Source organism: Streptomyces sp. NPDC052023, from assembly GCF_044548465.1.
Classification (GTDB): domain Bacteria; phylum Actinomycetota; class Actinomycetes; order Streptomycetales; family Streptomycetaceae; genus Streptomyces.
In genome coordinates, this window is sequence record NZ_JBIUBW010000004.1 from 154,256 (window position 1) to 210,602 (window position 56,347).

Sequence of the window (56,347 nt, forward strand, 5' to 3'; positions counted from 1 at the left end):
GGCCCCCCGGGGTGTGTGCCTTTCTATGGGGCGGGCGGGTTGCTGGGGCCGCGCTCCCTGTATACGGGGGGGGGGGGCGCCCCCGCGCCCCCCCCCCCCCGGGGGGGGGGGCCGCGCCCCGGAGGGTCGCAAACCAGTCAGGTCCATGGGGTTCCCGGTCACGACCGAGGGGGACGCGGGCGGGTATCGGCGGCTCGATCCCGTTCACGTCAGGGAATGCCGGGGTGATCCGGCGAAAGGGTGGCCCGGGGGAGGGACGGCGGGAGCGGCGAAGCGGGGGAAGTGGGGGAGTGGGGGGAAGCGGGGGAAGCGGGGAAGGGCGGCTCCGGATGGGGCGGTGGTCAGTGGATGATGCCGGTGCGCAGGGCCACGGCCACCATTCCGGCGCGGTCACCCGTGCCGAGCTTGCGGGCGATACGGGCGAGGTGGCTCTTGACGGTCAGCGCGGACAGGCCCATCGAGACGCCGATCGCCTTGTTCGACTGGCCTTCGGCGACCAGGCGCAGCACCTCGACCTCGCGGCCGGAGAGCTCGCGGTAGCCACCCGGGTGACTCGGGGCACCCGGGGGGCGGCGGTGCAGACGGGCGGCGGCCGCGCCGATGGGGGCGGCACCCGGCCGGGTGGGGAGCCCGACGTTGGTACGGGTGCCGGTGACGACGTAGCCCTTCACGCCGCCCGCGAGGGCGTTGCGCACGGCGCCGATGTCGTCGGCGGCCGACAGGGCGAGCCCGTTGGGCCAGCCCGCGGCGCGGGTTTCCGACAGCAGCGTCAGACCGGAGCCGTCCGGCAGGTGGACGTCGGCGACGCAGATGTCGCGGGGGTTGCCGATGCGGGGACGAGCCTCGGCGATGGAGGAGGCCTCGATGACATCGCGCACACCGAGCGCCCACAGATGGCGGGTGACGGTGGAGCGGACGCGGGGATCGGCCACGACCACCATCGCGGTCGGCTTGTTCGGGCGGTAGGCGACCAGGCTTGCGGGCTGCTCAAGGAGAACGGACACCAGGCCTCCTGGGTGCGGGGACGGGGCGGCTCGTGGGGGGTGAAGCCGGGACGAACCGTGCTTTCAAGGTCACAGTCGTCTTCGGCACCAAACCGGTCCGCCTTTAGAGAATGATCACGATCTGGTGAGTAACAATCCGAGCAATTCGGACACGCGAGCGATCATCCGAAGATCGAACGGTTTCGGTTCGATTCGTTGTCCGGCCGAAAGTGGCCGTATCGACAAAGAGATCCACCCGAATGGACGCATGTGTGTTTGCCCGGCCCGGTTTCGGCGAGCAGGGTGTGCGGGGGGAAGGGGAAAACGCGGCGGCAACGCGTCCGGAGGCATGCTCGAAAGCACGCCCCGACGCCGGGGCACGGCCGGGTGTGCGCCGTGGGTCAGCGGGCCTGCGGGTCGCGCCGCTGCGGCAGGGTGACCACGGACGCGTCGCCCGGACCCGCCGGTGGCAGGCCCGCGACCTGGGCCAGCAGGTCGCACCAGGAGGCGAGATGGGCCGCCGTGTCCGGTACGCCGCCGAGGCCCTCCCGGGGCGTCCAGGAGGCCCGGATCTCGATCTGCGACGCGGCGGGACGCGTGGACAGCCCGCCGAAGTAGTGCGAACTCGCGCGCGTGACCGTGCCGCTCGGTTCGCCGTACGTCAGACCGCGCGCCTGCAACGCGCCGGTCAGCCAGCTCCAGCACACCTCCGGCAGCAGCGGGTCGGCGGCCATCTCCGCCTCGAGCTCCGCCCGCACCAGCGTCACCAGCCGGAAGGTGCCGCGCCAGGCGTCGTGTCCCGCCGGGTCGTGCAGGAGCACCAGCCGGCCGTCGGCCAGGTCCTGGTCGCCGTCGACGACGGCGGCCTCCAGCGCGTACGCGTGCGGGGCCAGCCGCTGGGGCGCCCGGGTGGGCTCGACCTCGATCTGCGGCCGCAGCCGTGCGGAGCGCAGCGCCTCGACGGCGGCCCGGAAGGGCACGGGAGCAGTGTCGCCCGTATGCAGGTCCCCCTCCTTCGGGTCGTCCATTCCGCCAGCGCCGTCCGACAGTCGTCCCTGAGCCGCAGCCATGCGGTGCAGATTAAGGGGAACGGACGCCGGGCGCAGGCTAGACACCCCGCCCGGCGGTACCCGGACACCGGGTCCTGCCCCCGGCGGACCTCGGACGAGGCGCACGCCCCGGCGCGCGCCGCCCCGGCCCGGCACCCGGTGCCGGGCACTGCCCGTTCGGCCGCCGTGCGAGACTTTTCCCGTGAGTGCCAACGGAAGCCCCACGGGCCAGCAGCCGACAGCGACGTACGACTCCGCCTTCCTCAAGGCGTGCAGGCGCGAGCCCGTGCCCCACACGCCGGTGTGGTTCATGCGGCAGGCCGGGCGCTCGCTGCCCGAGTACCGCAAGGTGCGCGAGGGCGTCCCGATGCTGGAGTCGTGCATGCGGCCCGAGCTGGTCACCGAGATCACGCTTCAGCCGGTACGCCGGCACGACGTGGACGCGGCGATCTACTTCAGCGACATCGTCGTCCCCCTCAAGGCCATCGGTGTCGACCTCGACATCAAGCCCGGCGTCGGCCCGGTCGTCGAGCGCCCGATCCGCTCCCGCGCCGACCTGGCACAGCTGCGCGACCTCACCCCCGAGGACGTCTCCTACGTCACGGAGGCGATCGGCCTGCTGACCGCCGAGCTCGGTGAGACGCCGCTGATCGGTTTCGCCGGCGCCCCGTTCACCCTCGCGAGCTACCTCGTCGAGGGCGGCCCGTCCCGCACGTACGAGAACGCCAAGGCGATGATGTACGGCGACCCGCAGCTGTGGGCCGACCTCCTCGACCGCCTCGCGGACATCACCGCCGCCTTCCTCACGGTGCAGATCGAGGCGGGCGCCTCCGCCGTCCAGCTCTTCGACTCCTGGGCCGGCGCACTCGCTCCCGCCGACTACCGGCGCTCCGTCCTGCCCGCCTCGGCGAAGGTGTTCCGCGCGGTCGAGGCCTACGGCGTCCCGCGCATCCACTTCGGTGTCGGCACCGGCGAGCTGCTCGGCCTGATGGGCGAGGCCGGCGCGGACGTCGTCGGCGTCGACTGGCGCGTCCCGCTCGACGAGGCCGCCCGGCGCGTCGGCCCCGGCAAGGCCCTGCAGGGCAACCTCGACCCGACGGTCCTGTTCGCCACCCAGGAGGCCGTCGAGAGCAAGGCCCGCGAGGTCCTGGACACCGCGGCGGGGCTGGAGGGCCACATCTTCAACCTCGGCCACGGCGTGATGCCGTCCACCGACCCGGACGCCCTCACCCGCCTCGTCGAGTACGTCCACACGCAGACCGCGCGCTGACGGCTCACCACGTCTGCCGGGGCCGCGCCCGCCTGCCGAACAGCAGGCCGCGCGGCTCCGGCGGCGGTGGCGTGCCCGGCTTCAGCGGCCAGGCGAGGAGCATGCCGGCGAGGAATCCGACGATGTGGGCCGCGTACGCCACGGTGCCCGCGTCGGACACGCCCTCCCCGGAGGAGTACAGGGCCTGGAGCACGAACCACAGGCCCAGCACCAGCCAGGCCGGCAGCCGCAACGGCAGGAAGATCAGGAACGGGACGAGCACCCACACCCTGGCCTTCGGGTACAGCACCAGATAGGCACCCAGCACCCCGGCGATCGCCCCGGAGGCGCCGATCAGCGGTTCGGCGGACCCGGCGTTGAGCAGCGCGAAGCCGTACGAGGCCGCGTAGCCGCAGACGGCGTAGAACAGCGTGAAGCGTACATGCCCCATGCGGTCCTCGACGTTGTTGCCGAAGATCAGCAGGAAGAGCATGTTGCCCAGCAGATGCAGCCAGCTGCCGTGCAGGAACATCGCCGTCAGCACGCTGAGTTCGGGCGACTTGTCGTACCCCGGCGGGCCCACCACACAGCCCGGGCCCTCGGGGCCGACCGCGATGCCCCCGGTCGGCACCAGGCTGGGCAGCTGATGGTGGATCAGTTCCTGCGGCACCGCCGCGTAGCGGTCCAGGAACGCCTGCAGTTGGCACAGTTGCGCCAGGCTGCTGTCACCCGCCACCGATCCGGCGAGGCCGGGCGTGAACAGGAACACGACGACGTTCGCCGCGATCAGCGCGTACGTCACCCAGGGCGTGCGGCGCGCGGGGTTGACGTCATGGACGGGGATCACCACAAGGAAGTACTGCCCTCGACGCGCCCGCCGAACCGGTGAACGCGCCAGGCCCGGCGCGCGTATGTCTCCTCGACCGGCCGCGGCCCGGCGAGGCGCGTCGCGGGACGACGTGAGGAACAGGCGATGAACGAGCGAGTCACTCCTTCGGTGCAGGCCACCCCCGACGGCGAGGCGCAGCTCGCGCTGGTGGTCCACCTCCCCTGGGAGGACGTCGCCCGGCTCGGCCAGGAGGCCGGCCGCATGGCGGCGCAGTTGCAGCGACCGGTGACGCTGGACGAGGCGGTGGGCAACCGGTTGCGCTCCGTCTCCCCGGGCGCGCACGCGAAACCGGCGGGCGCGCAGCCCGCGGCCATGCCGGGCGCACCGGCCGCCTCGGTGTCGTCACTGCCCTCCCGCCCGCCCGCGGAGCAGGCACGGCAGGCGATAGACCGCATCAACGGGACGGCGTAGCGCCATCTGGCGTCCCGCCGTCAGGACGCCCCGCGCAGCTTCCCCGCGGCCTTCCGCGCGGCGACCAGCACGGGATCCCACACCGGTGAGAACGGCGGCGCGTACCCCAGGTCCAGCGCGGTCATCTGCTCCACCGTCATCCCGGCGGTGAGCGCCACCGCCGCGACGTCCACCCGCTTGCCCGCTCCCTCCCGGCCGACGATCTGCACGCCGAGCAGCCGCCCCGTGCGGCGCTCGGCGAGCATCTTCACGGTCATCGGGGAGGCCCCGGGGTAATACCCGGCCCGGCTGGTGGACTCGATGGTCACCGCCTCGAACTGCAGTCCCGCCCGCCGCGCGTCCTTCTCCCGCAGCCCGGTGCGGGCGATCTCCAGATCGCACACCTTGCTGACCGCGGTGCCGACCACTCCGGGGAAGGTCGCGTAGCCGCCTCCGACGTTCATGCCGATGACCTGTCCGTGCTTGTTGGCATGCGTGCCGAGGGCGACATGCCGCTCCCGCCCGGCGACCAGGTCGAGGACCTCCACGCAGTCCCCGCCGGCCCAGATGTTCTCGTGACCGCGTACCCGCATCGCCAGATCGGTCAGCAGCCCGCCGTGCTCACCGAGAGGCAACCCGGCCGCCTTCGCGAGCGTCGTCTCGGGGCGTACGCCGATCCCGAGCACGACCACGTCCGCCGGGTACTCGGCGTCCTCCGTGGCCACCGCCCGCACCCGCCCGTCGTCACCGGTGAGGATCTTGGTGACCTCGGCGTCGTTGACCATGGTGATGCCCATGCCCTCCATGGCCCGGTGCACCAGCCGCCCCATGTCCGCGTCGAGCGTGGCCATCGGCTCCGCGCCCCGGTTGACGACCGTCACCTCGTAGCCGCGGTTGATCAGGGCCTCGGCCATCTCGACGCCGATGTAGCCCGCCCCGACGACCACCGCACGCCTGCCCGGCGCGCGCGTGAGGGTGTCCAGGAGCTCCTGCCCGTCGTCCAGGGTCTGCACCCCGTGCACGCCGGGAGCGTCGGCGCCGGGCATGTCCGGGCGGATCGGCCGGGCGCCGGTGGCGATCACGAGTTTGTCGTACGGCGTCCAGGACTCGGCCCCGGAATCGACCTCCCGCGCGCGTACCCGCGCCCCGGCGACGTCGATCTCCACGACCTCCGTCCGCAGCCGCAGGTCGATGTCCCGGGAGCGGTGCTCCTCGGGCGTGCGGGCGATCAGCTCGTCACGGCCGGAGACCTCGCCGCCCACCCAGTAGGGGATGCCGCACGCGGAGTACGAGGTGAAGTGGCCGCGCTCGAACGCCACGATCTCCAGCTCGCCGGGGCCCTTCATGCGGCGGGCCTGGGACGCCGCGGACATACCCGCGGCGTCACCGCCGATCACGACCAGTCGCTCTCTGGTACCTCTCGCACCGCTCATGCTCATGCGAACACGCTACGGCCACGGGGCATTTCAGTCCCGTCCGCCCCGCTCCTCCGCCGGGGCGGAACCGGCCGCGGGCTCAGGCGCCCGCCGTGCCGCCGGCAGCGGCCCGGGACCCGTCGCGGGCGCCGCCGCGGGGCGCCGCGCCCTGCGGGGCCGCACGACACGCAGCCAGACGAGGACGAGCAGTGCCGTCGGCACGGCGAACGGCAGCACCGCGCCCAGGGCGACGGCGATCCAGCGCAGCATCGTGACGAAGGCGTCCCAGCCGCCCGCCAGCGCGTCGGTGAACCCGGGGGTGCCGTCCTCCTTCGGCGTCGTGGCCACCGGCGTCTCGAACAGCGACAGCGTGATGGTCGACAGGCTCGTGCGGTCCTTCAGCGACGCCTGCTGGGCGAGCAGCGCCTCCAGGTCGGCCTGGCGGCCGCTCAGCTCGCCCTCCAGCTCCACCACGTCGCTCAGCCGGGTCGCCCGGTCCATCAGCTCGCGGATCCGGGCGACGCTGGCCCGCTGGGTCTGGATGCGGCTCTCCACGTCGACGACCTGGTCGGTGACGTCCGTCGCCTTCGCGGTGCGTTCGAGGAGCTTGCCCGTGCCCTCCAGGTCGGCCAGGACGTCCTCGTACCGCGCGACGGGCACCCGCAGCACGACGCGGGTGTGCTCGCCCCCGTCCTCGTCCCGGGTGGTGGTCTCGCTGCCCACGAAGCCGCCCGCGGTCTCGGTGGCCGTACGGGCCTCGTCCAGGGCCTTCGGTACGTCCTTGACCTGCACGGTCAGGGACGCGGTGCGGATGATGCGGTTCGAGGGGAGCTGCGGCGCGGCCGGAGGCCTGTCCGCGCCCGGGCGGCCGTCGCTGTCGTAGGCGCCCTCCTTCGCGCCGGGACCGGCGGCCGCCTTGTCCTGGGCGGCGCCCGCGTCACCCTTGGAGTCCGAAGCGGTGATCGCCTCACCGCTGCACCCGGTCAGCACGAGGGCGGTGGCGAGCAGGAGCCCGGCCAGAGCCGGGACAGGGCGAGCCGCGAAGCGGCGTGCGGTGCGTGGTGCGCGCATGTGGATGAACTCCCGAGGGTCGTGGCAACTGACGCTCCTTCGACGCCGGGACGGGCCGGGACGTTGGACCTGTGCGGTTCCGATGCGGTCACGGTCGGGACTCGGCGGGGCCACGGGGCCACGGGGTGGCTGCCGGTGGCGTCTGAGAAGGTGGAGTCATGAACGCAGCACCCACCGGCGCCGGGCACGCCGTCGTCGTCGGAGCCGGGATCGCCGGGCTGGCCGCGGCCCACCGGCTGCTGGAGCGCGGGGCGCGGGTGACCGTGCTGGAGGCGTCCGGCCGGATCGGCGGCAAGCTGCTGCCCGGCGAGATCGCGGGCGTGCGCGTGGACCTGGGCGCCGAGTCGATGCTGGCCCGGCGGCCCGAGGCGGTCGCCCTCGCACGCGAGGTGGGCCTGGCGGACCGGCTCCAGCCCCCGTCCACCGCGACGGCGGCCCTGTGGACCCGAGGTGCGCTGCGACCCATGCCCAAGGGCCACGTCATGGGCGTGCCCGGCACCGCGTCCGCGCTCGCGGGCGTGCTGTCCGAGGAGGGCCTGGCACGCGTCGAGCGCGAAGCCGGCCTGCCCCGCACGGAGGTCGGCGACGACGTGGCGGTGGGGGAGTTCGTCGCCGCGCGGCTCGGCCGCGAGGTCGTCGACCGGCTCGTGGAGCCGCTGCTGGGCGGCGTCTACGCGGGCGACGCCTACCGCATCTCGATGCGCTCGGCCGTCCCCCAGCTGTTCCAGGCCGCCCAGGCGCACGACTCGCTCACCGAGGCGGTCCGGGAGATCCAGGCCAGGGCGGCGGCAGCCCCGCAGAGCGGGCCGGTGTTCATGGGCATCGAGGGCGGCGTCGGCAGCCTGCCGCTCGCCGTGGCCGAGTCGGTGCGGGCGCGCGGCGGCGAGATCGTGACCGGGACCCCGGTGACGGAGCTGCGCCGCGCGGGGCGTACGGGCTGGCGGGTCGTGGCCGGCGACCGCGTCCTGCACGCCGACGCCGTGGTCGTCGCCGCGCCCGCGTCCGCCGCCGCCGGGCTGCTGCGCGCCGAGGCCCCGTCGGCCGCGACCGAGCTGGCCGCGATCGAGTACGCGTCGATGGCGCTGGTGACCCTCGCCTACCGCCGCGCCGAGGCCCGTCTGCCCGAGGGCAGCGGGTTCCTGGTCCCGCCGGTCGACGGGCGCACGATCAAAGCCTCCACGTTCGCCTCCCAGAAGTGGGGCTGGATCGCCGGCGACGACCCGGACCTGGTCGTGCTGCGCACCTCTGTCGGGCGGTACGGCGAGACGGAGATCCTCAGGCGCGACGACGCCGGGCTGGTGGACGTCTCCCGGTGCGACCTCGAAGCGGCCACCGGCCTCGACGCCACACCGGTCGCCACCCGCGTCACCCGCTGGGACGGCGGCCTGCCGCAGTACCCCGTGGGCCACCACGCGCGCGTGGCCCGGGTCCGCGAGCACGTCGGCGAGCTGCCGGGCCTCGCCGTGTGCGGCGCGGTGTACGACGGGGTGGGCATCCCGGCGTGCGTCGCGAGTGCGTACGCCGCGGTGGACCAGATCCACGGCGACCTGACGGCCGTGCGGGAGCTCACCGCCCACCCGGTGCAGAGCCTGCACGGCGGAGCGGGAGAATGAGGGACATGAGTGACGACGCCTCCACCACCGCGCCCGACCGGATCCCGAACAAGGGCAAGCTGGCCAAGGACCTCAACGAGGTCATCCGCTACACCCTGTGGTCGGTGTTCAAGCTGAAGGACGTGCTGCCCGAGGACCGCGCGGGCTACGCCGAAGAGGTCCAGGAGCTGTTCGGCCAGCTCGCCGCCAAGGACGTCACCGTCCGCGGCACCTACGACCTCTCCGGGCTGCGGGCCGACGCGGACCTGATGATCTGGTGGCACGCCGAGACCAGCGACCAGCTGCAGGAGGCGTACAACCTGTTCCGCCGCACCCGGCTGGGCCGCGCCATGGAGCCGGTGTGGTCGAACATGGCGCTGCACCGCCCCGCCGAGTTCAACCGCAGCCACATCCCGGCGTTCCTCGCCGACGAGACGCCCCGCGCGTACGTCAGCGTCTATCCCTTCGTGCGCTCCTACGACTGGTACCTGCTGCCGGACGAGGACCGCCGCAGGATGCTGGCCGACCACGGCAAGATGGCCCGCGGCTACCCGGACGTGCGCGCCAACACGGTCGCCTCCTTCTCCCTCGGCGACTACGAGTGGCTCCTCGCCTTCGAGGCCGACGAGCTGTACCGCATCGTCGACCTCATGCGTCACCTGCGCGCCTCGGAGGCCCGGATGCACGTCCGCGAGGAGGTGCCGTTCTTCACCGGCCGCCGCAAGGAGATCGCGGAGCTGGTCGCGGGCCTCGCCTGATCAGCGAAGGCTCGCCGCGGCCTGGCGCTGCCGGGCGGGGACGCCCCGTCCGGCGGGGACGCCCGGCTCCGGCTCCGGGCGCGGGGCGCAGGACGCGCGGCGCGCCGGGAGGCGGCCGTCGAGCAGATAGGCGTCCACGTGGGCGTTGACGCACGCGTTGGGGCCGCCCGCGATGCCGTGGGTGCCGGAGTCCCGCTCGGTGACCAGGACCGAGCCCGACAGCCGGCGGTGGAGTTCGAGGGCGCCGTCATAGGGGGCGGCGGCGTCCCGTTCGGCGGCCAGGATCAGCGTCGGCGGCAGCTCGCCCGGCCCGGTCCGCACGTCCAGCGGCCGCTGCCGCGGCGCCTGCCAGTAGGCGCACGGCAGGTTCAGCCACACGTTGCTCCACGTCTCGAACGGCGCCACGCGCGCGAGGCGGGTGTTGTCCCGGTCCCAGACCTTCCACTCCGTCGGCCACGGCGCGTCGTTGCACTCGACGGCCGTGTAGACCGCACGCGCGTTCTCCGCCTGCGCCGCCGTCTTCTCCTGCGGCGCGGCAAGCTTCACCAGCGGCCCCGGATCGCCCTTCAGATAGGCGGACAGCGCCTCGGCCCGCGACGGCCAGTGGTTGTCGTAGTAGCCGGCCTCCAGGAACGCGCCCTGCAACTGCCCCGGCCCGACCTTCCCGCCGGCCGGTCTCCCGGCGAGCCGCGCCCGTGCGGTGTCGTAGCTGCGCTGCACCTCGGCGGGTGTGGCGCCCAGGCCGTACACGCCGTGGTGCCCGGCGATCCACTGCTTCATGTCCGCCCAGCGGTCCTCGAACGCCGCCGACTGGGCCAGGTTGTTGCGGTACCAGATCTGCGCCGGGTCGGGGTCCACCGCCGAGTCGAACACCATCCGCCGTACGTGCGAGGGGAACATCGTCGCGTACAGCGCCCCGAAGTAGCTGCCGTACGAGGACCCCATGAACGTCAGCCTGTCCTCGTCCAGCGCGGCGCGCAGCACGTCCAGGTCACGCGCGTTGTTCAGGGAGTGGTAGTGCCGCAGCGCGTCCCCCGACCGCTCGGCGCACCCGCGCGCGTAGGCCCTGGCCCGCACGATGTGCTCCTGCTTGTCCCTCTCCGAGGGGTGCGCCGGTGCGGGTGAGGGCCCCTTGAGGTGCTGCGCGGGGTCCTCGCAGGACAGCGGCGCGGAGCGGCCGACGCCGCGCGGGGAGTAGCCGACCAGGTCGTACGCGGCGGCCAGACGCTTCCACTCCTGGAGCCGGCCGATCAGGGGGAAGGGCAGGCCGGAGGTGCCCGGACCGCCCGGATTGTAGACCAGGGCGCCCTGACGGGGGACCTTGCGCTTGCTGTTGTGCGGGTCGCGCTGGGTGGCCCGGACCCGGCTGACGGCGAGCCCGATCTGCTCGCCGCCGGGCCGCGCGTAGTCGAGCGGGACGGTGACCGTGCCGCACTCCATGCCGGCCGGCAGGTCCCCCGCACCGGGGCACTCGCCGAAGTCGACACCGGCGGCCGCGGCGCGCGCGGCGGCCAGGGCGGTGCCGCGCAGTTCGGCCGTCGCGTCCGGGCGGGCCGGAGCGCTGCCCGCCGGGGCGGCGGCGAAGGTGGCCAGGAGCAGGGAACCGGCGGCCGTGTAGAGGGCGGCAGCTCTCATCGCGAATCCCTTCGGTGTGCGGCAGCGACAGAAGGGATGCTTCGTACGATTTTGACCAAAGGCAAGCGCAGACGGCGGGTGTCGGCGTCATTGCGCCCATACGCCTTGCGGCGCCGGTGCGTCCGGTGCGGGGGGTGAGCCCGCGTCAGGCACGCCGGTGGTGCCCGCGATGCGCGAAGGCCGCCCGCAGGTCCGGCTCGCCGACCGCGCGCACGCCGCGTACGGCGACCGAGGTGAGGTAGGCGCGGTCGTCCCCCGCGTCGCCCGAGTGGCGGGCCAGGGCGTCGAGCAGACGCTGTCCGGCCGGAGAGGCCCAGCGCGAGTACGGGTGGGCCTCGATCCGGGCCAGGGCGAGGCAGCTCAGGCAGAGGAACAGCGGCAGACTGAACCAGAGGGCGACCAGATGGCGCGGCACCGCGTCCTGAGCGGGCATCAGCAGCGCGGCCACGCCGAGCGCGAGCACGACGGCCGCGGCGATCCGTACCTGGCGCACGCCGGCCCCCACGGTGGTTCCCACCCCGGCCGGCACGGCGAGACCGGCGCCGACGAGCCGTTCGGCGAGATCGTGCACCGCGTCGGCGGTGGCCGCCGCAGCCCGTACCGGGGCGATGGGGGACTGCCCTTCCGGCCCGATGGCGCCTATCACCGACCGCTCGATGTCGTCCCGGCCGCGCGGGTCCACGACGGTCGCCCAGCCCGTGTGCGCGAGCAGCAGCCGCCGCTGGCGTGCCATCGACACCAGCGTCAGATCGGCGACCCGCGCCGGTCCGCCGGACAGGAACGCGGCCTCGTACAACGTCAGACCGTGCTGCCCGCCGGTCACGGCGCCGGCCTCCGCCGCGCGTACGGCGGCCAGGCACAGCCGGGTGCACGCGAGACCGGACACGGCCCAGGCCGGCAGGAGAAGGAGGACCCAGAACATGCCGTGTTTCTATGCCGGCCGACCGGCAAACTCCATGCCTTGTTCACATTCCGGGACCGGGCGTTGCCGGTACGTGACGTTCCGCCGGGTGCGGTCAGCGGCGCAGCAGGACCCGCCGGGCCCTGGCCATCCGTGAACGCGGACGCGGCGCCGCGCCGGACCGCTCCAGCCACCACTCCCGCAACTCCCGCCGCGACCGCGCCTCCTGGGGCCGGCCGGCGAGCAGCAACTGCTCGGCGAAGTCCAGCGCGTCCCGCCGGTACCCCCCGGTCATCGGATGCCGCTGGGCGTACGCCAGGAAGGAGGGCCGATAGCCCGCTCCCAGGATCCGCGGCAACTCGGGCGCCACCCTGGCCACCACGTCCGCCCGCTTGCCGGCCAGCGCCCGCGCCTGCACCCCGAGCCGCGCCCGGTCGAACCCTTCGGGCACAGGGGTACCGGCGACGAGGGCGGACAGGAGCGCGGCCTGCGCGAGGGCGAGGCGCTGCCGGGCGTGGCCGGATGCGGGCGCCGGAGACACGGTGACGGAGGATCCTGCGGCCTCGGCGGCGGAGTCCGCCGACGCACGCGCCGCCGGGACGGCCACGGGCGCGCAGGACGAGCGGCCCGCGGAGTCCGTGGCAGCCCCCGCGACGGCGGCCGGCGCCGCGGTCCTCGCCCGCGCCCCTTCCTCCAGCGCCCCCCGGATCGCCGCCAGCTCCCGCTCCAGTTCGGCCGGTTCCGGGAAGTTCTCGTCGCGCTCCAGCAGGACACCCGGCGGGGAGATCCGGGACGCGAGGTCGGTGAGGATGTCGAGGACCGGCCGGGGGACCGGGTGGGCGTGGCTGTCGTGCCAGACGCCGTCCCGTGCGAAGCCGCCCGCGACATGGACGTAGGCGATGGCCTCCAGCGGGAGTTCGGCGAGCGCCTTGGCCGGGTCTTCGCCCCGGTTGACGTGGTTGGTGTGCAGGTTCGCCACGTCGATCAGGAGCCGTACGCCGGTCCGGTCGGCCAGCTCGTACAGGAACTGCCCCTCCGTCATCTCCTCGCCCGGCCAGGAGATCAGTGCGGCGATGTTCTCCACGGCGAGTGGCACGGGCAGGGCGTCCTGCGCGATGCGGACGTTCTCGCAGAGCACGTCGAGGGCGTCCCGGGTACGCGGCACCGGCAGCAGGTGCCCGGCCTCCAAGGCGGGGGACGCCGTCAGCGGGCCGCCCGCCCGGACGAACGCGATGTGCTCGGTGACCAGCGGCGAGCCCAGCACCTCCGCCCGCTCGGCGAGCGCCGAAAGACGCGCCGGGTCGGGCCGGTCGGCGCCACCGAGGCCGAGGGAGACGCCGTGCGGGACGACGGTCACCCCTCGCGCACGCAGCCGCTCCAGCGAGGGGGGAAGGTGCCCGGGGCAGACGTTCTCGGCGACGGCCTCGACCCAGTCGACGCCCGGCATGTGCTCCACGGCGTCCGCGATCTCCGGCCGCCACCCGATTCCGGTTCCCAGTCGCTGCATGGCCCCCTCCTTCACGTCCGTCCTGACGCACCTGGATCCGCTGTGTCGTCTCCTTCGACGGACCGCTGTTCTTTGGCGTGAGGGGGGTATGGCCCCGCTCGCGGGGCCCGAACCCTGCCGCGTGCGCCTTCAGAGCAACATTTGAGGTTGGGTCCCCGGTGTCTCCATCTGTCTCTACGCGAGTGGGGCGCCGGATGTTCAGCCGGTCCCGCGAGCCGTGCAACGGTTCAGCGCAACGCCGGATGGTCGGCGACCACCGTGCAGCTGCCGGCCGGGATCTCGGTGTACCCGGCGTCGCGCACCAACGGCAGCCCGGACGTGGTCAGTCGCCGCCACCGCGCGGGCTCCGCGGTCCGGACGGCCAGCGGGAAGCCGGCGTCGCGCCAGGCCGCGCGCTCCTCGTCCGGCAGTTCCCACCAGGCGAGCTGGGCGCCGTGACCGGCCTGTGCCATGGCTTTGCCGGCGGACATGCCGACCTCCGGGTTCAGCCACAGCACGGGTGTGCCCGGGTCCGCGTCGAGCGGCGGCTCGGGATCGTCGAGATCGGTTCCGGACACCTGGAGCCGCGCCAGGTCCTTGGGCCACCCGTCGAGCGGCACGGGCGGAAACACCCTCACTTCGGCCGACTTCCCCGTCACGGTGATCCCGGGCAGGGCTCCGGCCCGCCGCCATTCGGCGCCCCGGGCCCGTCGCACCACCTTCCGGATCCGCGCGTCCTGCCAGTCCCGTACGGCCTGGGCCCACTCCCCGTCGTCCAGCGACCGGGCATCAGTCAGCATGACGAGCACGGCACGTGCGGCGGTCTCCAGCGCGTCGGTCCGGGCGGGCGGGGCGTCCCGCTCCATCCGCACGACCAGTGGCAACACGAACTGGGGCGCGGCGTCGCGTACGCCGGGCTCGGAGCGGAAGGGGCTGTCAGCGGGTTCCGTGGTCACGCCGTCCAGTCTGCCAACCTCTTCGACGTGAAGAACCATGCGCCCGGTCCCCACGACCGCACCGCGCCGGCTACCCCGAACAGGCCGTGCGCTGCGCCTCCAGCCACTCGCACGCCGGACACAGCGTGATCCCCTTGTACGACTCCGGGTACTCCGTCGCTTCCCGGCACAGCACGCATTCCGCGTAGGGCGGCCCGTCCGCCTTGGGCGGCCTGCTCGCGTCGATCAGGCAGTAGTCGTCACCGTCGCTCATGGCTCCAGCGTATGCCGGTCACGAGGATCCTCCGGAGGCCGCGGCCGACGCCCCGATCAGCTCGGACACCTTCACGAACCGGTACCCCTGCCGCCGCAGCTCCGGCACGATCGTCCGGATCGCCCGCTCGGTCGTCGGCGCCGCGCTGCGCGTGCAGTGCAGCACGACGACCGACCCGGGCCGCACGCCTTCCAGCACCTGCCGGGCCACCGCGTCCGCGTCCGTCGCGAAGGCGTCCCCGCCCACCACGTCCCACTGCACGGCCGTCACGCCGGAACCGCTCAGCGCGCGCAGCGCCCGCTGGTCGTAGCAGCCGCCGGGGAACCGGAAGTACGGTTTCGCGTCCCGCACGCCGGCCCGGCGAAAGGCCGCGTACGCCCGCTCCACCTCCGTGCGCATCCTCTCCTCGCCGACGGTCGGCAGGCCGTAGCAGTCGGCGGTGAACGCGTAGTGGCTGTAGGAGTGGTTGGCGACCTCGAACAGCGGGTCCCGGCCGATGCCGCGGGCCTGGATCGGGTACTGCTCCGCCCACCGGCCCGTCATGAACACGGTCGCCGGCACCTTGAGCGCCCGCAATGTCGCGATCAGCTGGGGGTTGTCGAAGTGTTCCCCGCCCGCCGCGCGAGGCCCCTGGTCGGCGGTCATGTCGGCGTCGAAGGTGAGCGCGACGGTCTTGCCCCCGGTCCGCGGGCCGCTGGTGAACACCGGCGTGAGGCCCGCGGGGCCGGGGGCGAGGGTGGGCGGCTTCGAGGGGGAGGCGGGTGCCGAGGGGGCCACCGACCGGCTGCCCTGCGGCGTCCGGTCGGTGCCGCAGGCCGCGAGGGCGGCGCTCAGGACACAGACGGTGATGACTCCACGCGCATAAGTGATCACCGTATGAAAATATGACCTTTAGGTCGGCCTTCGGCGCAGACGCGACGCCGGGTCACCCGGCCGGCGGCCTCCGCCACGGACCGCGAATCGCGAAGGTCGTGCCCGGGTCGTAGCAGTTGACGTACATCGTCCCGCCGTCCGGCGAGAAGGTGACGCCCGCGAACTCGCCGTACTTGGGCGCCTGGGGCGTACCGGTGTTCTGACGGTTGCGGGCCAGCGCGTACACCTCGCCCCGGCGGGTGACGCCGAAGACGTGCTGCGCGCCGTTGCCGTCCTCGCAGACCATCAGGCCGCCGCCGGGGGCGAGGCAGATGTTGTCCGGCCACTCGCCGGGCAGATCGACATGGTGGTCCGGGCCGAAGACGATCACCAGGGTGAGGCGGCGGGCCCCCGGGTCGTAGCGCCAGACCTGGCCGGAGTGGTCGCCCGCCGACCCGTCCGCGCTGCGGGCGAACGAGGAGACGAAGTACACGCTCCGGCCGCCCCAGTAGCAGCCCTCCAGCTTCTGGGCGCGCGTGATGCCCTTCGGGCCGTAGTCCTGGAGGCGTACGGAGGTGCTGGTGGCGAGCGGGTCCGGTACGTCGACCCACTCGACGCCGCCGAAACTCGCGCCCGTCTCCTGGACCGCCGACAGGTCGGGCACCCCGGGCACGCGCATCGCCTGGAGCCGGCCGCCCGCGCGCAGGGAGCCCGTGCCGCCGAGCGGCTTCCTCGGCAGGAACCGGAAGAAGAGCCCGAAGGGCGGGACGAAGGCGTCCTCCGTCTCGTAGACGACACCCGAGCGGGGGTCGACCGCGATCGCCTCGTGCTGGAAGCGGCCCATCGCGGTCAGCGGGACCGCGCCCGTGCGGTGCGGGTCGGCCGGGTCGACCTCGAAGATGAAGCCGTGGTCCTTGGTGTAGCCGGCCGTGCCGGCCCGGTCCTCGGTCTCCTCGCAGGTCAGCCAGGTTCGCCACGGCGTGTGGCCGCCCGCGCAGTTGACGGCCGTGCCGGCGACGGCGACCCGCTCGGAGCGGACGTGGATGCCGGACTCCAGCGTCAGCGCCGTGCAGCCGCCCTTGGCCGCCGGGTCGTAGGTGAGGCCCTCGACCACCGGGACGGGGCGCCTCGACGTGACGCGGTTCTCGTGGTTGCGGACGAGGTGGACACGGCCGTGGCGCCCGGGGATGGCGGTCATGCCGTCCTGGTTGGAGGGGACGCGGCCCTCGCCGGAGAGCAGCGGGTCGCCCTCGCGGGAGAGGACCCGATAGCGGAAACCTTTCGGCAGATCGAGCAGGCCGTTCGGGTCGGGCACCAGGGGGCCGTATCCGGTGTGGCCGAGGTGCTGGGCGGCGGCCGTACCGGCGAAGAGCTCGGACAGGGCTCCCGAGAAGGCGATGCCCACTCCCAGGGCACCACCACGGGAGAGGGCATGACGACGCGTCACAGACATGGGGAAACCTTCCTGCTGGCGGACAGGACAGTGACCCCGCCGTGTCTATCAGCTACCGCCGGTCGCTGGAACCACGCGTGTGGCACCTGTCATGGAGCGTCGGCGAGCCCCGGGGTGGGGCGCGACTGCTGTCCGGTGCCGGGAGTGCCGTCGGCCTGCGTGGTGAGGCTCGCGGTCTCGTCGGGCCGCTGGGGCCTTTGCCCCGGTGTCGCCGCGGGCACGGGGCCCGGCTCCTGGGACACCTCCGGAACGCTTCCCGCATCCTGCGCACGGCCCTGGCCCTGGAGGCTCCCCTGCGGGTGGTCCGTCAGCTGGGGTGCCCGCTCCAGGAAGCGGAGCAACTCCACCGGGAAGGGGAGAACCAGCGTCGAGTTCTTCTCGGCGGCGACCGCCACGACCGTCTGGAGCAGTCGCAACTGCAGCGCTGCCGGGGTGTCGGCCATCTGCTGGGCCGCCTCGGCGAGCTTCTTCGACGCCTGCAGCTCGGCGTCGGCGTTGATGACGCGGGCACGTCGCTCGCGGTCGGCCTCCGCCTGGCGGGCCATGGAGCGCTTCATCGTCTCGGGCAGCGAGACGTCCTTGATCTCCACCCGGTCGACCTGCACGCCCCAGCCGACGGCCGGGCTGTCGATCATCAGTTCAAGGCCCTGGTTGAGCTTCTCGCGGTTGGACAGCAGGTCGTCCAGTTCGCTCTTGCCGATGATCGAGCGCAGTGAGGTCTGGGCCATCTGCGAGACCGCGAACTTGTAGTCCTCGACCTTGATGAGCGCGCTCGCCGGGTCGACCACCTTGAAGTAGACGACGGCGTCCACGCGCACGGTCACGTTGTCGCGGGTGATGCCCTCCTGGGCCGGCACCGGCATCGTGACGATCTGCATGTTGACCTTGTGCAGCCGGTCGACGAACGGGACGATCAGCGTGAATCCGGGCGAGCGCACCTCGCCCCGGAGCCGGCCGAGCCGCAGCACCACACCACGCTCGTACTGCTTGACGACCCGCGCCGCGGCGCCGAGGTACACCACGCCCACGGAACCGGCCGTGGCCGCCACCACCAGGAGTTCTTCGAGCATGACGACCTCCTCGCCAGAGGTCCGCGATGTCTGTTCCTGCAACGATATGCCCGGTGTCCGGTCCGGGGCCACGGGGGCTCCGGACCGGACACCGGGCCGTGAGGCCGGTCAGGGTATGGTCACCTTCACCGGATCGGTGCCCGTGGTGCTGTGCCGCTCGGCCCAGCTCTCCAGCGCCGTACGGCACGCGTGGTCCAGGTGATGCAGACCGGACAGGTTCAGTTCGATGGGCCGGTCCTGGGGCAGCGACTCCAGGCTGTCGAGGATCTTCGGCAGCCGCAGGAAGGTCGCGTTGCCCGACAGATGGGCCTGGATCGGCCCGGCGCCCTTGTCTATGACCTCCAGCTTGAGGTGCGAGGCCTCCCAGGCGGTCTTGGCGACCGACAGGGCGAGGCCGATCAGAACGCCCTCGAACATGTTCACCCCGACGATGGCGAGCGCGGTGACGACGAGGATCAGTGCCTCACCGCGGTGGTCGCGCCACATCGTGACGAGCTGCCGGAACGGGATCAGCTTCCAGCCCGCGTGGACGAGGATGCCGGCCAGCGCGGGCAGCGGGATCAGCGCCAGTGCCGACGGCAGCAGGGCCGCGAACAGCAGCAGCCAGACGCCGTGCAGCACCCGGGAGGCCTTGGTCCGGGCACCCGCCTGAACGTTCGCCGAGCTGCGCACGATGACCGCGGTCATCGGCAGGGCACCGAGAACGCCGCAGATGGTGTTGCCCGCGCCCTGGGCCATCAGTTCCTTGTCGTAACGGGTGCGTGGACCGTCGTGCAGCCGGTCCACGGCCGCGGCGCTGAACAGGCTCTCCGCGGAGGCGATCAACGTGAAGGCCAGGACGGTGCCGAGGACGGCCGGGTTCGCCAGCTCGCCGAAGGCGTCGGCGCCGGGTGGCTGGATCGAGTCGATCAGGCCGTTCACCTCGACCGTGGCGACCGGGAGGTCGAACGCGAGGGTGACGAGCGTGGCCAGGGCGACTGCCGCGAGAGCACCGGGCACCGCGCGGGCCTTCTGCGGCAGCCGCTTCCACGACACCATGACGGCTATCGTGCCGGCCCCTATCGCCACGGAGGCTACCGCCGTGGTGCTGCCGACGGCCTGGACGAGGGCCTCGGGCAGGCCGATGATCTTGTCGATGCCGGACGTGGGGGCCTTCATGCCGGCCGCCGCGTACAGCTGGCCCGCGATGATCACGAGTCCGATGCCGGCCAGCATGCCCTCGACGACCGAGACCGAGATGGCCCGGAACCAGCGCCCCAGTTTCAGGGCGCCCATCAGGAGCTGGAGCAGGCCGGCCGCCAGCACGAGCACTCCGAGCACCGGCAGGCCGAACTCGGTGACCGCCTCGTACACCAGCACGGTCAGGCCCGCCGCCGGGCCGGACACCTGAAGACTGCTGCCGGGCAGCAGACCGGTGACGATGCCTCCCACGATGCCGGTGACCAGGCCGAGTTCGGCCGGGGCGCCCGAGGCGACGGCCACACCGATGCACAGCGGCACCGCGACGAGGAAGACGACGACCGAGGCGGCGAAGTCCTGCCTGAAATAGGGGTACTTGGTCATGGAGGCCCTCACAGGGCCTCGAACGTGCCGGTGCCGGTGCGGTGTTCGCGTACGGCGCCGGTGTGCACCTCGTAGTACCAGCCGCGCAGCCGCAGCCGGCCGTCCGCCAGTCGCCGCTCGACGCACGGGTACGAGCGCAGGCGCAGTAGTTGTGCGAGGACGTGGGTCTGCACCGCCTCGGCGACCGTCGGGTCGGCCGGGTCGGCGGCCCGCGGCTGGTCGGCGGCGTGCGTCAGCCAGTCGCGCACGGCCGGTACGGCGTCGAGGTCGTCGCCGCGCACCAGCGCGCCGACGGCACCGCAGTGCGAGTGGCCGCAGACGACGACGTCCTGGACGCCGAGCACTTCCACGGCGTACTCGATGGTGGCAGCTTCCCCCGTGGGGCGGCCGGGGGTGTAGGGGGGAACGATGTTGCCCGCGGTGCGCAGCTCGAACAGCTGGCCGGGGCGGGCGCCGGTGATCAGGGCCGGAACGACCCTGGAGTCGGAGCAGGTGATGAACAGGACTTCAGGCGACTGTCCCTGAGCCAGCTGAGCGAACTCCTCAGGGCGCTGTCCGAACATGCGGGCGTTGTCGATGAGGGGCTGCATGACGTGGTGATTCCTCCTGGCGCGCAGTGGGGGCGCGTCGGACGTGCGTGACAGGGTGCGTGAGGGGACTGCTCCGTTCCCGGCGGTCGGTCGCGGCGGCCGGCCTCAGGGGCCTCAGGCCTCGAACAGGGCCGGGTTGTGGGCAGTCGAGGGTCTCGACATGTGGTCGTACGCGGCGCTGGGCACGACCGCGTCGGATTCGGCCCCCTCGCGTATCCGCTCGCCGGAGCGTGTCACTCCGGGCTGAGCTTTGGCCTCGAAGTGACGGGCCGTGTACGCAGCTGCGAAGGGCGGGGGAGGAGCGAAGAAGGGCAGGGTGAACAACACCGCGACGAGGGCCGTGCGCAGGGTCCGGATCGTCGTACCTCGGAGCATCGGGCCTCCCTCCGCTTCGGTCACACCTCTAGCCCGCACCAACGGTTGGTCAACAGCTGGTCAAGAAGGACACTAACCCTGCAGAGTTGTTTGCAGGGTTAACTTGGCGTTTCGAGCCGAAGAGAGCCTCAAAAGTGAGGTTGAGCTGGCGTGATCCGTCCCCCGACGCGGCGTACGGCGTGGCGTCTACCGGCCCTCGGTCAGCCGCTGGGCGTCCCGCGCCAGCGCGGTCAGCCGCGAGATGGCCCGGAAGTACTTCTTGCGGTAGCCGCCCTTCAGCATCTCCTCGCTGAACAGCTGGTCGAAGGGCAACCCCGAGGCCAGGACGGGCACTTCACGGTCGTAGAGCCGGTCCGCGAGCACCACGAGCCGCAGCGCCGTCGACTGGTCCGGAACCGGCCGCACGCCGGTCAGGCACACCGCATTGACGCCGTCGGTCAACGCGCCGTACCGGCTGGGGTGAACGCGGGCGAGGTGCTCGAGCAGCGGCGGGAACGCGTCGAGCGAGGCGCCCTCGGTGGCGTGCGCCGCCCGCGTCACCTGCTCGTCGGTGAACGGCGCCGGCGCCTGCGGCAGGCCGCGGTGGCGGTAGTCCTCGCCGTCGATGCGCAGGGCGCGGAAGTGGGCCGACAGGCCCTGGATCTCGCGCAGGAAGTCGGCGGCCGCGAAACGGCCCTCGCCCAGCTTGCCCGGCAGGGTGTTCGAGGTGGCGGCGAGCGCGACGCCCGCGTCGACCAGCTTGCCGAGCAGGGTGGAGACCAGCACGGTGTCGCCGGGGTCGTCCAGCTCGAACTCGTCGATGCACAGCAGGCGGTGGCCGGAGAGCGTCCGGACGGTCTGCTGGAAGCCGAGGGCGCCGACCAGGTTGGTCAGCTCCACGAACGTGCCGAAGGCCTTGCGGTCGGGCTCGGCGGGGGTGGCGTGCCAGAGGGAGGCGAGGAGGTGGGTCTTGCCGACGCCGTAGCCGCCGTCGAGGTAGACACCGCGGGGCCCGGCGGGGGCCTTCGGTGTCCTGGCCCTGCCGAACCCGAGGAAACCCCGCCTGCCGGCGCCGGGAGCCGCGCCGAGGCCGGCCGCGAAGCCCTCCAGGACCCGCACCGCCTCGGTCTGGCTGGGCTGGTTCGGGTCCGGGATGTACGTGCCGAAGCGCACCGAGTCGAAGCGGGGCGGGGGCACCATCTCGGCCACCAGGCGGTCCGCGGGAACGTGCGGCTCTCGCGCGCAGAGGGAGAGGGGGGCGGCTTCGGCGGCTATGGGGCTTCGGCCGGCGGCGGTGGAGGAGGACACGCTTACCCATGCTAAGGGGTGGTCCGGGGGCGGTTGCGGCCACCGGCCGATCCGCGGACGCGTCCGGGCGCCGGTCCGCGCGGGTGCGGCCCCGGAGCCGGACGATCCGCCGTCCCGCACGCCCGGCCGCCCGACGGCGCCCCGGATGAATCGCGGCACGCGTGGAACACTGCGTGGCATGCGACGCCTCTTTCCTGTGACCGACACGACAGTGGACCCGGCCGACCGTGAGTGGGATCTCGCGGAGCTGGCGGAGGCCTACGCCTACCCCGAGCCGCAGACGGGGGAGCCGGTGGCGTGGCTGCGGGCCAACATGGTCGCGACGCTCGACGGTGCCGCGCAGCACGACGGCAGGTCTCAGCCCATCTCCAACGCCACCGACATGCGCATCTTCGGCACGCTGCGGGCGCTCGCGGACGTCGTGCTGGTCGGCGCGGAAACGGTCCGCCAGGAGGGGTACCGCCCCGCACGCGTGCGTGCCGAGTTCGCGGCGCGGCGTGAGGCGGCCGGGCAGCAGCCCGTACCCGCGATCGCGGTGGTCAGCGCCGGTCTGGACCTGGACTTCTCCCTGCCGCTGTTCGCCTCGCCCGTGGTCCCCACGCTGATCCTCACCGGTGCGGCGGCGGCGCCGGACCGGGTGGTGGCGGCCGAGAAGGCGGGCGCCCGGGTGGTGGTCGCCGGGGACGGTGCCGGTGTGGAGCCCGCACGGGCCGTACGGGCGCTCGCCGAGCTGGGTCACACCCGGCTGCTCACCGAGGGCGGTCCCCGGCTGCTGGGTCAGCTGGTGGCGGCCGGGGTGCTCGACGAGCTGTGCCTGACCGTCTCCCCGATGCTCACGGCGGGCGGTGCGCAGCGCATCGCCGGGGGGCCGGCGGTGGCGGTCCCGCAGCGGTTCGAACTGGCGTCCCTGCTGGAAGAGGCCGGGTTTCTGTTCTCCCGTTACCGTCGGACCTGAGATCGACGGAATGCGCCGCTTCGCTCGCGACGGGCACGCCGTGACCCGCACTACCCGCGCGATCACGGGGCAGGATGGTTTCCGCAGGGCCGGACGGCCACCGCAGGACGAAAGGGCCCACGGCCCTCGGAGGAGAAGGGGCGCCTGGTGTTCACAAGCGTTTTGATGATCGAGAAGGCCCTGACGTCCGCCGACGTGGAGTTCGTCACCACCTTGCACGGGGAGGAGCCGGTCACCTTCCACGTGCTGCTCCAGCCGCGCGGCGAGCAGGCGGACCGCCTGCTGCGTGCCATCGACGACCTCGCGCTGGGGGAGCTGGACGAGGCGGCGCGCGAGGGGGAGACGCCGGAGGGCGAGGCGGCCAGGAGCGAGGGGCAGCGGGCGCTGGACGTGTCCTTGCAGGCCCTGCGGGCCTCCGGCAGCGCGGCCGAGGGCCGGCTGATCGAGGACCATCCGCTGGACGCGCTGAAGGGCGTGGTGGAGGAGGTCGGGGCGGACGAGGTGATCGTGCTGACGGATCCCCACTACGTGGAGGAGTTCTTCCATCGGGACTGGGCCTCGCGGGCTCGGCACAAGGTGGGGGTGCCGGTGCTGAAGCTGTTCTCGCACAGCAAGGCGTAGGGCGGCGCGGCGGGTGCGGGTGCCTGGTGGCCTGTCACCGGTCGCCGGCGCCCCCCGGCCGCCTGACCCCGCTGCCCCCTTACCGGGCACCCCGCGCCGCACGGAATAGGCTGGGGCCGCGCTTCCCCGTCGGGGTGCGCTGCTCGTCGTACCGGATCTTGGGGAGAACACACATGGCACCCGGCCTTCCTACCGCCATGGACCGACCGCACTTCATCGGCATCGGCGGGGCCGGGATGTCCGGTATCGCGAAGATTCTGGCGCAGCGCGGTGCCAAGGTCGCCGGCAGTGACGCCAAGGAGTCGGAGACCGTCGAGGCGCTGCGGGCGCTGGGTGCCACCGTGCACCTCGGGCACGCGGCGGAGCACCTCGCGGACGACGCCAGCTGTGTCGTGGTGTCGTCCGCGATCCGGTCCGACAACCCGGAGCTGGCCCGCGCGGCCGAGCTGGGCATCCCCGTGGTGCACCGGTCCGACGCGCTCGCCGCCCTGATGCGGGGCCTGCGGCCGATCGCGGTCGCCGGTACGCACGGCAAGACGACCACCACCTCGATGCTGGCCGTGTCGCTGTCCGCGCTCGGGCTGCGGCCGTCGTACGCGATCGGCGGGGACCTCGACGCGCCCGGCTCCAACGCGCTGCACGGCGAGGGCGAGATCTTCGTCGCCGAGGCGGACGAGAGCGACCGCAGCTTCCACACGTACGCGCCCGAGGTCGCGATCGTGCTCAACGTCGAGCTCGACCACCACGCCAACTACGCGTCCATGGACGAGATCCACGAGTCCTTCGAGACCTTCGTCGGCAAGATCGTGCCCGGCGGCACGCTGGTGATCTCGGCGGACCAGGAGGGGGCCCGGGAGCTGACGCGGCGGGTCGCGGCATCGGGCGTGAGGACCGTGACCTACGGCGCGGCCGACGACGCCGACGTGCGGGTGCTGTCGGTCGTGCCGCAGGGGCTGAAGAGCGAGGTCACCGTTCTGCTGGACGGCAGGGAGCTCACCTTCGCGGTCTCCGTCCCCGGCCGGCACTACGCCCACAACGCGGTCGCCGCCCTCGCGGCGGGCGTGGCCCTCGGTATCCCGGCCACGGAGCTGGCCCCCGCGCTCGCGGCGTACACCGGGGTGAAGCGGCGGCTGCAGCTGAAGGGCGAGGCGGCCGGGGTGCAGGTGATCGACTCCTACGCGCACCACCCGACCGAGATGAGCGCCGACCTGGAGGCGATGCGGGCGGCGGCGGGCGACGCGCGGATCCTGGTGGTCTTCCAGCCGCACCTGTTCTCCCGGACGCAGGAGCTGGGCAAGGAGATGGGCCAGGCCCTCGCCCTCGCCGACGCCTCCGTGGTGCTGGACATCTACCCGGCCCGGGAGGACCCGATCCCGGGCGTGACCAGCGAGCTGATCATCGAGGCCGCCCGGGCGGCGGGCGCGGACGTGACGGCGGTGCACGACAAGGGCGAGGTGCCCGAGGTGGTCGCGGGAATGGCGGGGGCGGGCGATCTGGTTCTCACCATGGGCGCGGGCGATGTCACCGACCTCGGACCGCGCATCTTGGACCGCCTGCCGAAGTAAGGGGCTGACACCCATGTCGTACGACGTCGAGAAGCCGGACGAGCAGTGGCGCGTTGAACTGACGCCGGCCGAGTACGCCGTGCTGCGCCAGGCCGCTACGGAACCCGCGTTCACCGGTGAGTACACCGACACCAAGGCCAAGGGCGTGTACTCGTGCCGGGCCTGCGGTGCCGAGCTGTTCACCTCGGACACGAAGTTCGAGTCGCACTGCGGCTGGCCCTCGTTCTACGACCCCAAGGAGGGCGACGCCGTGGAGCTGGTGCAGGACCGCTCGCACGGGATGGTGCGCACCGAGGTGCGCTGCGCGCGCTGCGGATCGCACCTCGGGCACGTGTTCGAGGGTGAGGGCTATCCCACACCTACGGACCAGCGGTACTGCATCAACAGCATTTCGCTGCGGCTGGCTCCCGACGACGAGTAAGGAGCCACGGCCGGCCCCGGTCTCACCCGGAGGGCGGGACCGGGGCCGGCTCGCCGCCCCCGAACGCCCGCAGGATGCGCTCCGCCGCCAGCGTCGCCGTCAGCTCGCCCTCGCGGACCTGCCGCTCCAGGTCCGGGGCGAGGGCGCGTACGGCAGGGTGGGCGTGCAGCCGGCCGAGCAGGTCCTCGCGGACCATCGTCCACGTCCAGTCGACCTGCTGCTCACGCCGCTTGGCGGCGAGCCGGCCGGTGGAGCCGAGCAGGGAGCGGTGCTGTTCGAGGCGCTCCCAGACGGTGTCCAGGCCCGTCGACTCGCGTGCGCTGCAGTGCAGCACCGGCGGCGTCCAGTAGGCGTCCTTGCCGTGCATCAGGCGCAGCGCGCCGGACAGCTCACGCGCGGCCGCCCGGGCGTCGCGCTCGTGCGGGCCGTCCGCCTTGTTGACGGCGAGCACGTCGGCGAGCTCCAGCACGCCCTTCTTGATGCCCTGCAGCTGGTCGCCGGTGCGGGCCAGGGTGAGCAGCAGGAACGAGTCGACCATGTTGGCGACGGCGGTCTCCGACTGGCCCACGCCGACCGTCTCGACCAGGACCACGTCGTAGCCCGCCGCCTCCATCACCACGATCGACTCGCGGGTCGCCTTGGCGACCCCGCCGAGGGTGCCGGCCGTGGGGGAGGGCCGTACGAAGGCGGCCGGATCCACCGCCAGCCGCTCCATCCGCGTCTTGTCGCCCAGGATCGAGCCGCCCGTGCGGCTCGACGACGGGTCGACGGCGAGCACGGCGACCCGGTGGCCGAGACCGGTCAGCATGGTCCCGAAGGCGTCGATGAACGTCGACTTGCCGACCCCCGGCACTCCGCTGACGCCGATCCGCCGCGCCTTGCCGCTGTACGGCAGCAGCTCGGTGAGCAGCCGCTGGGCCAGCTCCCGGTGCTGCGGCCGGGTGGACTCGACGAGCGTGATCGCGCGCGCCACGATGGCCCGCTTGCCGTCGAGCACGCCCTTCACATACGCGTCGAGATCGATCACAGCTCGTGTCCGAGGCCGGCGGCCAGCCGCTGCACCAGGTCATGGGCCGCGTCCGGGATCACCGTCCCGGGCGGGAACACGGCAGCCGCGCCCATGTCCAGCAGCGTCGGCACGTCCTGCGGGGGAATCACCCCGCCGACCACGATCATGATGTCCTCGCGGCCCTCCTCGGCGAGCTGCTCGCGCAGCGCCGGTACGAGGGTGAGGTGACCGGCGGCCAGCGAGGACACCCCGACGATGTGCACGTCCGCCTCGACGGCCTGGCGGGCGACCTCGGCCGGGGTCTGGAACAGCGGGCCGACGTCCACGTCGAAGCCGAGGTCGGCGAAGGCGGTCGCGATCACCTTCTGGCCGCGGTCGTGGCCGTCCTGGCCCATCTTGGCGACCAGGATGCGCGGGCGGCGCCCCTCGGCCTCCTCGAAGGCGTCCACCAGGGCGCGGGTGCGGTCGACCGACGGGGACTCGCCGGCTTCGTTGCGGTACACGCCCGAGATGGTACGGATCTGGCTCGCGTGCCGCCCGTACACCTTCTCCAGGGCGTCCGAGATCTCCCCGACGGTCGCCTTCGCCCGGGCCGCGTGCACGGCAAGTTCCAGCAGGTTGCCGTCGCCGCCGGCGGCCCGGGTCAGCGCGTCCAGGGCGTCCCGGCAGGCGGTCTCGTCCCGCTCCTCGCGCAGCTGCCGCAGCTTCTCGATCTGCTGGGTGCGCACCGAGGAGTTGTCGACCTTGAGCACCTCGATCTTCTCGTCGGAGTCGACCCGGTACTTGTTCACGCCGATCACCGGCTGCCGCCCGGAGTCGATCCGGGCCTGGGTGCGGGCCGCGGCCTCCTCCACACGCAGCTTGGGGATGCCCGCGTCGATGGCCTGCGCCATGCCGCCCGCCTGCTCGACCTCCTGGATGTGCTGCCAGGCGCGGCGGGCGAGGTCGTACGTCAGCTTCTCGACGTAGGCGCTGCCGCCCCACGGGTCGATCGCCCGTGTGGTGCCGGACTCCTGCTGGATGAGCAACTGGGTGTTGCGGGCGATCCGCGCGGAGAAGTCCGTGGGCAGCGCGAGCGCCTCGTCGAGCGCGTTGGTGTGCAGCGACTGGGTGTGGCCCTGGGTCGCGGCCATCGCCTCGACGCAGGTACGCGTGACGTTGTTGAACACGTCCTGGGCGGTCAGCGACCAGCCGGAGGTCTGCGAATGCGTGCGCAGCGAGAGGGACTTGCTGTTCTGCGGGTCGAACTGCCTGACCAGCTTGGCCCACAGCAGGCGGGCCGCGCGCATCTTGGCGATCTCCATGAAGAAGTTCATGCCGATCGCCCAGAAGAAGGAGAGCCGGGGCGCGAACGCGTCCACGTCCAGGCCCGCCTCCCGGCCCGCCCGGATGTACTCCACGCCGTCCGCGAGGGTGTACGCCAGCTCCAGGTCGGCCGTCGCACCCGCCTCCTGGATGTGGTAGCCGGAGATGGAGATGGAGTTGTAGCGGGGCATCCGCTGCGAGGTGAAGGCGAAGATGTCGGAGATGATCCGCATCGACGGCTTCGGCGGGTAGATGTAGGTGTTGCGGACCATGAACTCCTTGAGGATGTCGTTCTGGATGGTCCCGGCCAGCTTCTCGGGCGGTACGCCCTGTTCCTCCGCCGCGACGATGTACAGCGCGAGCACCGGCAGCACCGCGCCGTTCATCGTCATCGACACGGTCATCCGGTCCAGCGGGATGCCGTCGAAGAGCTGACGCATGTCGTAGATCGAGTCGATCGCCACGCCCGCCATGCCGACGTCACCGGTCACCCGCGGGTGGTCGCTGTCGTAGCCGCGGTGCGTGGGCAGGTCGAAGGCGACCGACAGGCCCTTCTGACCGGCCGCCAGGTTGCGCCGGTAGAACGCGTTGGACTCCTCGGCGGTGGAGAAGCCCGCGTACTGGCGGATGGTCCAGGGCTGGTTGACGTACATCGTCGGGTACGGGCCGCGCAGATACGGCGCGATGCCCGGGTAGGTGTCCAGGAAGTCCAGGCCCTCCAGGTCCTGCCCGGTGTACAGCGGCTTGACCGCGATGCCCTCCGGGGTCTCCCAGAGCAGGTCGTCGCCGGCGGCCGCCTTCTTCACCGCCGTACGCCACTCGTCGGCGCCGCCGTCGGCGGCCGGGGTGCCCAGCTCGATGCCGGAGAAGTCGGGGACGGACATCAGGACACTCCCATCCGGTCGAGGGTCGCGGAGAGCACGGCGATCGCGTCGCAGCCCGCGAAGACGTAACCGCCGACGCCCGGGTACTGACCGGGCCTTCCCGCGAGGAACACGTGCGTGGCGCCCGCCGCGGTCAGCTCGGCGGCACGGGCCTCGGCCTGCTCCGCGTACAGCTCGTCGCTGGAGCACAGGCAGGCTTCGCTCGCCCCGCTCTCCTCGAAGGTGCCCCCGGTGACGGGCTCGATGCCGCCCGCCTGGAAGAGGTTCGCGGCGAAGGTGGCGCGCGCGGTGTGCGCGGCGGCCGGGCCGAGGGTGGCCAGGTAGATCCGGGGGCGGGAGCCGGTCGCGGCGAGATGGGCGTCGGAACGGGCGCGCAGCGCCTCGTAGCCGTCGTCGCGGCGCACGCGGGGCAGGCCGCCGGAGGGCGGCTCGGGGGCCGGCTCGCGGACGACGGGCTTCTCGGCCAGGTGCGGGAACTCGCTGACACCGGTGATGGGTTCGCGGCGTTCGGCGAGCTTCGCGCCGCGGGCGGCCCAGGTCTCGGCCAGTCGCTCGCGGAGCGTGCCGGAACGCAGGGCGGCGGCCTGGCCGCCCTCGCGCTCGATGGTGCGGAAGAACTCCCAGCCGGCGTGGGCGAGTTCATCGGTCAGCCGCTCCACGTACCAGGAGCCGCCCGCCGGGTCGATCACCCGGGACAGATGCGACTCCTCGATCAGGATCGTGGAGGTGTTGCGCGCGATACGGCGCGCGAACGCGTCCGGCAGCCCGAGGGCGTGGTCGAAGGGCAGCACGGTCACGGCGTCGGCGCCGCCGACCCCGGCCGCCAGCGTGGCCACCGTGGTGCGCAGCATGTTCACCCACGGGTCGCGGCGCGTCATCATCACCGGCGAGGTCACGACATGCTGCGTCTGGGCACCCGGCCCGCCGCACACCTCGGCGACCCGCGCCCACAGCCTGCGCGCCGCGCGCAGCTTGGCGATCGTCAGGAACTGGTCGGCGGTGGCCGCGTACCGGAACTCCAGCTGGCCGCAGGCCTGCTCGATGCTCAGGCCCGCCTCGGTCAGCGCGCGCAGATACGCGACCCCGGTCGCCAGCGAGCACCCCAGCTCCTGCGCGGCCGAGCCACCGGCCTCGTGGTACGGCAGCGCGTCCACGGTCAGCGCTCGCAGCCCCGGGTACTCCTCGGCGCAGCGGCGCGCGAGCCCCGCCACGGCGGGGAAGTCGTACGTCCGCCCCGTACGGGCCTCGTGACCCAGCGGATCGGCGCCCAGGTTCCCGCGCGCCGCCTCCGGGGCGACGCCCCGCTCGGCGTACAGCCGCAGCAACTCCCGTGCCCCGTCCTCGACATCGCGTCCGGCGTCGAGGACGACGGGGGCCAGGTCGAGATAGACGCCGTCGAGGACGCGGCCGAGTTCGGCCACCGGCAGGCCGCCCTCGCCGGCGACCAGCCAGAGCGAGGTGACGCCGTTCTCCAGGTCGGCGAGCACCGCGCCGCCGTCGACGGTCGCGTGCCGCTGCCGCACGTCCCAGCCGCCGAGGGTGTTCCCCTCGGCACGGGCGCCCCGCACATAGGGCGCGTAACCGGGGAAGCCGGGCTCGGGCGCGGCGTCGTGGGCGGTGTACAGGGGCCGGACGCGGAGTCCGTCCTCCAGCGTGGTGGCCAGGGCATCCTCGGCTGCCGCGCCCTCGACGTCCTTGCCCGACTTGCGCAGGACACCCGCCACAAGGCGCTGCCACTGCTCACGGGTCGCGTCGGAGAACTCGGCGGCCAGGGTAAGCCCGTCGTCGGGCAGGACCGTCATGCTCGGATGTTAGGTCAGGGAAACAAAGGAGCAGCAGAGGGCGCGGCTGTGACCTTGCCCTCTCCGGGTGAGCCTTGAAGCGGCGGCGGATTCCGTACTACGCCGCGGTGTGACTCCTGTCACGCGCGCCCGCCGACCGGACGGCGGAAGCTCGGCCGGGGGTCCGCGGCCGTCGGTCGCCCGGGCGCCAGGTCCTCGGGCATCGGCGACCGGAGGTGTCCGGTTGCCCCCGCTCGCCCGGCGGTCTCGAACTCGCCGTCGGCCGTGGTGCTGAGTCGTCGGTCAGTGGGCGGTCGCGGCGTCCGTGGGCGTGGGCCGGGAGGTGCCGTCCGGGGCGGGGTGCGGGGCCGCCCACAGGCCACGGACATGGCTCAGGTGGCGGGTCATGATGGTGCGGACGGACTGCTCGTCGCGGGCGAGGAGGGCGTCGAGGAGTTCCAGGTGCTCCTCGGCCGACGCCTGGAGGCCTCCCTGGCGGGCGAGCGCGGTCAGTCCGTAGAGGCGGGAGCGGCGGCGCAGATCGCGGACCACCTCGACGAGGTGCTCGTTGCCCGCGAGGGCCAGCAGGCCCAGGTGGAAGCGCAGATCGGCCCCCACGTAGGCGATGAGGTCGCCGGCCGCCGCGGCGGTGACGATCTCCTCGGCCACGGGACGCAGCTCCGCGAGCGCCACCGGGTCGGCGGTGCGGGCCAGCCCGGCCGTGGTCGGGATCTCGATCAGCGCGCGGACGTGCGTGTACTCGTCGAGCTGCCGCTCCGAGACGGCCGTGACCCGGAAGCCCTTGTTGGGCACCGTGTCGACCAGGCCCTCCTTGGCCAGGTCCAGCAGCGCCTCGCGTACCGGCGTCACGGAGACCCCGAAGCGCGCGGCGAGCGTGGGCGCCGAGTAGACCTCCCCGCTGCGCAGTTCGCCGGCGATCAGCGCGGCACGCAGGGCGTCGGCGACCCGCTCGCGGTAGCTGCTCCTCCTGCCGCCGAGCGTGGGGAGGCTGGGGGGCGGCGCCGTCATGAGGTGGCTCCTCGGATGTCGTGCGGGCTTGCTGACATGTCTCCTCACAGCCTCCCTCACAGCACGAATCCGGCCGGGAACGGGTCCTCGGGATCCAGCAGGTACTGGGCCGTGCCCGTGATCCACGCCCGCCCCGTGAGACTCGGCAGCACCGCCGGGATCCCGCCCACCTCCGCCGTGCCGAGCAGCCGGCCCGTGAAGTGGGTGCCGATGAAGGACTCGTTGACGAACTCGGTGTGCAGCGGCAGTTCACCGCGGGCGTGCAGTTGTGCCATGCGCGCGCTGGTGCCCGTACCGCAGGGGGAGCGGTCGAACCATCCGGGGTGGATCGCCATCGCGTGGCGCGAGTGGCGGGCGGTGGCGTCCGGGGCGAGCAGGTGCACATGGTGCAGGCCGTGGATCGAGGGGTCCTCGGGGTGGACCGGCTCCTCCTCGGCGTTGACGGCGGCCATGAGCGCCAGGCCCGCCTTCAGGATGTCGTCCTTGCGGGACCGGTCGAACGGCAGGCCGAACTCCGCGAGCGGCAGGATGGCGTAGAAGTTGCCGCCGTAGGCGAGGTCGTAGGTCACCGTGCGCCCGTCGGCCAGCGTGGCCTTGCGGTCGAGGCCCGCGGAGAACGACGGCACGTTGCGCAGGGTGACGTTCCTGGCCGCGCCGCCCTCGACCGCGACCTCGGCGACGACGAGACCGGCGGGGGTGTCCAGGCGGATCGTGGTGACCGGTTCGGTGACCTCGACCATGCCGGTCTCCACCAGCACGGTCGCCACCCCGATCGTGCCGTGCCCGCACATCGGCAGATAGCCGGAGACCTCGATGAAGACGACGCCCCAGTCGCAGTCGGGACGGGTGGGCGGCTGGAGGATCGCGCCGCTCATCGCCGCGTGGCCACGCGGCTCGTTCATCAGCAACTGCTTGACGTCGTCGCGGTGGTCACGGAAGTACAACCGCCGCTCGTTCATGGTCGCGCCGGGAACGGTGCCGATGCCGCCGGTGATCACACGGGTGGGCATGCCCTCGGTGTGCGAGTCGACGGCGTGCAGGACGAGAGTGCTGCGCATGGCCGCCTCCGTTATCCGAGCCCCGCGGCAAGGGCCTTCTCCGTCGCCGCCCGCACCGCCGCCCGCTGTTCCGGCGGCAGCGGCTCCCGCGGGGGCCGGCACGGGCCGCCGTACCGTCCGGCGATGTCCATGGACAACTTGATGGCCTGCACGAACTCGACGCGTGAGTCCCAGCGCAGCAGTGGATGCAACTGCCGGTAGAGCGGCAGCGCGGTGTCCAGGTCGCCGGCCACCGCGGCGCGGTACAGCTGGACCGAGGCCTTCGGCAGCGCGTTCGGATACCCGGCCACCCAGCCCTTGGCGCCCGCGATCGCCAGTTCCAGCGCGACGTCGTCGGCGCCGATCAGCAGATCGAGATCCGGGGCGAGCTCGGCGATGCGGTAGGCGCGCCGGACGTCGCCGGAGAACTCCTTCACGGCTTGGACGTACCCCTCGCCGTGCAGCTTCGCGAGCAGCTCCGGCACGAGGTCGACCTTGGTGTCGATCGGATTGTTGTACGCCACCACGGGCAGGCCCGCCCGGGCCACCTCGGCGTAGTGCGCGAGGACGGATCGCTCGTCGGCGCGGTAGGCGTTGGGCGGCAGCAGCATCACCGCGCCGCAGCCCGCGTCGCGCGCCTGCTCGGCCCAGCGCCGGGCCTCCGCCGCGCCGTAGGCGGCGACCCCCGGCATCACCCGCTCGCCACCGACCGCGGCGACGGCGGTCTCGACGACCCGGGCACGCTCCTCGGGCGTGAGGACCTGGTACTCGCCGAGCGAGCCGTTCGGTACGACGCCGTCACAGCCGTTCGCCACGAGCCAGGCGCAGTGCTCGGCGAACGCGTCGTGGTCGACGGCCAGATCGGCGGTGAGCGGGAGCGCGGTGGCGACGAGGACGCCGCGCCAGGGGCGTTGCCGGTCAGTCGTCATGAGGGTCCTTCCCGTCCTGGTTGTCGGGGGCCGGTCCGGTCCCTGCGTCCGGGGCATGTCCGGCCAGCACCCCGAGGGGTACCGGCCGGGCGAACGGCGTACGGGCCGGGGTCGGGGGGCAGCCGGTGAGGGCGGCGACAGCGGGCCCGCACATCCGGCCCTGGCACCAGCCCATCCCGGCGCGGGTGAGCAGCTTCACGGTCCGCACGTCCCCGGCGCCGAGCTCGCCGGCCGCCGCCCGGACGGCGGACGCCGGGACCTCCTCGCACCGGCAGACCACGGTGTCGTCGGTCACCAGCCCGGTCCAGTGGACGGCGGGCGCGTACGACGAGTCGAGCGCGGCGGCGAACCGGCGCAGGGCGGCCCGGCGCCGCGCCGCGGCCCGCCATGTCCTGGCATCGGGCTGCCGGCCGGTCAGCCGCGCGGCGGCCGAGCACCCGGCGATGTGCCCCTCGGCGCAGGCGAGTTCGGCGCCACCGACGCCGGTGGCCTCGCTGGCCGCCCACACGCCCGGCACATCGCAGCGCTGCTCGTCGTCCACGCACACGGCGACCCCGTCGAGGCGGCAGCCCAGGGTGGCGGCCAGGTCGGTGTGCGGCAGCATGCCGTGGCCGACGGCGAGCGCGTCGCAGGCGATACGGCGCCGGGTGCCGCCACGGACCCGGCCCCCGGCGTCGAGGGCGGCGACCGTCACGGCGTCCAGCCGGCGGTCACCGTGTGCCTCCAGCACCGTGTGGCGGGCCAGCACGGGGACCCGGTGACGCAGGAGCCGGGCCGCGTACCCGGCGCCCTCGGCGAGCTTCGCGGGCCGCGCGGCCAGCGCGCGGGCGTTGCGGAAGAGGGCGGTCGGGCCGGTGGACTCGACCAGCGCGGCGACATGCGCGCCCGCCGCGGCCAGCCCGGTCGCGACGGGCAGGAGGAGCGGCCCGGTGCCGGCGACCACGACGGTGCGTCCGGGCAGCACGAGCCCGCCCTTGAGCATGGCCTGTGCGCCGCCCGCCGTGACCACGCCGGGCAGGGTCCAGCCGGGGAAGGGCAGCACCTTCTCGTAGCCGCCGGTGGCGAGGACGACCGCGTCGGCGTCCACCGTCACCCCCTCCTCCTGGAGCGGCCCGAGCAGCGCGTGCACGGTGAAGCCGCCGGAGTGCCGCTCGACGCACCAGACGTGATGCTCCGGCAGGTGGGTGACGGCGCCCGCGGCGAGCTGACGGTCGAGCCTCTCGCGCAGCCGCCGCCAGGCGCGCCGGTGGTGGTGCAGCGCCTGCGGGCGGCGCGCGCCCAGCCCGGCCGCGGGCTGCCGGTGGAACTGGCCGCCCGCCTCCGGGGCGGAGTCGACGAGGGTGACCCGGACGCCCGCGGCGGCCGCCGCCGTCGCCGCCGCGAGCCCCGCCGGGCCCGCGCCGAGCACCGCGAGACGGGGAGAGTCAGTCATCGTGGCCCGTCCCCTCCTGTGTGCGGATCGTGTCGCCCGGCCGCACCGGGACCAGGCAGGCGCGCTGATTGGGACGGCCGTTGACGGTCACCAGGCAGTCGAAGCAGACGCCGATCCCGCAGAACACCCCGCGCGGCCGGCCCGTACGCCGTGTGCCGCGCCAGGAGGTGACCCCGGCGGCCCAGAGCGCGGCGGCGACCGTCTGCCCGGGGAGTGCGGCGATCTCACGGCCGTCGAAGGTGACGGCGAAGGCGGGACCGGGCCGGGCGCCGGTCAACTCCAACGGATCCATGCGGCGTTCCTCCCGCGCGCGTGGTGAGGCTTCCCGCCGGAGGCTCACGGCAACTCCCCCTCGAACCGGTCCGGACGGAAGGGCGTCAGGTCCAGCTCCGGGACCTGTCCGGTGAGCACCTGGGCGAGCAGATGCCCGGTCCCGGTCGCCAGGCCGATGCCCGCGCCCTCGTGACCGCACGCGTGCAGCAGGCCCGGCACGCGCGGGTCGGGGCCGATGGCCGGCAGATGGTCCGGAAGGTACGGGCGGAAGCCGGCATAAGTCCGTATGGCCCGCACCCGCTCCAGGAACGGGAACAGCCGGACCGCCCCGGCCGCCAGGGCCCTTACCACCGGCAGCGAGAACGACCGGTCGAAGCCGACCCGTTCACGGCTGGCGCCGATCAGCACCGGGCCGGCCGCCGTGCCCTCGACGACCGGCGAGGTCTGCAGCGCCGCCGAGTCGCTGGCCACGTCGGCCACGTAGTCGGCGGCGTACACCTTGTGCCGTACCAGACGCGGCAGCGGCTCGGTGACCAGCACGAACCCGCGCCGGGGAAGGACCGGCAGACGGACGCCGGCCAGCGCGGCGACCTCGCCGCCCCAGACCCCGGCCGCGTTGACCACGGCCGGCGCGTGGATGTCGCCCCGGTCGGTCCGGACGCCGCGCACGGCGCCGCCGGGGGAGCGCAGCACGCCGGTCACGGTCCGGCAGGTCTCGAGCCTCGCGTGGGAGGCCCGTACGAGATGCGCGGCGGCCAGGGCGGGCATCACCTGGGCGTCCTGCGGATAGTGCATGCCGCCCGGGAGTCCGGGAGCCAGGTGCGGCTCCAGTTCCTCGAGCTGCCGCTCACCGACGGGCACGGCCTCGACGCCGGCGGCCCGCTGGGCGGTCGCGAACTCCTCCAGGGCGAGACGGCCCCCGGGTGACGAGGCGACGACCACGCCGCCCTTGGGCTCGTACTCGACGGCCGTCCCGAACTCCTCCGAGAGCTGCGCCCACAAGCGGGCGGACAGCAGGGCGAGGCGGAGCTCGGGGCCGGGTCCCTTGTCGCTGACGAGGACGTTGCCCTCGCCGGCGCCGGTGGTGCCGCCGGACACCGGGCCCCGGTCGACGAGCGTCACGTCCAGCCCGGCCCGGGCCGCGTGGAAGGCGCAGGCCGCGCCCACCATGCCCGCCCCGACTACCACGACATCGCAGGTCAGCGACTTGGTCACGTCAGTAATATGTCACATACCGCAGCACCCCGGAATCCCCCCGACCCGGATTTCCCCAAGGCTTCAGGGGGTGCCCGACCGGAGTCCTGGAGGGTTCACCCGGCCGACTCGGCGGCGTGCGGGCTGATCACGCCGAAGGTGACCAGGGCGATGATCACCACGCCCAGGGCGATGCGGTAGTGCACGAACGGCATGAAGCTCCTGGTCTCGATGAACTTCATGAACCAGGCGATCACCGCGTACCCGACGCCGAAGGCGATGAGTGTGGCCAGTGCCGTCGGCCCCCAGCTGACGTGACCGCCCTTGGTGGCGTCCTGCAACTCGAACAGCCCTGAGGCGAGAACCGCCGGGATGGCGAGCAGGAAGCAGTAGCGGGCGGCGGCCGCGCGGGTGTAGCCCATGAAGAGCCCGCCGCTGGTGGTGGCGCCGGACCGGGAGACGCCAGGGATGAGGGCCATCGCCTGGCACAGGCCGTAGATGAGGCCGTCCCTGACCGTGAGGTCGTGCAGGGTCTTGCCGGAGGGCCGGGCGGCGCCGGGGGCGCCGAGTGCTACCGGGGGGCCGGAGGGGTCAGAGGGGCCGGAGGGGCCGGAGGAGCCGGGACCGCTGGACAGGGTGGCCAGGGCGCCGCTCCCCCACCCGGCGCCCGTCCGGTCCGCGACCTCCCGCTCGGCCCTCTCCCGCTCGGCGCTCTCCCGCTCGGCGCTCTCCCGCTCGGCGCTCTCCCGCTCGGCGCTCTCCCGCTCGGCGCGAGCGGCGAGGCGGTCGGCGACGCCCAGCACCACGCCCATGGCGATGAGCATGGCCGCGGTCAGCCGGAGATCGCGGAAGGGTCCCTCGATCTGGTCCTTGAACGTGACGCCGAGGACGCCGATCGGCAGCGAGCCGATGATCAGCATCCAGCCCAGCCGGGCATCCGGGTCCGCGCGCATCGTGCGGTCCGTCAGCGAGCGGCACCAGGCCGTGACGATTCGGGCGATGTCCGACCGGAAGTAGATCAGCACCGCTGTCTCGGTGCCGATCTGCGTGATCGCCGTGAAGGCCGCGCCCGGGTCCTGCCACCCCGAGAAGGCGGCCACGAGGCGCAGATGGGCGCTCGACGAGATGGGAAGGAACTCGGTCAGTCCCTGGACCAGGCCGAGAATGATGGATGCGAACCAGCTCATGGAAGCGCAAGCGTAGTCAAGGCGAGCGGATCTACGGTGGTGGCCGAGGGGACGCCCCGGTGGTTCCGGCCGCCCCGAGCGGGTCGGCCCGAGCCCTGGGCAGCCGATACGTGGCTGATGTCCCTTTGTTACCCATTTAAGGTGTTCTGTGTGGCGCGATGGCTCCAGTCCTTCCGAAGGCCCCCGACGGTCGGCACCGTCGGCCGTACGAACACGCCCGCACCGGGAACCGGCGTGTCGTCGCGGCTGACGGCGCTGCGGTCGACGGTGGCCGGGATCGGGACGACCCTCGACGAGGAGACCACCTGTGTCGAGCTCACCAAGGTGGCCGCCGAGCTGACCAGGTGCACCACGGCGATCGTGCGACGCGAGGTGGAGGACGGCGAGGCGGAGTTCCTGGCGGTGAGCGGTGACCGCACCCTGCTGCCCGACCTGCGGTGGGCAGTGGCGGCGGCAGTGGCGTGCCGCGACAGCCGGGACAGCCGCGCCAGGCGCGGCTCCGCGCTCTGCGTGCCGCTCGCCACCGGCGACGAGCGGTACGGCGTCCTGGTGTGCGTCCGGGGCGACGGGGCCTTCACCCCGGCCGAGGTGGACGTGCTGGCGCTGCTCGCCGAGCGCGCCGCCTCGCACATCCGCCACGCCCGGGAGCACGACCGGATGAGCCGGATCGTCGGAGACCTCCAGCGCGCGCTCCTCGCCGAGCCCGGCCGGCCGCACCCGAACCTGGACGTAGCCATCCGGTATCTGCCGGTGGGGCAGCGCGCCCTGGTCGGCGGCGACTGGTGCGAGACCGTCCGGCTGCACTTCGGGCGCACCCTGCTCGTGGTCGGCGACGTGATGGGCCACGGCCTGGAGGCGGCCGTCGACATGACCGCCTACCGCTCCGCCCTGCGCTACATCGCCTCCGCCGACCTTCCGCCGCACCGTGTGCTGCGCCAGCTCGACGACATCGCCTCCAACGAGCCGGAGCGCCGGCCCGCCACCTGCCTGATCGCCCGCGTCGACCCCGTGCGCGGCCAGATCACGCTGGCCAGCGCCGGCCATCTGCCGCCCGCCGTGGTCGGCGGCAGCGGCGAGACCTCGCTGCTGCCGGTGCCGGTCGGCCCGCCGCTCGGCACCGGGCTCGGCGGCTACGAGCCGGCGACGTTCCGGATAGGCGGCGACGAGACGCTTCTGCTGTTCACCGACGGGCTCGTCGAGCACCGTGGCGAGGACATCGACCAGTCCCTGAACCGGCTGGCCCGGTTGCGCTTCACCGGCTCGGAAGGGGTGGAGTCCATCCTGGACACGGTCCTCGCCAAGCTCGACGCCCGGCACGCCGAGGACGACGTGGCCATCCTGGCGTCCAAGCTGCGGCACCGGCCACAGCCGGAGGAGGAGGGCGTCACCTTCGCCACGTGAGCCGCTCCCGGTGAGCGCCGGCCGCCTCGTGCGGCGCGAAGCACCTCCCGCACGGGACGCCGTTCCTTACGAATCAGGGACGACCGGTCCCGCCGGTCCCCTACCCGCGGGCGGGATGCGAGGCTGACGGCATGGAACAGCAGTCGTACGGGGCCCGGGTCCTGGTCGTCGACGACGACCCGACCGTCGCCGAGGTGGTCTCCGGATATCTCGACCGGGCCGGATACGTCGTCGACCGGGCCGGTGACGGCCCGGACGCGCTGGCGCGGGCCACCGCGCACTGGCCGGACCTGGTCGTGCTGGACCTGATGCTGCCCGGCATGGACGGGCTGGAGGTGTGCCGGCGGATGCGGGTGCGCGGCCCGGTGCCGGTGATCATGCTGACCGCGCGGGGGGACGAGGACGACCGGATCCTCGGTCTCGAGGTGGGCGCCGACGACTACGTCACCAAGCCCTTCAGCCCCCGCGAACTGGTCCTGCGGGTGGAGTCCGTACTGCGCAGGACCAGGCCCGTCCCGCAGCAGTCCACGGATTCCCTGGGCGCCGCCGGGCTCACGGTGGACCCCGCGGCGCGGCGGGCCGCCAGGAACGGCGACGAACTCGCGCTGACCATCCGGGAGTTCGACCTGCTGGCGTTCTTCCTTCGGCACCCGGGGCGGGCGTTCAGCCGGGAGGAGCTGATGCGTGAGGTGTGGGGGTGGGACTTCGGTGACCTGTCGACGGTGACCGTCCATGTGCGGCGGCTGCGCGGCAAGGTGGAGGACGACCCGGCCCGGCCGCGGTTCATCCAGACGGTGTGGGGCGTCGGGTACCGCTTCGACGCGGGCGACGGGGAGGTGTGAGCCGTGCGGGACACCTTGCTCATCGCCCTGTTCGCGTTCCTGGGCGCCGCCGCGGCCGGACTGCTCGGCGCCGGGGTACTGCTGCTGATCCGGCGGCGCTCGCTCACCGAGCACATCACCGTGGTCGCCGCCGTCGCCGTCGGCGCGATGTTCGCGGGCACGCTCGCGGTCGCGCAGGCGATGTTCCTGTCCGCCCACGACCTGACCGTCGTCACCACCGTGGTGGCCATGGCCGCCGTGGTCTCCCTGGCCACCGCGCTGCTGCTGGGCCGCTGGGTCGCCGCGCGCAGCCGGGCCCTCACCCTCGCCGCCCGCTCCTTCGGTGACGGCGGCGCCTTCACCAGCCCCGCCGGCCCCGCCGCCGCCGAACTGGCCGCCCTCAGCCGCGAACTGGAGGCGACCAGCCGCAAGCTCGCCGAGTCGCGGGACCGGGAGCGCGCCCTGGAGAGCTCCCGGCGCGAACTGGTCGCCTGGATCTCGCACGACCTGCGCACCCCGCTCGCCGGGCTGCGCGCGATGTCCGAGGCGCTGGAGGACGGCGTAGCCGCCGACCCCGAGCGCTATCTGCGCCAGATCCGTGCCGAGGCCGAGCGCCTCAACGACATGGTCGGCGACCTCTTCGAGCTCTCCCGCATCCACGCGGGCACACTGGCCCTCAGCCCGAGCCGGATCTCGGTGTACGACCTGGTCGGCGACGCCCTCGCGGGCGCCGACCCGCTCGCCCGTGAGCTCGGCGTACGCCTCGTCGGTGACCGGGTCGAGTCCGTGCCGGTCGAGGTGGACGGCAAGGAGATGAGCCGCGTGCTGGGGAACCTGCTCGTCAACGCGATCCGGCGGACGCCGTCCGACGGCACGGTGGCGGTGGCCGCCGAACGCTCGCCGGACGGCGTGGTCCTGTCCGTGACGGACGGCTGCGGCGGGATCGCGGAGGAAGACCTGCCGCGTGTCTTCGACACCGGCTGGCGCGGCAGCGACGCCCGTACGCCCCCGGCCGGCGCCGGGCTGGGACTGGCCATCGTGCGCGGCATCGTCGAGGCCCATCAGGGACGGGCCGCCGTGCGCAACGTCTCGGGCGGCTGCCGCTTCGAGGTGACGCTGCCGACGGCGGACGTCTGAGCCCAGGTCCGCCCTGCGCCGCCCGAAACGTGACCGCATGGATCGTGACGGGTTGCCGGACGGTGTCCTCGATGTCGTCCATGGGACAGCGGGCGCCGGGTGCGGCGGACGGCGGGGCTGCCGGTCGCGGCACAGGACTCCGCCGGCGACCTTGCCCGGTCCGCTACGGACGGCAACCGGACGAGGGTCAACAAAATCTCGCAACACAACGGGTCTAGACTCTCCCGGCGACGGCCCGCCACCAGGCGAGAGCGGGCGGCGACTGCCACACCCGAAGGGCGTTCGGCGTTTTGATACGGATAGATTCAGTCACCAAGCGGTATTCCGACGGCACGGTGGCGGTCGACCGGCTGTCACTGGAGATACCCGACCGTTCGATCACCGTCCTCGTCGGACCCTCCGGGTGCGGCAAGACGACCACGCTGCGGATGATCAACCGGATGGTCGAGCCCAGCGAGGGACGGATCCTGCTCGACGGCACCGACATCATGCAGCAGCCGGTCAACACGCTGCGCCGCTCGATGGGTTACGTCATCCAGAACGCCGGCCTCTTCCAGCACCGCACCATCGTCGACAACATCGCCACCGTGCCCCGCATGCTCGGCTGGGGCAAGGACAAGGCCCGCGCCCGCGCCCGGGAGCTGATGGAGCGGGTCGGCCTCGACGCCGCACTCGCCAGGCGCTACCCCTACCAGCTCTCCGGCGGACAGCAGCAGCGCGTGGGCGTGGCCCGGGCGCTCGCCGCCGACCCGCCGGTGCTGCTGATGGACGAGCCGTTCTCCGCGGTCGACCCCGTCGTCCGCAAGGGTCTTCAGGACGAACTCCTGCGCATACAGGCGGAGCTGGGCAAGACCATCGTCTTCGTCACGCACGACATCGACGAGGCCGTCAAGCTCGGCACCATGGTCGCCGTGATGCGTACCGGCGGCCGGCTCGCCCAGTTCGCCCCGCCCGCCGAGCTGCTGTCCAGCCCCGCCGACGAGTTCGTCGAGGACTTCCTCGGCGCCGACCGCGGCATCCGGCGGCTGTCCTTCTTCCCGTCCGCCGGACTGGAGCTGCTCACCACCCCGATCGTCGCCGTCGACGCCACCGCCGAGCAGATCGCCGCCCGCGGCTCGGGCGACGTCCCCTATCTCCTCGTGACCGACCTGGACGGCCGGCCGCTCGGCTGGAGCGCGCCACGCGACCTCATGGCCGGGCGGATCGAGCGGGAGGGACTGCTGCCGTACGGGCGGCCGTTCGTCGCCGAACGGGACTCGCTGCGGGCCGCGCTCGACTGCGCCGTCCTGTCGCCCACGGGCTGGGCCGTCGCCGTGGACGGTGAGGGCCGGGTGGCCGGGGTGGTCTCCCAGCAGACCATCGCCGAGGCGATCCGTGGCGCGCACGCCGGGGTCCCCGCCGCCGGCACCGCGGCCGGCCCCGCGAAGGCCGCTCGATGAACGGCCTCTTCGACCTGCCGAGCGACCTGCAGCACAGCTACTGGGGACTGATCGCGCTGCACCTGCGCGAGGCGCTGCTCCCGGTGCTGGCCGGACTGCTCGTGGCGCTGCCCGTCGCGCAGTTGTGCGTGCGGCTGCGCTGGCTGTACCCGCCCGTGCTGTGGGTGACGACCGTGCTGTACGCGATCCCCTCGCTCGCCTTCTTCGTCGTCCTCATCGACTACACCGGGCTGAGCGAGAGGACGGTGATGATCCCGCTCGCCGTCTACAGCCTGGTGGTGTTCGTCCCGGCGATCGTGGACGGCGTCCGCTCGGTGCCGCGCGAGACCCTCGACGCCGCCACGGCCATGGGCTTCGGGCCGGTACGCCGCTACGCCCAGGTGCAGTTGCCGATCGCGGCGCCCGCGATCATCGCCGGGCTGCGGGTGGCGTCGGTCTCCAGCATCTCCCTGGTCAGCGTCGGCATGCTCATCGGCAACCAGGGCGCCCTCGGCAACCTGCTCAACAGCGGCATGATCTACAACCAGCCGCGCCTGATCTGGCTGTCCGTGATCGGCACGGCCGTCCTCGCCGTCCTCGTCGACGCCGTACTGATCGGCCTGCGCATCCTGGTGACCCCGTGGATGCCGCGCGACACCCGCAGGACCCCGCGCCCGACCGCCTTGAAGGACGCCGCCCGGTGAACGTACTGAACTTCGTCGACGCCTTCTTCAGCGACAGCGCCCACTGGCAGGGCTACGACGGCATCCCCACCCGCCTGCTGGAACACGTCCAGTACACCCTGATGGCGCTCGGCATCGCCGCCGCGGTCGGACTGCCCGTGGGACTGCTGACCGGGCACACCGGGCGCGGCGGCAACACGCTCGCCCTGATCGCCACCGCCGGCCGCGCGCTGCCCAGTTTCGGCCTGATGGTGCTGATGTTCGTGCTGCTCGGGCTCGGGCTGGCACCGGTGATGATCCCGCTCGTCGTGCTGGCGATCCCGCCGATCCTCGTCACCACCTACGAGGCGATGCGCTCGGTCGACCCCGCTCCCGTGGACGCCGCGCGGGGCATGGGCATGGGCGAGGCCGGGGTGCTGTTCCGGGTCGAGATCCCGGTCGCGCTGCCGCTGATCCTCAGCGGTCTGCGCTCGGCGGCCATCCAGATCGTCTCGACGGCCACCATCGCCGCGTACGTGAGCTTCGGAGGCCTCGGCCGCTACATCGTCGACGGCCTCTACCAGCGCAACTACGAGAAGGTCGTGGGCGGCGCCACCCTGGTCGCCGTGCTGGCGCTGGCCACCCTCGGCCTGTTCTGGGCGGTCGCGCGCCTCACGGTCTCCCGCGGGGTCCGCCGGGGCGCCTGACGCCGCCTCATCCCCCGGTGCGGGCCAGCGCCAGCTCCAGCACGACGAGCAGCGCGTCCCGCACCGAGCCGCGCTCCCGGGCGTCGAACACGACCACCGGGACGTGCTCGGCGACGTCGAGCGCCCAGCGGACCTCCTCCAGCGCGTGCTCGACCTTCCCGTCGAAGGCGTTGGCCGCCACCGCGAACGGGATCTGCCGGTGCTCGAAGTAGTCCACGGCCGCGTAGCAGTCGTCCAGCCGCCGGGTGTCGACGATGACCAGCGCGCCGACCGCGCCCTCGACGATGTCGTCCCACATGAAGCCGAAGCGGTCCTGTCCCGGCGTACCGAACAGGTACAGCTTCAGCGTCGGGTCGATGGTGATGCAGCCGAAGTCCATCGCGACCGTGGTGGTGGTCTTGCGCGGGGTGTGCGACAGGTCGTCCACCCCCGCCGCGACCTCCGTGATGGCGGCCTCGGTGGTCAGCGGCTCGATCTCGGAGATGGCGCCCACCGCGGTGGTCTTGCCCACGCCGAAGCCTCCCGCGATCACCAGCTTCACCGGCAGCGGCGGCCGTACGGAGCTCTGCGCGGCCCCGCCGGCGGCGAGCGGTTCAGTCGGTGTCACGGAGTACCCCCCGGGAGTCGGGGATGGCGCGGAGGCCATCGATAACCCTGCGCAGGACGGACGCCTCATGGGTGACGGCGGCGTTCGGCACGTACACCGCCAGATGCCCGGCGGTGCGCAGGTCCTCGGCGAGGACCCGGACGACGTTGAGGTGCAGCCGCAGCAGCGCGGCGATCTCCGCGATGGACTGGGGCTGCTTGCAGGCGGCGACGATGTCGTGCCGCTCGAAGGTGAGCCGGCCGAGCGCGTCGAGCCCCTCGGCGGTGGCCACCACCTGGGTCTCGACGGGAAGGGTCCGGGCGGACGCGGCCTGACCCGCGCCCGCCACCCGGCCGGCGGTGACGAGGAACGGCCGTACGGCGGGGACCGGGCCTGCCGGGTCCGGGCCCGGGGGCGTCGGGTCGTCCGCCATGGGTGTCTTCCTCCTCGACCGGGCGGTGACCGGTCAGCCCGTGGACCCGGCGCCGACGCTGTTCTTCAGTTCGAGCACGAGCTGGGGGCTGAGCGCGGCACCCGCCCGGTTCGCGAACAGCGTCATCTCGTAGGCGATGTTGCCCAGCTTGGCCTCCTTGTCGGCGACCACGCCGAGCACGGCGCCGCTGCCGATCGCGGAGACCAGGACGTGTCCGCCCTCCAGGTCGATGATGACCTTGTTCAGCGCGCCCAGGCCGTAGTTCCCGGAGGCGCCGGCGGCCAGGCTGGTGAGGCCGGAGACGATCGCGGCCAGCCGCTCGGAGTGCGCGCGCTCACGCAGCTGCGCGACGGCGATGAGCAGTCCGTCGGAGGACACCGCGATGGCGTCCACCACGCCCGCGGTCTCGGTCGCGAAACGGTTGAGCAGCCATGTGAAGTCGGCCGCGGCGGCCCGCAGTTCGTCCGGTGTGGTGCCTCCCGTCGGAGTACCACCTGTCGACGTGCTCACTGCTCCGCTCCTTCCGGGAGATGCCTGGGGTCTTGCGAGTCGCTGCCGGGCGCACCGTGCGGGTCACCCGTGCCGCCCTCGTCGCGGCCGTACGGCGGTCGCGTGCCGTCGGCCGTGTCCTCGTCGCGACGGGCGTCGCGGTGGGCGCGTGCCACGGCCGCCTCGAACTCCTCCAGGGCGTCACGGACGGCCTCGGCGTCGGCGGGAGTGGCGGCCCGGTGCGTTTGCGGGCGGCCGTCCTCGGCACCGGCGGTGCTCGGCAGGGTCGCGCCCCGGACGCGGCGGCGCAGCGGGCGGGCGCCGCTCGTGGACGCCTCGCCGCGGGCCCGGGGGATGAGCGGGGAACCGTCGCCCGCCCCGGATGCGGGCCGCGGGACCCGGCGGGGGAGCGAGGCGGAGTCGTCGGTGGGCGCCCCGGACCCGGCGGCGGGGCGCGGTCCCGGCCCGGACGCCGAAGCGGCCGCGTCCGCCGCCCGTCCACCCGTGCCGGAACCGTTGCCGGCGCCCGTGCCGTCCCCCTCGGCGCCGTAGCGCGTCGTACCGCCGGAGGCCACCGGGCTCATCGTGAGCAGCAGCGTGGAGGGGATGCCGATCTCGGCCGTCACACCCCCGCCGGGCGTGCGGGAGAGGGTCACGCCGATCTCCCAGCGCCGGGCCAGGCTGCCCACCACGAACAGGCCCAGCACCTTGGTCGGCACCAGATCCAGGCGTTCCCGGCGGATCAGGCGGGCGTTCTCCTCGCCGAGCCGCTCGGCGCTCATCCCGAGGCCGTGGTCGGCGACGGTGATCGTCGCTCCGTCGTCACCGGTCCGCACGGTCACCTCGACGGGGCTGCCCGCGGGCGAGAACGACACGGCGTTCTCCAGGAGTTCGGCCACCATCAGCGTGAGGTCGCCGACGATGTCCGGCTCGACCATGATCTCGGTGCCGGCGTGCAGTTCGACCCGCTGGTAGCCCTCGATCTGGCCGAGTGCGGCCCGTACGACGTTGGTGAGGGCGGTCGGGCCGCCGTCCAGCACGGTCTCGCGGATACCGGCGAGCAGCATCAGGCTGTCGGCGTTGCGGCGCAGCCGGACCGCGATGTGGTCGATGCGGTAGAGGCGTTCGAGCAGCGCGGGGTCGGTCTCGCCGCGCTCGACGGCGTCGATCAGGGCGAGCTGCCGGGTGGTGAGGTTGCTGACCCGGCGGCCGACGTTGCCGAACATCTCGGCGACGTTGCGGCGGCTGAGCACCTGCCGCTCCAGCAGCGCCGCCGCGGTGGTCTGCACCTGGTTGAAGGCGTCGGCGAGGTCGCCGATCTCGTCCTGGGCGGTGACGGGGATCTCCCGCAGCCTCGGCGGGGCGTCGTCCTCGGTGTCGTCGTCGGCGACCCGGGCGAGTTCGCGGCCGGCCACGTCGGCGACCTGCCGGGCGGCACCGGTGAGCGCCTGCACCGGCCGCACCACCGAGCGGCGTACCACCACCGAGGCGGCACCCCACAGCAGGAAGCCGAGCAGCGCGAGGCCCAGCAGCCAGGCGGCGTTCCACCAGGCGTCGTCGGAGGCCTCGTCGGCCCGGTCGGCGATCTGGTCGATGAGCGAGCCGGTGACCGCCAGCCGGGTGTCGGACTGCTGCCCGTAGGTGGGGTAGTCGGACAGGGCGCGCGTGAACTTCTCGCGGACCGCGGCCGGCGTCGCGGCCTGCAGCGAGCTCGGGTCGATCTGGAGCTCCGCGTAGTGCCGCAGGATGATCGCCTGGGCGGGGTTGTGCTCGATGCCGCGCAGCTCGGCCGCCTGTTCCTCGGTGGCGAACCGTCCGAACCGCTCGGCCTGGTGCTGGTACAGCTCGTAGGCGCCGACCGCGCCGACGAACTCGATGAGTGCGTTGGAGTCGCCGGTCGTGGCCGAGAAGACGCTGGTCTCGAAGGAGCTGTGGGCGGCGTCCGCGCGCAGCAGGGAGTCCAGCAGATTGCCGGTGAAGGTGGCGGCCAGGGCCGGGTTGCGGTCCAGGCCGAGGCCGTCGATCAGGCCCTGGGCGGCGTTGTGGTAAGCCGGGTCGATGTTGTCGGCGGGCAGATAGCCCTGCTCGATGGTCCGGCGCAGGTTGTCGAGGCCCTCGACCTCCCGCAGCGCCTGCGACTCGGTCTGCGGCAGCCGGTCGCCGAAGGCGGCGCGCACCTGCTCGACCTGCGCGTCGGTCTCCCGCTGCGCCACGCGGTAGCCGGTCAGCGCGGGCTTGGCGTCGCCGCCCCGGGCCTCGTACCGCACGGAGAGCAGGATGGCCTGCTGGTGCTCGGTCTCCACCCGGTCGACGAGACCGGCGACCTGCGCGCTGTCCCGGACCAGCGCGGCGGCCTCCGCCGCGCTGCGCGCCTGTGCCACCTGGCCGGAGATGAGATGGGCGAGCAGCACCGCGACACCCGCCAGCGGCACGCCGACCAGGATGTTGAGCTTCTGACGGAACGGCAGGCGGTCGGCGAAGCCGCGCACGCCACCCCGCGACGTCGGAGGTGCCGGCATCGGGGGGTCCCCCTGTCCCGGCGAGGCCGAGGGCCCGGGGGAGGGCGCGCCCACCTCGTTCGTGGACACCGAGCCTCCTTCGTGGGGTGTCGCACCGCGCGGAGAAGCTGCGCGCGTGTCCGTTCGGGTGTCGTTCCGATCGACGTTCGGCCGGTGTACGGCGACACCGGTGCGGTTCGTGTCACCGCTGTGACCGGAGGGCAACTGCGGTGAGACTATCGCCTCTTGGGAGGGCGGATCGCGCCACTCCACGTCAAGAATCAGTTACGACCTGCTCTTAGGTGAGCGGAACTCGATCGGAACTCGACCGGAACTCATCCACATTTCCTTCATCATCTTCATCACAAGTGGTAACTCATCGACGCCGATTGGTGACCTGAATTCGCTTGACTGGGCGAGAACAGGCTGGATTGGATCAGTAGGTGCGGTGTGCGTGCCACGTCCGCGGTGGGTGCGATGTGCCCGCACGTCACGTCACCGCTACCCCCGCCACATCGTCGAGCCCGGAACGGGAATCGTGACTTCAACCGTGAAGAGCACCTTGTCCAGTACGAGACACCGCGGTGCGGCCGCCGTCGCCCTCGCCGTCGCGGCGGCGCTGGTCGCCGGTTGTGGCTCGTCCTCCGACGACACGTCCGACCCGCTCTCGGAGGGCAGCTCGGACGGCAAGACCGTCGTCGTGGGCTCCAACAACTTCGCCGAGAGCATCCTCCTCGCCGACATCTACGGCGAGGCCCTGAAGGCCAAGGGCATAGAGGTCGAGTACAAGCCCAACATCGGCAGCCGCGAGACCACCTACGGCCTGCTGAAGAACGGCTCCATCACCGTCCTGCCCGAGTACAACGGCTCGCTGCTGGCCTACCTCGACCCCGACGCCGAGCAGAAGTCGGCCGAGGCCGTGAACGCCGAGGTCAAGGCCAAGCTGGACGCCAAGCTCACGCTGCTGGAGTCGTCGCCGGCCGAGGACAAGGACTCGGTGTCCGTCAACGCCGAGACGGCCGAGAAGTACGACCTCGGCCCGCAGTCCACCCTCGCCGACCTCAAGGACATCGCGCCCGACCTGGTCATCGGCGGCTCGCCGGAGTTCCAGACCCGGCACCAGGGGCTGGTCGGACTCGACAAGGAGTACGGCCTGAAGTTCAAGTCCTTCAAGGCCCTCGACGCCGGTGGCCCGCTGACCCAGGCGGCACTGACGAAGAACACCGTGCAGGCCGCGGACATCTTCACCACCGACCCGACCATCGTCAAGGAGAAGTTCGTCGTCCTGCGGGACCCGAAGAACCTCTTCGGCTTCGCGAACGTGACCCCGCTGGTGCACAAGAGCGGCCTCTCCCAGGAGGGGGTCGACGCCCTCAACGCGGTCTCCGCCAAGCTCGACACCAAGACGCTCCTCGACCTGGACGCCCAGGTGCAGCTGGAGAACAAGGACCCGCTGGACGTGGCCAAGGCCTGGCTGACGTCGGTCGGCCTGGACTGACCCGTCCCGCCGTACCGGCGGACCCGATGTGCCCCGCACCGCCCTGGAGCGTGCGGGGCACAGCTGTTTCCAGGCCGAGCCGATGCCCGCGCGCCCATTCCCCGGGGCGGCGCGCAGCAAAGCGAGCGCCTCATGAAGCGAAAGCAGACATTGGCGGTCAACCCTTCAACAACGAGGGTGCATTTCCGGCCCGGCAAAGGGTTTCCCCTGTATCCGCACGGCCGTTCCGTTGCCTATCGTTCGAGCACTGCTGACCCACAGGTAACCCCGGACGGGTCGGCGTCGCGCCAGGCCGGCCTCCGCACGCCCGCTTTTCGGCTCCACCCCCCTCCGCTTCGACGACGAAGCGCACAGACCGCCACTCCGCGCTGTCCGGAGTACGGCCACGAAAGGCAAGCTCTTGCGAACCTCCCCTGCCGTCAGACGCAAGCTGATATCCGTCGCCGCGGTCTCCGCGGCGCTGCTCACCGCCGCCACCGCTCAGGTGGCCGCGGCCCAGGAGACCTCCCCGCGTGAGGCCCGTGCGGCCGCTGTCCCCACCGCCCAGACCGAGGCCGCCCCCGGCACCACCGCCGAACGCCTCATCGTCGGCTACAGGTCCGGCGCCGCCGAGGCCAGGTCGAACCGGTCCGCCGAGGCCGACGCCGCGGCCAAGGGCGCGGAGACCGGCGAGGACCTCGACTTCCGGCGCCGCCTCGGCACCGGCGCCGCCCTCGTCGACCTGGGCCAGAACCTCACCAGGTCGGACGTCGCCGACGTGGTCGCCGAGTACCAGGCCGACCCGCAGGTCGCCTACGTCGTTCCGGACCGCCTGAACACCGCCCAGGCCGACCCGAACGACACCGACTACGCCAAGCAGTGGGACCTCTTCGAGGCAGCCGCCGGCATGAACGTCCCCGGAGCCTGGCCCACCTCCACCGGCAGCGGCGTGACCGTGGCCGTCATCGACACCGGTTACGTGGCCCACTCCGACCTCGCCGCGAACATCGTCGGCGGCTACGACTTCATCGCCGACACCGCCGTGTCCGTCGACGGCAACGGCCGCGACAGCAACCCGGCCGACCCGGGCGACTGGTACCTCACGAACGAGTGTGGTTCGGGCATCCCGGGCAGCGACTCCTCCTGGCACGGCACGCACGTGGCCGGCACCATCGCCGCGGCCACGAACAACGGCAAGGGCATGGCGGGCGTCGCCCACGGCGCCAAGATCTCCCCGGTGCGGGTGCTCGGCAAGTGCGGGGGCTACGACAGCGACATCATCGACGCCATCACCTGGGCGTCCGGCGGCACGGTCACCGGCGTGCCCGCCAACTCCCACGTGGCCAAGGTCATCAACATGAGCCTCGGCGGCGACGGCGCCTGCACCTCCGCCACCCAGAGCGCCATCAACGCCGCCGTGAACCGGGGCACGACCGTCGTCGTGGCCGCCGGGAACGACAACGACAACGTGGCCAACCACTCGCCGGGCAACTGCGCCAACGTCATCTCGGTCGCCGCCACCAACCGCTCGGGGGCCAAGGCGTCCTACTCCAACTACGGCTCCCTGGTCGACATCTCGGCGCCGGGAGGCCAGACCAGCACCGGCACGGCCAACGGCATCTACTCCACGCTGAACTCCGGTACCAGGACGCCGTCCACCGAGTCCTACGCCTACTACCAGGGCACCAGCATGGCCACTCCGCACATCGCCGGCCTCGCAGCGCTGATGAAGTCGGCCAAGCCCTCGCTGACCCCGGCACAGATCGAGTCGGCGATCAAGTCCAACGCCCGTGCGCTGCCCGGCGCCTGCTCCGGCGGCTGCGGCGCGGGCCTGGCGGATGCCGCGAAGACGGTCCAGGCCGTGGCGGGCGGTACGCCCACGGGGACGACCTTCTCGAGCAGCTCCGCCGTCGCCGTCCCGGACGCCGGGCCGGCCGTCGAGTCCCCGATCACCGTCGGCGGCCGCACCGGCAACGCGCCCTCGGCCCTGCAGGTCGCGGTGGACATCACCCACACCTACCGCGGTGACCTGGTCGTCGACCTGGTCGCCCCGGACGGCTCGGCGTACCGCCTGAAGTCGTCCAGCGGTTCGGACTCCGCGGACGACGTCAGGACCACCTACACGGTCAACGCGTCCACCGAGTCCGCGAACGGCACCTGGAAGCTCCGGGTCCAGGACACCGCCGCCCAGGACACCGGCCGCCTGAACACCTGGAGCCTGACCTTCTGAGCGACCCGCCCGACAACGGCCGTACGCCGGTCAAGGCCCTCTCAGGCCTTGACCGGCGTACGGCTGAACGCTTCTCCGGGGCGCCTGCGGGATCGTTGCGCTGTCATGAGGCGACGCGGGTGTCCAGCGAGTCCAGCACCCGCGCTCCCCGGTCGGCACGGCTGTCCAGGCCGAGCAGCAGCCCGGGCACGGCGATGCTCGGCAGCATATGGGCCCACAGCACCGACAGCCGGTGCCCGAGGTCGTCCCGCTCCGTCAGGGCCCGCGACATCAGCTGTATGCCCGTGAACGAACCGATCAGCAGCTCCACCGTGTCCCGGGGGTCCACCGTGGGCAGCAACTCGCCCTGTGCCTTCGCCTGTTCCATGAGGGGCGTCAGATGCTCGGCCCACTGCCGGAACGGCCCCGTGTGGTCCACCCCCGGCGGCGCGCACTGATCCACCGCGAGCCGCACGCTGCCCCTGAGCAGGGCGTTGCTCAGCAGCCGCCGGCCGACGACGAACGTGATGTCGACGATCTCCTGCAGCTTGCACGCCTGGGGAGGAATCGAACCGAAGGGCACCTGCTCGTCGAGGACGGCCTGGGCGAGGGATTCCTTGGACGGGAAGTGGAAGTACAGCGCCCCTTTGGTGACTTCGGCGCGGTCCAGCACCATGGCGATGGTGGTGGAGGTGTAACCGTGTTCGTCGAAGACCGCGCCGGCGGCTTCCAGGATCGCCCTGCGTGTCCTGATGGCGCGCTCCTGTTTCGCCATGAGAGACCCTCTCCGGCGCCCAGTTGGCCGGTTCATGCCGCTGGCGCCACGATCGTGCCGGAACTTCCCTGATCATAGGGTGTTACGGAGTGATCGCATTGAAAACAAACCGGTCACCTCGTATTCTGACGCCCACCCACGGCGGACGCCCCACCGTCCGCGCCACCCTTCGGGGGACCGTAGGGAGAAACATGCCACAAGCGCGGCAACTTGCCGAAACCCCGACCCTGACGGCGACTGTCCCCCGGCAGTTCGTGCATCGCGCGGCCGTCGCCGAGACTTTCCTCACCGGCTGGAAACAGACCGGAACCGACCGCTTCGCCGTTGCGGCCCAGTGGCCCCGGGGCCACGGGTTACACGTGTCGCACGACCGTTCCGCCTACGAGCCCCTTCTCGTCGTGGAAACCATCCGCCAGAGCGGAACCCTGATCGCGCACACCGAGTACGACGTGCCCCTGGGGCACCACTTCGTGCTCCAGGAATTCGAAGTCGACACGTTTCCCGGGCACTTGGCCGTCGGCCCGGTACCCGCCGAGCCGGTCGTCGACGTCCACTTCGTCGAGGTCCGCCACCGGGCCGGCCGTCCGGCCGGCGCCCGTTACGCCGCCGAAGTACTGCTCGACGGCGCCCGCGTGGCGACCGCCCGGGTCGCCTTCACCTGCGTCGCCGAGGCCGTCTACCGCAGGCTGCGCGCCGGCCGTACCCCGGCGACCGTGACCGTCCCGCCCGCGCCGCCGGGTCTGCCGCCCCGGGTCGTGGGCCGCGCGCTGCCGGGCGACGTCGTTCTGGCGCCCACCGAACGGGAGGACCGCTGGCGCCTCAGAATTGATACCGCGCATCCCGTTTTCTTCGACCATCCGCTCGATCACGCCCCCGGCATGCTGCTGCTGGAGTCCGCCCGTCAGGCGGCCTGGGCCCGGACGCCGGGCGGCGGGACGCCCAGTTCCTTCCGTTCGGTGTTCCATCGCTACGCCGAACTGGATGAACCTGTATGGATCGAGGCGTCCGGCGGCGCCGGCCCCGGACTGCGAGTCGTCGCGACACAGGGGGAGTTGACGGTCTTCGAGTGCTTGGTCGGCTCGGCACAGGAGTGAGATATCGTGTGCGGGGGGTAAGAAACAAACGGCATAACCCGTTTTCATTCCCAGGAGAGTCCAGCCGATGGCGAGGCAGTTACGAGCCGAGCAGACCCGCGCCACGATCATCAGGGCCGCCGCCGACCTGTTCGACCGTCATGGCTACGAGTCGACCAGCCTCAGCGACATCGTCGAGCACGCCCAAGTCACCAAGGGCGCCCTGTACTTCCACTTCGCCGCGAAGGAGGACCTCGCACACGCCATCATGGAGATCCAGTCGCACGCCGCACGACGGCTGGCCCGTGAGGTGGACGACCGGGAGTGCTCGTCGCTCGAAGGCCTGATCCGCATCACCTTCGGCCTGGTGCGGCTCACCGTGGAGGGGCCGGTGGCCCGCGCCGGGCTCCGGCTCGCCACCGGCGGAGTAGGGGTGCGGCCGCCCCTGCCGCACCCCTTCACGGAGTGGCTCGACATCGTCTCCCGAAAGCTCGTCGGCGCCGTCAAGGAGTGCGACATGCATCCGGACGTCGACGTCGACGCGGTCGCCCACTCCCTCGTCAGCTTCTTCATCGGGATACGCGTGGCGGGCCGCACCCTCGAACCCGTCCTGCGCCTGCCCCGCCGGCTCACCGAGATGTGGTACGTCCTCATCCGCGGCCTCGTGCCGGTGACCAGACGCCCGCGCTACCTAGGCCTCGCCACGCAGCTGGAACGGGAGATCAGAACCGTCTGAGCGGCGCGCGGTACGGTGAGCCGCATGCCCGACACCGCGCCCGCGCCCGTGATCCTCGGCAACGAAACCGGTTCCTTCCCGCACAGTGTGCTGGCCGAACGCCATCCCGCGATCATCCGGCAGGTGCGTGAGTCCCTGCCGTACGGCCCCGACCGGCAGCGCGCGCTCGACGCCCTGCTCACCAGCTGCGCCGAAGGCGTGATCGAGCCACTCCCCTCCGACGCGCACGACCGGGACCGATGGGCCGCGTGGGGTCTTGGCACCTATGCCGGGCAGTCCTGGTTCGACGTGCCCTGGCTGTGGTCGGAGAGCTACTTCTATCGCGCGCTCCTCGAAGCCGTCGGCTACTTCGGCTCCGGACCCGAGCAGGGCATCGACCCGTTCCGCCCCCTCAAGCTCGCCGAACTCGACGCGCCCGCGACCGACGAGGAACTCGCCGCCCTCGACGACCTGCAGTCCCGCCCCGCCGACGAACGCGCCCAGGCCCTGCTGCACGGCTCGCTCTGGGGCAACCGCGCCGACCTCGGATTCCGGCTCTCCGCCGGGGGCGACACCGCGGCCGCCGCCCCCGGTCTGGTCGCCGACGACAGCGAGACGCTGTGGTCCCTCCTGCCGCCTTCCGGCACCGGCACGCTCTGCCTGATCGCCGACAACGCCGGCCGCGAACTCGTCCCCGACCTGTTGCTCGTCGCCCACCTCCTCGCCGAGGGCCGTGCCGGGCGAGCGGTGCTGCACGTCAAGCCCCACCCGTACTACGTCTCCGACGCCACCCCGGCCGACGTGCTCGACGCGCTGCGCCGGCTGACCGGGGCGCCGGGCGCGGCCGGCGCGTACGGGCGGCGGCTGTGGGCGGCGACGACCGACGGCCGGCTGACCGTACGGGTCCACCCGTTCTCCTGCGGACCGCTGCCGTACGCCGAGATGCCCGGCGACCTGCGCACCGAGCTCGCCGCGGCGACGGTGACGATCGTCAAGGGCGACCTCAACTACCGCCGCCTCGTGGGTGACCGGCGCCTGCCCCCGACCACCTCCTTCGCGGACCTGACCGACTACTTCCCCGGTCCGGTCGCCGCCCTGCGCACCCTGAAGTCCGAGGTGATCTGCGGCCTCGACGCGGACACCGAGGCCGCGCTGGTCGCCGCCGAGGGGCAAGGCTGGCGGACCGGCGGCACCCATGCGCTGATCCAGGTCAACGCGGCTCCGGGTGGACGTCGAGACGCAGGTGCTTGATGCCGTTGATGAAGTGGGAGACCAGGCGCTCGGGGGGCGCGGCGAGCCGGAGCTTCGCGGGCAGGGCCCGTAGCGCCTCCTGATACAGCACCCGCAGTTGCAGCCGGGCGAAGTGCGCGCCCAGGCACACATGGGGGCCGTCCCCGAAGGAGACGTGCGGATTCGGCGCGCGCAGCAGGTCCAGCCGGCCGGGCTCGGTGAAGACCCGCTCGTCGTGGTTGGCGGCCGCGTGGAAGACGACCACCTTGTCCCCGGCCCGGATGGGCCGCCCGGCCAGCACCGTGTCCGACACGGCGGTCCGGCGGAAGGTGAGCACGGGCGGGTGCCGGCGGAGCAACTCCTCGACGGCCGGGCCGAGACCGGCCGACCCGGTGCGCAGCTGTGCGTACGCGGACGGGTCCTCGGCCAGCGCCAGCAGCCCGCCCGGTGCCGCGCTGCGCACGGTGTCGTTGCCGGCGACGGCGAGCAGGAAGAAGAACATCTCCAGCTCGGCGCCCTCGAGTTCGCCCTCGTGCGCGAGCGTGGTCAGGATGTCGTCGGCGGGGTGGCGGCGCTTGTGCGCGGCGAGTTGCCGGGCATACGCGAACATGTCACGCAGCGCCGCCGGTGAGCGTGGGTCGAGCGGTCTGCCCGTCGCGTCCAGGACCGGTGGACCGGCCTCGTCGGGGTCCTGGTAGCCGATCACCCGCCGGGTCCAGTGCAGCAACAGCCCGCGTTCACCTACCGGGACGCCGAGCAGGTCCGCGAGGTTGAGCAGGGCGTAGTCGTCGGTGACGGCGGTGACGACGTCGACCGTGCCGTCCCCGGACCGGGCCTGTGCCACGGCGTCCGCGAACAGTGCCCGCGCGCGTTCCCGGGCGACGGCCGTGAAGCGCTCGACGCGCCCGGGCGTGAACGCGCGGCTCACCAGGCGCCGCAGCCGGTTGTGGTCCGGCGGGTCCTGATTGAGCATCATGCGGCGGATGAACGGCAGGTCGTCCGGGTCCGGATCACGGATCTGGGTGGCGCCGAGATGCGACGAGTAGGCCACCGAATCCTTCAGGACGCGGACGACGTCGGCGTGCCGGGTCACCGCCCAGAACCCCGGCCCGGCCGGCCAGCCGAGCACCTCGGGCTCGTCCTGCCAGGCCACGGGGTGGTGGTCACGCAGGACGCGGTAGGCGTCGTACGGCACCCCGGCGGCGTACCGGCGCGGATCGAAGACGTCGGGGACGGGCGGGGCCGCGTGCGGCGTCACGCCGGGTTGCCTCCTTCCG

General features: G+C 72.8%; 53 protein-coding genes (1 of these 53 only partly in view). 19 read left to right on the forward strand and 34 right to left on the reverse strand.

The annotated features are described in order from the left end of the window. Positions 1–341 precede the first annotated feature (341 nt). The gene (locus ACIHCM_RS11085) at positions 342–1,004 is read right to left on the reverse strand and encodes a response regulator transcription factor (protein WP_003993737.1); all 663 of its coding nucleotides are present in this window, start codon (positions 1,002–1,004) and stop codon (positions 342–344) included. Between the two features lie 380 nt (positions 1,005–1,384). Beyond that, positions 1,385–2,053 (reverse strand): DUF3000 domain-containing protein, encoded by a 669-nt coding sequence (locus tag ACIHCM_RS11090; protein WP_399892557.1) that lies wholly within the window; start codon positions 2,051–2,053, stop codon positions 1,385–1,387. 181 nt (positions 2,054–2,234) lie between these two features. Between ACIHCM_RS11090 and hemE the strand changes: the two genes are divergently transcribed. Further along, a complete protein-coding gene (gene hemE / locus ACIHCM_RS11095) occupies positions 2,235–3,302 on the forward strand; it encodes a uroporphyrinogen decarboxylase (RefSeq protein WP_399892560.1) in 1,068 nt (355 codons plus the stop codon). Between the two features lie 4 nt (positions 3,303–3,306). Here the strand turns inward: hemE and ACIHCM_RS11100 are convergent, their stop codons facing one another. Next, entirely contained in the window at positions 3,307–4,131 is an 825-nt protein-coding gene (locus ACIHCM_RS11100) for a rhomboid family intramembrane serine protease (RefSeq protein ID WP_399892563.1), read from the reverse strand. Between the two features lie 123 nt (positions 4,132–4,254). Between ACIHCM_RS11100 and ACIHCM_RS11105 the strand changes: the two genes are divergently transcribed. Next, on the forward strand, positions 4,255–4,581 hold the full coding sequence (locus tag ACIHCM_RS11105; RefSeq protein WP_399892565.1) for a hypothetical protein: 327 nt from the start codon (positions 4,255–4,257) through the stop codon (positions 4,579–4,581). A 20-nt stretch (positions 4,582–4,601) separates the two neighbouring features. Here ACIHCM_RS11105 and ACIHCM_RS11110 read toward each other — a convergent pair whose 3' ends face one another. Then, the gene (locus ACIHCM_RS11110) at positions 4,602–5,999 is read right to left on the reverse strand and encodes an FAD-dependent oxidoreductase (protein WP_399892568.1); all 1,398 of its coding nucleotides are present in this window, start codon (positions 5,997–5,999) and stop codon (positions 4,602–4,604) included. A gap of 27 nt (positions 6,000–6,026) precedes the next feature. Continuing rightward, positions 6,027–7,046, reverse strand: coding sequence for a DUF4349 domain-containing protein (locus tag ACIHCM_RS11115; protein ID WP_399892571.1), 1,020 nt, complete (start codon positions 7,044–7,046; stop codon positions 6,027–6,029). A 158-nt stretch (positions 7,047–7,204) separates the two neighbouring features. Between ACIHCM_RS11115 and hemG the strand changes: the two genes are divergently transcribed. Beyond that, positions 7,205–8,659 carry a protoporphyrinogen oxidase gene (hemG, locus tag ACIHCM_RS11120; RefSeq protein WP_399892574.1) on the forward strand — a complete coding sequence of 485 codons (1,455 nt, stop codon included), beginning with the start codon at positions 7,205–7,207 and terminating at the stop codon, positions 8,657–8,659. Between the two features lie 5 nt (positions 8,660–8,664). Further along, on the forward strand, positions 8,665–9,396 hold the full coding sequence (gene hemQ / locus ACIHCM_RS11125) for a hydrogen peroxide-dependent heme synthase (RefSeq protein ID WP_399892577.1): 732 nt from the start codon (positions 8,665–8,667) through the stop codon (positions 9,394–9,396). On the opposite strand, the gene ACIHCM_RS11130 is transcribed toward hemQ, so the two are convergent. The 12 genes from ACIHCM_RS11130 to zapE all read right to left on the reverse strand — a co-directional run bounded on the left by ACIHCM_RS11130 (position 9,397) and on the right by zapE (position 21,817). Next, positions 9,397–11,031 carry an alpha/beta hydrolase gene (locus ACIHCM_RS11130; RefSeq protein WP_399892580.1) on the reverse strand — a complete coding sequence of 545 codons (1,635 nt, stop codon included), beginning with the start codon at positions 11,029–11,031 and terminating at the stop codon, positions 9,397–9,399. A 145-nt stretch (positions 11,032–11,176) separates the two neighbouring features. Continuing rightward, on the reverse strand, positions 11,177–11,953 hold the full coding sequence (locus tag ACIHCM_RS11135) for a TIGR04222 domain-containing membrane protein (RefSeq protein WP_399892583.1): 777 nt from the start codon (positions 11,951–11,953) through the stop codon (positions 11,177–11,179). 94 nt (positions 11,954–12,047) lie between these two features. Beyond that, complete coding sequence (locus ACIHCM_RS11140; RefSeq protein ID WP_399892586.1) at positions 12,048–13,439, reverse strand: DUF692 domain-containing protein; 1,392 nt, start codon at positions 13,437–13,439, stop codon at positions 12,048–12,050. A 227-nt stretch (positions 13,440–13,666) separates the two neighbouring features. Further along, positions 13,667–14,413, reverse strand: coding sequence for a peptidyl-tRNA hydrolase (locus tag ACIHCM_RS11145; RefSeq protein ID WP_399892589.1), 747 nt, complete (start codon positions 14,411–14,413; stop codon positions 13,667–13,669). A 31-nt stretch (positions 14,414–14,444) separates the two neighbouring features. Beyond that, positions 14,445–14,627, reverse strand: coding sequence for a hypothetical protein (locus ACIHCM_RS11150; RefSeq protein ID WP_399892592.1), 183 nt, complete (start codon positions 14,625–14,627; stop codon positions 14,445–14,447). Between the two features lie 18 nt (positions 14,628–14,645). Further along, positions 14,646–15,500 (reverse strand): polysaccharide deacetylase family protein, encoded by an 855-nt coding sequence (locus ACIHCM_RS11155; protein ID WP_399892595.1) that lies wholly within the window; start codon positions 15,498–15,500, stop codon positions 14,646–14,648. Positions 15,501–15,552: 52 nt separating this feature from the next. Beyond that, positions 15,553–16,932: an alkaline phosphatase PhoX gene (locus ACIHCM_RS11160; protein WP_399892597.1), complete on the reverse strand. Its 1,380-nt coding sequence runs from the start codon at positions 16,930–16,932 to the stop codon at positions 15,553–15,555. An 89-nt stretch (positions 16,933–17,021) separates the two neighbouring features. After that, entirely contained in the window at positions 17,022–18,002 is a 981-nt protein-coding gene (locus tag ACIHCM_RS11165; protein WP_399892600.1) for a slipin family protein, read from the reverse strand. A 108-nt stretch (positions 18,003–18,110) separates the two neighbouring features. Further along, complete coding sequence (locus ACIHCM_RS11170; protein WP_399892602.1) at positions 18,111–19,565, reverse strand: SulP family inorganic anion transporter; 1,455 nt, start codon at positions 19,563–19,565, stop codon at positions 18,111–18,113. A gap of 8 nt (positions 19,566–19,573) precedes the next feature. Beyond that, on the reverse strand, positions 19,574–20,155 hold the full coding sequence (locus ACIHCM_RS11175) for a carbonic anhydrase (RefSeq protein WP_399892606.1): 582 nt from the start codon (positions 20,153–20,155) through the stop codon (positions 19,574–19,576). 114 nt (positions 20,156–20,269) lie between these two features. Beyond that, positions 20,270–20,530, reverse strand: coding sequence for a hypothetical protein (locus ACIHCM_RS11180; protein ID WP_399892609.1), 261 nt, complete (start codon positions 20,528–20,530; stop codon positions 20,270–20,272). 186 nt (positions 20,531–20,716) lie between these two features. Beyond that, the gene (zapE, locus tag ACIHCM_RS11185; RefSeq protein WP_399892612.1) at positions 20,717–21,817 is read right to left on the reverse strand and encodes a cell division protein ZapE; all 1,101 of its coding nucleotides are present in this window, start codon (positions 21,815–21,817) and stop codon (positions 20,717–20,719) included. Positions 21,818–21,995: 178 nt separating this feature from the next. On the opposite strand from zapE, the gene ACIHCM_RS11190 reads away from it, so the two are divergent. From ACIHCM_RS11190 to msrB, 4 genes are all read left to right on the forward strand, one after another. After that, positions 21,996–22,772 (forward strand): pyrimidine reductase family protein, encoded by a 777-nt coding sequence (locus tag ACIHCM_RS11190; RefSeq protein ID WP_399892615.1) that lies wholly within the window; start codon positions 21,996–21,998, stop codon positions 22,770–22,772. A 165-nt stretch (positions 22,773–22,937) separates the two neighbouring features. Then, positions 22,938–23,393: an indole-3-glycerol phosphate synthase gene (locus ACIHCM_RS11195; protein ID WP_399892618.1), complete on the forward strand. Its 456-nt coding sequence runs from the start codon at positions 22,938–22,940 to the stop codon at positions 23,391–23,393. Positions 23,394–23,566: 173 nt separating this feature from the next. Continuing rightward, entirely contained in the window at positions 23,567–24,958 is a 1,392-nt protein-coding gene (gene murC, locus ACIHCM_RS11200; protein WP_399892621.1) for a UDP-N-acetylmuramate--L-alanine ligase, read from the forward strand. 13 nt (positions 24,959–24,971) lie between these two features. After that, complete coding sequence (gene msrB, locus ACIHCM_RS11205) at positions 24,972–25,379, forward strand: peptide-methionine (R)-S-oxide reductase MsrB (protein WP_399892624.1); 408 nt, start codon at positions 24,972–24,974, stop codon at positions 25,377–25,379. 22 nt (positions 25,380–25,401) lie between these two features. On the opposite strand, the gene meaB is transcribed toward msrB, so the two are convergent. The 10 genes from meaB to ACIHCM_RS11255 all read right to left on the reverse strand — a co-directional run bounded on the left by meaB (position 25,402) and on the right by ACIHCM_RS11255 (position 37,439). Next, positions 25,402–26,406 (reverse strand): methylmalonyl Co-A mutase-associated GTPase MeaB, encoded by a 1,005-nt coding sequence (gene meaB / locus ACIHCM_RS11210; RefSeq protein ID WP_399892627.1) that lies wholly within the window; start codon positions 26,404–26,406, stop codon positions 25,402–25,404. Next, positions 26,403–28,577, reverse strand: coding sequence for a methylmalonyl-CoA mutase (gene scpA, locus ACIHCM_RS11215; protein ID WP_399892630.1), 2,175 nt, complete (start codon positions 28,575–28,577; stop codon positions 26,403–26,405). The genes meaB and scpA overlap by 4 nt, the downstream gene beginning before the upstream one ends. Further along, positions 28,577–30,379, reverse strand: a complete 1,803-nt coding sequence (locus ACIHCM_RS11220) for a methylmalonyl-CoA mutase family protein (protein WP_399892633.1) — start codon at positions 30,377–30,379, stop codon at positions 28,577–28,579. The genes scpA and ACIHCM_RS11220 overlap by 1 nt, the downstream gene beginning before the upstream one ends. Before the next feature lie 282 nt (positions 30,380–30,661). After that, complete coding sequence (locus tag ACIHCM_RS11225; protein ID WP_399892636.1) at positions 30,662–31,387, reverse strand: GntR family transcriptional regulator; 726 nt, start codon at positions 31,385–31,387, stop codon at positions 30,662–30,664. A 56-nt stretch (positions 31,388–31,443) separates the two neighbouring features. Then, positions 31,444–32,445, reverse strand: a complete 1,002-nt coding sequence (locus tag ACIHCM_RS11230; RefSeq protein ID WP_399892639.1) for a proline racemase family protein — start codon at positions 32,443–32,445, stop codon at positions 31,444–31,446. Positions 32,446–32,456: 11 nt separating this feature from the next. Continuing rightward, positions 32,457–33,353 (reverse strand): dihydrodipicolinate synthase family protein, encoded by an 897-nt coding sequence (locus tag ACIHCM_RS11235; protein ID WP_399892642.1) that lies wholly within the window; start codon positions 33,351–33,353, stop codon positions 32,457–32,459. After that, a complete protein-coding gene (locus ACIHCM_RS11240; protein ID WP_399892645.1) occupies positions 33,343–34,785 on the reverse strand; it encodes an FAD-dependent oxidoreductase in 1,443 nt (480 codons plus the stop codon). The genes ACIHCM_RS11235 and ACIHCM_RS11240 overlap by 11 nt, the downstream gene beginning before the upstream one ends. After that, positions 34,778–35,077, reverse strand: a complete 300-nt coding sequence (locus tag ACIHCM_RS11245) for a (2Fe-2S)-binding protein (RefSeq protein ID WP_399892648.1) — start codon at positions 35,075–35,077, stop codon at positions 34,778–34,780. Before ACIHCM_RS11245 ends, ACIHCM_RS11240 begins: the two co-directional genes overlap by 8 nt. 44 nt (positions 35,078–35,121) lie before the next feature. Further along, positions 35,122–36,273, reverse strand: coding sequence for an NAD(P)/FAD-dependent oxidoreductase (locus ACIHCM_RS11250; protein ID WP_399892651.1), 1,152 nt, complete (start codon positions 36,271–36,273; stop codon positions 35,122–35,124). 95 nt (positions 36,274–36,368) lie between these two features. Then, a complete protein-coding gene (locus ACIHCM_RS11255) occupies positions 36,369–37,439 on the reverse strand; it encodes an undecaprenyl-diphosphate phosphatase (protein ID WP_399892653.1) in 1,071 nt (356 codons plus the stop codon). A 150-nt stretch (positions 37,440–37,589) separates the two neighbouring features. Here ACIHCM_RS11255 and ACIHCM_RS11260 point away from each other — a divergent pair, with 150 nt between their 5' ends. The 6 genes from ACIHCM_RS11260 to ACIHCM_RS11285 all read left to right on the forward strand — a co-directional run bounded on the left by ACIHCM_RS11260 (position 37,590) and on the right by ACIHCM_RS11285 (position 43,585). Continuing rightward, complete coding sequence (locus ACIHCM_RS11260; RefSeq protein WP_399892657.1) at positions 37,590–38,840, forward strand: PP2C family protein-serine/threonine phosphatase; 1,251 nt, start codon at positions 37,590–37,592, stop codon at positions 38,838–38,840. A 131-nt stretch (positions 38,841–38,971) separates the two neighbouring features. Next, the gene (locus ACIHCM_RS11265; RefSeq protein WP_399892660.1) at positions 38,972–39,682 is read left to right on the forward strand and encodes a response regulator transcription factor; all 711 of its coding nucleotides are present in this window, start codon (positions 38,972–38,974) and stop codon (positions 39,680–39,682) included. Positions 39,683–39,685: 3 nt separating this feature from the next. Continuing rightward, positions 39,686–40,798 (forward strand): sensor histidine kinase, encoded by a 1,113-nt coding sequence (locus tag ACIHCM_RS11270; RefSeq protein ID WP_399892662.1) that lies wholly within the window; start codon positions 39,686–39,688, stop codon positions 40,796–40,798. 290 nt (positions 40,799–41,088) lie between these two features. Then, positions 41,089–42,237, forward strand: coding sequence for an ABC transporter ATP-binding protein (locus ACIHCM_RS11275; protein WP_399892665.1), 1,149 nt, complete (start codon positions 41,089–41,091; stop codon positions 42,235–42,237). After that, positions 42,234–42,920 carry an ABC transporter permease gene (locus ACIHCM_RS11280; RefSeq protein WP_399892668.1) on the forward strand — a complete coding sequence of 229 codons (687 nt, stop codon included), beginning with the start codon at positions 42,234–42,236 and terminating at the stop codon, positions 42,918–42,920. The genes ACIHCM_RS11275 and ACIHCM_RS11280 overlap by 4 nt, the downstream gene beginning before the upstream one ends. Then, on the forward strand, positions 42,917–43,585 hold the full coding sequence (locus ACIHCM_RS11285; RefSeq protein ID WP_399892671.1) for an ABC transporter permease: 669 nt from the start codon (positions 42,917–42,919) through the stop codon (positions 43,583–43,585). The genes ACIHCM_RS11280 and ACIHCM_RS11285 overlap by 4 nt, the downstream gene beginning before the upstream one ends. A gap of 7 nt (positions 43,586–43,592) precedes the next feature. On the opposite strand, the gene ACIHCM_RS11290 is transcribed toward ACIHCM_RS11285, so the two are convergent. Genes ACIHCM_RS11290 through ACIHCM_RS11305 form a run of 4 tightly spaced genes read right to left on the reverse strand, consistent with a single transcriptional unit; the run spans position 43,593 to position 47,681 of the window. Beyond that, positions 43,593–44,192, reverse strand: a complete 600-nt coding sequence (locus ACIHCM_RS11290) for a GTP-binding protein (protein WP_399892674.1) — start codon at positions 44,190–44,192, stop codon at positions 43,593–43,595. Continuing rightward, positions 44,179–44,604, reverse strand: coding sequence for a DUF742 domain-containing protein (locus ACIHCM_RS11295; RefSeq protein ID WP_399892677.1), 426 nt, complete (start codon positions 44,602–44,604; stop codon positions 44,179–44,181). The genes ACIHCM_RS11290 and ACIHCM_RS11295 overlap by 14 nt, the downstream gene beginning before the upstream one ends. A 33-nt stretch (positions 44,605–44,637) precedes the next feature. Then, the gene (locus ACIHCM_RS11300) at positions 44,638–45,114 is read right to left on the reverse strand and encodes a roadblock/LC7 domain-containing protein (protein ID WP_385375878.1); all 477 of its coding nucleotides are present in this window, start codon (positions 45,112–45,114) and stop codon (positions 44,638–44,640) included. Continuing rightward, entirely contained in the window at positions 45,111–47,681 is a 2,571-nt protein-coding gene (locus ACIHCM_RS11305; protein ID WP_399892680.1) for an ATP-binding protein, read from the reverse strand. Before ACIHCM_RS11305 ends, ACIHCM_RS11300 begins: the two co-directional genes overlap by 4 nt. 448 nt (positions 47,682–48,129) lie before the next feature. On the opposite strand from ACIHCM_RS11305, the gene ACIHCM_RS11310 reads away from it, so the two are divergent. Both ACIHCM_RS11310 and ACIHCM_RS11315 read left to right on the forward strand, forming a co-directional pair. Beyond that, positions 48,130–49,089, forward strand: a complete 960-nt coding sequence (locus ACIHCM_RS11310) for an ABC transporter substrate-binding protein (RefSeq protein ID WP_399892683.1) — start codon at positions 48,130–48,132, stop codon at positions 49,087–49,089. Positions 49,090–49,489: 400 nt separating this feature from the next. Then, positions 49,490–51,298 (forward strand): S8 family serine peptidase, encoded by a 1,809-nt coding sequence (locus tag ACIHCM_RS11315; RefSeq protein WP_399892686.1) that lies wholly within the window; start codon positions 49,490–49,492, stop codon positions 51,296–51,298. A 103-nt stretch (positions 51,299–51,401) separates the two neighbouring features. Here ACIHCM_RS11315 and ACIHCM_RS11320 read toward each other — a convergent pair whose 3' ends face one another. Further along, on the reverse strand, positions 51,402–52,052 hold the full coding sequence (locus ACIHCM_RS11320; RefSeq protein ID WP_399892689.1) for a ScbR family autoregulator-binding transcription factor: 651 nt from the start codon (positions 52,050–52,052) through the stop codon (positions 51,402–51,404). A 191-nt stretch (positions 52,053–52,243) separates the two neighbouring features. Between ACIHCM_RS11320 and ACIHCM_RS11325 the strand changes: the two genes are divergently transcribed. The 3 genes from ACIHCM_RS11325 (at position 52,244) to ACIHCM_RS11335 (ending at position 55,091) form a co-directional block, all read left to right on the forward strand. After that, positions 52,244–53,146, forward strand: a complete 903-nt coding sequence (locus ACIHCM_RS11325; protein WP_399892692.1) for a ScbA/BarX family gamma-butyrolactone biosynthesis protein — start codon at positions 52,244–52,246, stop codon at positions 53,144–53,146. Positions 53,147–53,213: 67 nt separating this feature from the next. Continuing rightward, on the forward strand, positions 53,214–53,861 hold the full coding sequence (locus tag ACIHCM_RS11330) for a ScbR family autoregulator-binding transcription factor (RefSeq protein WP_399892695.1): 648 nt from the start codon (positions 53,214–53,216) through the stop codon (positions 53,859–53,861). 24 nt (positions 53,862–53,885) lie between these two features. Next, positions 53,886–55,091 carry a damage-control phosphatase ARMT1 family protein gene (locus tag ACIHCM_RS11335; RefSeq protein ID WP_399892698.1) on the forward strand — a complete coding sequence of 402 codons (1,206 nt, stop codon included), beginning with the start codon at positions 53,886–53,888 and terminating at the stop codon, positions 55,089–55,091. Here the strand turns inward: ACIHCM_RS11335 and ACIHCM_RS11340 are convergent. Both ACIHCM_RS11340 and ACIHCM_RS11345 read right to left on the reverse strand, forming a co-directional pair. Next, positions 55,051–56,328, reverse strand: coding sequence for a cytochrome P450 (locus tag ACIHCM_RS11340; protein ID WP_399892701.1), 1,278 nt, complete (start codon positions 56,326–56,328; stop codon positions 55,051–55,053). The genes ACIHCM_RS11335 and ACIHCM_RS11340 overlap by 41 nt on opposite strands. Further along, positions 56,325–56,347: the final stretch of an alpha/beta fold hydrolase gene (locus tag ACIHCM_RS11345; protein WP_399892704.1), read on the reverse strand. The gene runs 769 nt beyond the window's last position; the window shows 23 of its 792 coding nt (coding positions 770–792); the start codon falls outside the window, past its right edge; it ends in the stop codon at positions 56,325–56,327. Before ACIHCM_RS11345 ends, ACIHCM_RS11340 begins: the two co-directional genes overlap by 4 nt.

Bases quoted from the DNA above. Each gene is read 5' to 3' on its own strand.
- ACIHCM_RS11090 (WP_399892557.1), bottom strand. From the start codon at position 2,053: ATGGCTGCGGCTCAGGGACGACTGTCGGACGGCGCTGGCGGAATGGAC.
- ACIHCM_RS11105 (WP_399892565.1), top strand. From the start codon at position 4,255: ATGAACGAGCGAGTCACTCCTTCGGTGCAGGCCACCCCCGACGGCGAG.
- ACIHCM_RS11110 (WP_399892568.1), bottom strand. From the start codon at position 5,999: ATGAGCATGAGCGGTGCGAGAGGTACCAGAGAGCGACTGGTCGTGATC.
- ACIHCM_RS11115 (WP_399892571.1), bottom strand. From the start codon at position 7,046: ATGCGCGCACCACGCACCGCACGCCGCTTCGCGGCTCGCCCTGTCCCG.
- hemG (WP_399892574.1), top strand. From the start codon at position 7,205: ATGAACGCAGCACCCACCGGCGCCGGGCACGCCGTCGTCGTCGGAGCC.
- hemQ (WP_399892577.1), top strand. From the start codon at position 8,665: ATGAGTGACGACGCCTCCACCACCGCGCCCGACCGGATCCCGAACAAG.
- ACIHCM_RS11130 (WP_399892580.1), bottom strand. From the start codon at position 11,031: ATGAGAGCTGCCGCCCTCTACACGGCCGCCGGTTCCCTGCTCCTGGCC.
- ACIHCM_RS11135 (WP_399892583.1), bottom strand. From the start codon at position 11,953: ATGTTCTGGGTCCTCCTTCTCCTGCCGGCCTGGGCCGTGTCCGGTCTC.
- ACIHCM_RS11140 (WP_399892586.1), bottom strand. From the start codon at position 13,439: ATGCAGCGACTGGGAACCGGAATCGGGTGGCGGCCGGAGATCGCGGAC.
- ACIHCM_RS11145 (WP_399892589.1), bottom strand. From the start codon at position 14,413: ATGGTTCTTCACGTCGAAGAGGTTGGCAGACTGGACGGCGTGACCACG.
- ACIHCM_RS11150 (WP_399892592.1), bottom strand. From the start codon at position 14,627: ATGAGCGACGGTGACGACTACTGCCTGATCGACGCGAGCAGGCCGCCC.
- ACIHCM_RS11160 (WP_399892597.1), bottom strand. From the start codon at position 16,932: ATGTCTGTGACGCGTCGTCATGCCCTCTCCCGTGGTGGTGCCCTGGGA.
- ACIHCM_RS11165 (WP_399892600.1), bottom strand. From the start codon at position 18,002: ATGCTCGAAGAACTCCTGGTGGTGGCGGCCACGGCCGGTTCCGTGGGC.
- ACIHCM_RS11170 (WP_399892602.1), bottom strand. From the start codon at position 19,565: ATGACCAAGTACCCCTATTTCAGGCAGGACTTCGCCGCCTCGGTCGTC.
- ACIHCM_RS11175 (WP_399892606.1), bottom strand. From the start codon at position 20,155: ATGCAGCCCCTCATCGACAACGCCCGCATGTTCGGACAGCGCCCTGAG.
- ACIHCM_RS11180 (WP_399892609.1), bottom strand. From the start codon at position 20,530: ATGCTCCGAGGTACGACGATCCGGACCCTGCGCACGGCCCTCGTCGCG.
- ACIHCM_RS11190 (WP_399892615.1), top strand. From the start codon at position 21,996: ATGCGACGCCTCTTTCCTGTGACCGACACGACAGTGGACCCGGCCGAC.
- ACIHCM_RS11195 (WP_399892618.1), top strand. From the start codon at position 22,938: ATGATCGAGAAGGCCCTGACGTCCGCCGACGTGGAGTTCGTCACCACC.
- murC (WP_399892621.1), top strand. From the start codon at position 23,567: ATGGCACCCGGCCTTCCTACCGCCATGGACCGACCGCACTTCATCGGC.
- msrB (WP_399892624.1), top strand. From the start codon at position 24,972: ATGTCGTACGACGTCGAGAAGCCGGACGAGCAGTGGCGCGTTGAACTG.
- scpA (WP_399892630.1), bottom strand. From the start codon at position 28,577: ATGTCCGTCCCCGACTTCTCCGGCATCGAGCTGGGCACCCCGGCCGCC.
- ACIHCM_RS11220 (WP_399892633.1), bottom strand. From the start codon at position 30,379: ATGACGGTCCTGCCCGACGACGGGCTTACCCTGGCCGCCGAGTTCTCC.
- ACIHCM_RS11225 (WP_399892636.1), bottom strand. From the start codon at position 31,387: ATGACGGCGCCGCCCCCCAGCCTCCCCACGCTCGGCGGCAGGAGGAGC.
- ACIHCM_RS11230 (WP_399892639.1), bottom strand. From the start codon at position 32,445: ATGCGCAGCACTCTCGTCCTGCACGCCGTCGACTCGCACACCGAGGGC.
- ACIHCM_RS11235 (WP_399892642.1), bottom strand. From the start codon at position 33,353: ATGACGACTGACCGGCAACGCCCCTGGCGCGGCGTCCTCGTCGCCACC.
- ACIHCM_RS11240 (WP_399892645.1), bottom strand. From the start codon at position 34,785: ATGACTGACTCTCCCCGTCTCGCGGTGCTCGGCGCGGGCCCGGCGGGG.
- ACIHCM_RS11245 (WP_399892648.1), bottom strand. From the start codon at position 35,077: ATGGATCCGTTGGAGTTGACCGGCGCCCGGCCCGGTCCCGCCTTCGCC.
- ACIHCM_RS11255 (WP_399892653.1), bottom strand. From the start codon at position 37,439: ATGAGCTGGTTCGCATCCATCATTCTCGGCCTGGTCCAGGGACTGACC.
- ACIHCM_RS11265 (WP_399892660.1), top strand. From the start codon at position 38,972: ATGGAACAGCAGTCGTACGGGGCCCGGGTCCTGGTCGTCGACGACGAC.
- ACIHCM_RS11280 (WP_399892668.1), top strand. From the start codon at position 42,234: ATGAACGGCCTCTTCGACCTGCCGAGCGACCTGCAGCACAGCTACTGG.
- ACIHCM_RS11295 (WP_399892677.1), bottom strand. From the start codon at position 44,604: ATGGCGGACGACCCGACGCCCCCGGGCCCGGACCCGGCAGGCCCGGTC.
- ACIHCM_RS11320 (WP_399892689.1), bottom strand. From the start codon at position 52,052: ATGGCGAAACAGGAGCGCGCCATCAGGACACGCAGGGCGATCCTGGAA.
- ACIHCM_RS11325 (WP_399892692.1), top strand. From the start codon at position 52,244: ATGCCACAAGCGCGGCAACTTGCCGAAACCCCGACCCTGACGGCGACT.
- ACIHCM_RS11330 (WP_399892695.1), top strand. From the start codon at position 53,214: ATGGCGAGGCAGTTACGAGCCGAGCAGACCCGCGCCACGATCATCAGG.
- ACIHCM_RS11335 (WP_399892698.1), top strand. From the start codon at position 53,886: ATGCCCGACACCGCGCCCGCGCCCGTGATCCTCGGCAACGAAACCGGT.